Origin of the sequence: Arthrobacter sp. STN4, from assembly GCF_024539665.1 — a bacterium.
Classification (GTDB): Bacteria; Actinomycetota; Actinomycetes; order Actinomycetales; family Micrococcaceae; genus Specibacter.
The window spans coordinates 115,344-172,012 of sequence record NZ_JAKZGX010000004.1; the positions used below are offsets into that span (position 1 = coordinate 115,344).

Annotated in this window: 50 protein-coding genes and 1 riboswitch (1 of these 51 only partly in view); of the genes, 33 read left to right on the plus strand and 17 right to left on the minus strand. The window is 69.4% G+C overall.

Features of this window, described 5'->3' with window-relative positions; all coding sequences use genetic code 11:
• Positions 1-467 precede the first annotated feature (467 nt).
• Complete coding sequence (locus tag MMF96_RS04980; protein ID WP_176615575.1) at positions 468-668, minus strand: hypothetical protein; 201 nt, start codon at positions 666-668, stop codon at positions 468-470.
• A gap of 292 nt (positions 669-960) precedes the next feature.
• Here MMF96_RS04980 and ligA point away from each other — a divergent pair, with 292 nt between their 5' ends.
• The 3 genes from ligA (at position 961) to MMF96_RS04995 (ending at position 4,583) form a co-directional block, all read left to right on the plus strand.
• On the plus strand, positions 961-3,201 hold the full coding sequence (gene ligA / locus MMF96_RS04985) for an NAD-dependent DNA ligase LigA (protein ID WP_375141404.1): 2,241 nt from the start codon (positions 961-963) through the stop codon (positions 3,199-3,201).
• Complete coding sequence (locus MMF96_RS04990) at positions 3,198-4,037, plus strand: inositol monophosphatase family protein (RefSeq protein WP_256882758.1); 840 nt, start codon at positions 3,198-3,200, stop codon at positions 4,035-4,037. Before ligA ends, MMF96_RS04990 begins: the two co-directional genes overlap by 4 nt.
• A gap of 114 nt (positions 4,038-4,151) precedes the next feature.
• Positions 4,152-4,583: a VOC family protein gene (locus tag MMF96_RS04995; RefSeq protein ID WP_256882759.1), complete on the plus strand. Its 432-nt coding sequence runs from the start codon at positions 4,152-4,154 to the stop codon at positions 4,581-4,583.
• A 41-nt stretch (positions 4,584-4,624) separates the two neighbouring features.
• On the opposite strand, the gene MMF96_RS05000 is transcribed toward MMF96_RS04995, so the two are convergent.
• Entirely contained in the window at positions 4,625-6,184 is a 1,560-nt protein-coding gene (locus MMF96_RS05000) for a carboxylesterase/lipase family protein (RefSeq protein ID WP_256882760.1), read from the minus strand.
• Positions 6,185-6,260: 76 nt separating this feature from the next.
• Between MMF96_RS05000 and MMF96_RS05005 the strand changes: the two genes are divergently transcribed.
• The 7 genes from MMF96_RS05005 to MMF96_RS05035 all read left to right on the plus strand — a co-directional run bounded on the left by MMF96_RS05005 (position 6,261) and on the right by MMF96_RS05035 (position 13,576).
• Positions 6,261-7,676 carry a CoA transferase gene (locus MMF96_RS05005; RefSeq protein WP_256882761.1) on the plus strand — a complete coding sequence of 472 codons (1,416 nt, stop codon included), beginning with the start codon at positions 6,261-6,263 and terminating at the stop codon, positions 7,674-7,676.
• A gap of 93 nt (positions 7,677-7,769) precedes the next feature.
• Positions 7,770-8,267, plus strand: a complete 498-nt coding sequence (locus tag MMF96_RS05010) for a GNAT family N-acetyltransferase (RefSeq protein WP_176615580.1) — start codon at positions 7,770-7,772, stop codon at positions 8,265-8,267.
• A 76-nt stretch (positions 8,268-8,343) separates the two neighbouring features.
• The gene (gene gatC, locus MMF96_RS05015) at positions 8,344-8,640 is read left to right on the plus strand and encodes an Asp-tRNA(Asn)/Glu-tRNA(Gln) amidotransferase subunit GatC (RefSeq protein WP_176615581.1); all 297 of its coding nucleotides are present in this window, start codon (positions 8,344-8,346) and stop codon (positions 8,638-8,640) included.
• A gap of 3 nt (positions 8,641-8,643) precedes the next feature.
• Complete coding sequence (gatA, locus tag MMF96_RS05020; RefSeq protein ID WP_176615582.1) at positions 8,644-10,227, plus strand: Asp-tRNA(Asn)/Glu-tRNA(Gln) amidotransferase subunit GatA; 1,584 nt, start codon at positions 8,644-8,646, stop codon at positions 10,225-10,227.
• Positions 10,227-11,735, plus strand: coding sequence for an Asp-tRNA(Asn)/Glu-tRNA(Gln) amidotransferase subunit GatB (gatB, locus tag MMF96_RS05025; protein WP_256882762.1), 1,509 nt, complete (start codon positions 10,227-10,229; stop codon positions 11,733-11,735). Before gatA ends, gatB begins: the two co-directional genes overlap by 1 nt.
• A 105-nt stretch (positions 11,736-11,840) precedes the next feature.
• Complete coding sequence (locus tag MMF96_RS05030) at positions 11,841-12,635, plus strand: hypothetical protein (RefSeq protein ID WP_256882763.1); 795 nt, start codon at positions 11,841-11,843, stop codon at positions 12,633-12,635.
• Complete coding sequence (locus tag MMF96_RS05035; protein ID WP_256882764.1) at positions 12,632-13,576, plus strand: phosphotransferase; 945 nt, start codon at positions 12,632-12,634, stop codon at positions 13,574-13,576. Before MMF96_RS05030 ends, MMF96_RS05035 begins: the two co-directional genes overlap by 4 nt.
• A 56-nt stretch (positions 13,577-13,632) precedes the next feature.
• Here MMF96_RS05035 and MMF96_RS05040 read toward each other — a convergent pair whose 3' ends face one another.
• Both MMF96_RS05040 and MMF96_RS05045 read right to left on the minus strand, forming a co-directional pair.
• Positions 13,633-14,982 (minus strand): aminopeptidase C, encoded by a 1,350-nt coding sequence (locus MMF96_RS05040; RefSeq protein ID WP_256882765.1) that lies wholly within the window; start codon positions 14,980-14,982, stop codon positions 13,633-13,635.
• Between the two features lie 73 nt (positions 14,983-15,055).
• On the minus strand, positions 15,056-15,994 hold the full coding sequence (locus MMF96_RS05045) for a LysR family transcriptional regulator (protein WP_176615587.1): 939 nt from the start codon (positions 15,992-15,994) through the stop codon (positions 15,056-15,058).
• A gap of 125 nt (positions 15,995-16,119) precedes the next feature.
• Here MMF96_RS05045 and tdh point away from each other — a divergent pair, with 125 nt between their 5' ends.
• The 4 genes from tdh (at position 16,120) to MMF96_RS05065 (ending at position 20,341) form a co-directional block, all read left to right on the plus strand.
• Positions 16,120-17,169 carry an L-threonine 3-dehydrogenase gene (gene tdh / locus MMF96_RS05050; protein WP_176615588.1) on the plus strand — a complete coding sequence of 350 codons (1,050 nt, stop codon included), beginning with the start codon at positions 16,120-16,122 and terminating at the stop codon, positions 17,167-17,169.
• 84 nt (positions 17,170-17,253) lie between these two features.
• Positions 17,254-18,462: a glycine C-acetyltransferase gene (locus tag MMF96_RS05055; protein WP_256882766.1), complete on the plus strand. Its 1,209-nt coding sequence runs from the start codon at positions 17,254-17,256 to the stop codon at positions 18,460-18,462.
• A gap of 54 nt (positions 18,463-18,516) precedes the next feature.
• Positions 18,517-19,605, plus strand: a complete 1,089-nt coding sequence (locus MMF96_RS05060; protein WP_256882767.1) for an FAD-binding oxidoreductase — start codon at positions 18,517-18,519, stop codon at positions 19,603-19,605.
• A 118-nt stretch (positions 19,606-19,723) separates the two neighbouring features.
• Positions 19,724-20,341: a hypothetical protein gene (locus tag MMF96_RS05065; protein WP_256882768.1), complete on the plus strand. Its 618-nt coding sequence runs from the start codon at positions 19,724-19,726 to the stop codon at positions 20,339-20,341.
• 145 nt (positions 20,342-20,486) lie between these two features.
• Here MMF96_RS05065 and MMF96_RS05070 read toward each other — a convergent pair whose 3' ends face one another.
• Both MMF96_RS05070 and MMF96_RS05075 read right to left on the minus strand, forming a co-directional pair.
• The gene (locus MMF96_RS05070; RefSeq protein ID WP_256882769.1) at positions 20,487-21,125 is read right to left on the minus strand and encodes a LysE family translocator; all 639 of its coding nucleotides are present in this window, start codon (positions 21,123-21,125) and stop codon (positions 20,487-20,489) included.
• Between the two features lie 226 nt (positions 21,126-21,351).
• The gene (locus tag MMF96_RS05075) at positions 21,352-21,990 is read right to left on the minus strand and encodes a LysE family translocator (protein WP_256882770.1); all 639 of its coding nucleotides are present in this window, start codon (positions 21,988-21,990) and stop codon (positions 21,352-21,354) included.
• Positions 21,991-22,123: 133 nt separating this feature from the next.
• Between MMF96_RS05075 and MMF96_RS05080 the strand changes: the two genes are divergently transcribed.
• The gene (locus MMF96_RS05080; RefSeq protein WP_256882771.1) at positions 22,124-23,329 is read left to right on the plus strand and encodes an amidohydrolase family protein; all 1,206 of its coding nucleotides are present in this window, start codon (positions 22,124-22,126) and stop codon (positions 23,327-23,329) included.
• 106 nt (positions 23,330-23,435) lie between these two features.
• On the opposite strand, the gene MMF96_RS05085 is transcribed toward MMF96_RS05080, so the two are convergent.
• The gene (locus tag MMF96_RS05085; protein ID WP_256882772.1) at positions 23,436-28,043 is read right to left on the minus strand and encodes an endo-alpha-N-acetylgalactosaminidase family protein; all 4,608 of its coding nucleotides are present in this window, start codon (positions 28,041-28,043) and stop codon (positions 23,436-23,438) included.
• A 370-nt stretch (positions 28,044-28,413) separates the two neighbouring features.
• Between MMF96_RS05085 and MMF96_RS05090 the strand changes: the two genes are divergently transcribed.
• Genes MMF96_RS05090 through MMF96_RS05110 form a run of 5 tightly spaced genes read left to right on the plus strand, consistent with a single transcriptional unit; the run spans position 28,414 to position 33,045 of the window.
• Entirely contained in the window at positions 28,414-29,331 is a 918-nt protein-coding gene (locus MMF96_RS05090; RefSeq protein WP_256882773.1) for an SIS domain-containing protein, read from the plus strand.
• A 33-nt stretch (positions 29,332-29,364) separates the two neighbouring features.
• A complete protein-coding gene (locus MMF96_RS05095) occupies positions 29,365-30,357 on the plus strand; it encodes an ROK family protein (protein ID WP_256882774.1) in 993 nt (330 codons plus the stop codon).
• A 56-nt stretch (positions 30,358-30,413) separates the two neighbouring features.
• Positions 30,414-31,343 (plus strand): 1-phosphofructokinase family hexose kinase, encoded by a 930-nt coding sequence (locus MMF96_RS05100; RefSeq protein WP_256882816.1) that lies wholly within the window; start codon positions 30,414-30,416, stop codon positions 31,341-31,343.
• A 14-nt stretch (positions 31,344-31,357) separates the two neighbouring features.
• Positions 31,358-32,224 carry a class II fructose-bisphosphate aldolase gene (locus MMF96_RS05105; protein WP_256882775.1) on the plus strand — a complete coding sequence of 289 codons (867 nt, stop codon included), beginning with the start codon at positions 31,358-31,360 and terminating at the stop codon, positions 32,222-32,224.
• Between the two features lie 29 nt (positions 32,225-32,253).
• On the plus strand, positions 32,254-33,045 hold the full coding sequence (locus MMF96_RS05110; protein ID WP_176615598.1) for a DeoR/GlpR family DNA-binding transcription regulator: 792 nt from the start codon (positions 32,254-32,256) through the stop codon (positions 33,043-33,045).
• Between the two features lie 54 nt (positions 33,046-33,099).
• Here the strand turns inward: MMF96_RS05110 and MMF96_RS05115 are convergent, their stop codons facing one another.
• Positions 33,100-33,774, minus strand: coding sequence for a histidine phosphatase family protein (locus tag MMF96_RS05115; protein ID WP_176615599.1), 675 nt, complete (start codon positions 33,772-33,774; stop codon positions 33,100-33,102).
• A 59-nt stretch (positions 33,775-33,833) separates the two neighbouring features.
• Between MMF96_RS05115 and MMF96_RS05120 the strand changes: the two genes are divergently transcribed.
• Positions 33,834-34,658 (plus strand): CPBP family intramembrane glutamic endopeptidase, encoded by an 825-nt coding sequence (locus MMF96_RS05120; RefSeq protein WP_256882776.1) that lies wholly within the window; start codon positions 33,834-33,836, stop codon positions 34,656-34,658.
• Between the two features lie 280 nt (positions 34,659-34,938).
• Here the strand turns inward: MMF96_RS05120 and MMF96_RS05125 are convergent, their stop codons facing one another.
• Positions 34,939-35,577, minus strand: coding sequence for a VOC family protein (locus MMF96_RS05125; protein WP_176615600.1), 639 nt, complete (start codon positions 35,575-35,577; stop codon positions 34,939-34,941).
• Between the two features lie 162 nt (positions 35,578-35,739).
• Between MMF96_RS05125 and MMF96_RS05130 the strand changes: the two genes are divergently transcribed.
• The 3 genes from MMF96_RS05130 to MMF96_RS05140 all read left to right on the plus strand — a co-directional run bounded on the left by MMF96_RS05130 (position 35,740) and on the right by MMF96_RS05140 (position 40,967).
• Positions 35,740-38,106: a Tex family protein gene (locus MMF96_RS05130; RefSeq protein ID WP_256882817.1), complete on the plus strand. Its 2,367-nt coding sequence runs from the start codon at positions 35,740-35,742 to the stop codon at positions 38,104-38,106.
• 131 nt (positions 38,107-38,237) lie between these two features.
• Positions 38,238-38,355: riboswitch (SAM riboswitch) on the plus strand.
• A gap of 84 nt (positions 38,356-38,439) precedes the next feature.
• Positions 38,440-39,756: a bifunctional o-acetylhomoserine/o-acetylserine sulfhydrylase gene (locus MMF96_RS05135; protein ID WP_176615602.1), complete on the plus strand. Its 1,317-nt coding sequence runs from the start codon at positions 38,440-38,442 to the stop codon at positions 39,754-39,756.
• Positions 39,757-39,761: 5 nt separating this feature from the next.
• Entirely contained in the window at positions 39,762-40,967 is a 1,206-nt protein-coding gene (locus tag MMF96_RS05140; RefSeq protein WP_306295720.1) for a homoserine O-acetyltransferase, read from the plus strand.
• 59 nt (positions 40,968-41,026) lie between these two features.
• Here the strand turns inward: MMF96_RS05140 and MMF96_RS05145 are convergent, their stop codons facing one another.
• Positions 41,027-41,443 (minus strand): hypothetical protein, encoded by a 417-nt coding sequence (locus MMF96_RS05145; protein ID WP_256882778.1) that lies wholly within the window; start codon positions 41,441-41,443, stop codon positions 41,027-41,029.
• Between the two features lie 96 nt (positions 41,444-41,539).
• Positions 41,540-42,397 carry an SGNH/GDSL hydrolase family protein gene (locus MMF96_RS05150; protein ID WP_256882779.1) on the minus strand — a complete coding sequence of 286 codons (858 nt, stop codon included), beginning with the start codon at positions 42,395-42,397 and terminating at the stop codon, positions 41,540-41,542.
• Positions 42,398-42,475: 78 nt separating this feature from the next.
• Between MMF96_RS05150 and MMF96_RS05155 the strand changes: the two genes are divergently transcribed.
• Entirely contained in the window at positions 42,476-43,120 is a 645-nt protein-coding gene (locus MMF96_RS05155; RefSeq protein WP_375141403.1) for an alpha/beta hydrolase, read from the plus strand.
• A 3-nt stretch (positions 43,121-43,123) separates the two neighbouring features.
• Here the strand turns inward: MMF96_RS05155 and MMF96_RS05160 are convergent, their stop codons facing one another.
• Entirely contained in the window at positions 43,124-43,354 is a 231-nt protein-coding gene (locus MMF96_RS05160) for an RNA-binding S4 domain-containing protein (RefSeq protein ID WP_176615606.1), read from the minus strand.
• Between the two features lie 85 nt (positions 43,355-43,439).
• On the opposite strand from MMF96_RS05160, the gene MMF96_RS05165 reads away from it, so the two are divergent.
• From MMF96_RS05165 to MMF96_RS05185, 5 genes are all read left to right on the plus strand, one after another.
• Positions 43,440-44,492, plus strand: a complete 1,053-nt coding sequence (locus MMF96_RS05165; RefSeq protein ID WP_256882781.1) for a beta-propeller fold lactonase family protein — start codon at positions 43,440-43,442, stop codon at positions 44,490-44,492.
• Between the two features lie 194 nt (positions 44,493-44,686).
• Positions 44,687-46,072: a glycine--tRNA ligase gene (locus tag MMF96_RS05170; protein ID WP_256882782.1), complete on the plus strand. Its 1,386-nt coding sequence runs from the start codon at positions 44,687-44,689 to the stop codon at positions 46,070-46,072.
• A gap of 2 nt (positions 46,073-46,074) precedes the next feature.
• Positions 46,075-47,067: a GNAT family N-acetyltransferase gene (locus tag MMF96_RS05175; RefSeq protein WP_176615609.1), complete on the plus strand. Its 993-nt coding sequence runs from the start codon at positions 46,075-46,077 to the stop codon at positions 47,065-47,067.
• A 138-nt stretch (positions 47,068-47,205) separates the two neighbouring features.
• Entirely contained in the window at positions 47,206-48,444 is a 1,239-nt protein-coding gene (locus MMF96_RS05180; protein WP_176615610.1) for a YibE/F family protein, read from the plus strand.
• A gap of 311 nt (positions 48,445-48,755) precedes the next feature.
• On the plus strand, positions 48,756-49,439 hold the full coding sequence (locus MMF96_RS05185; RefSeq protein WP_176615611.1) for a hypothetical protein: 684 nt from the start codon (positions 48,756-48,758) through the stop codon (positions 49,437-49,439).
• On the opposite strand, the gene MMF96_RS05190 is transcribed toward MMF96_RS05185, so the two are convergent.
• The 3 genes from MMF96_RS05190 to MMF96_RS05200 are packed head-to-tail and all read right to left on the minus strand — an operon-like array spanning position 49,433 to position 52,518.
• Complete coding sequence (locus MMF96_RS05190) at positions 49,433-50,620, minus strand: NAD(P)/FAD-dependent oxidoreductase (RefSeq protein WP_256882783.1); 1,188 nt, start codon at positions 50,618-50,620, stop codon at positions 49,433-49,435. The two genes, MMF96_RS05185 and MMF96_RS05190, sit on opposite strands and share 7 nt — an antisense overlap.
• On the minus strand, positions 50,613-51,317 hold the full coding sequence (locus MMF96_RS05195; protein WP_256882784.1) for a class I SAM-dependent methyltransferase: 705 nt from the start codon (positions 51,315-51,317) through the stop codon (positions 50,613-50,615). Before MMF96_RS05195 ends, MMF96_RS05190 begins: the two co-directional genes overlap by 8 nt.
• A 4-nt stretch (positions 51,318-51,321) precedes the next feature.
• Positions 51,322-52,518, minus strand: coding sequence for a type III polyketide synthase (locus MMF96_RS05200; RefSeq protein WP_256882785.1), 1,197 nt, complete (start codon positions 52,516-52,518; stop codon positions 51,322-51,324).
• A 203-nt stretch (positions 52,519-52,721) separates the two neighbouring features.
• On the opposite strand from MMF96_RS05200, the gene dusB reads away from it, so the two are divergent.
• From dusB to MMF96_RS05215, 3 genes are read left to right on the plus strand one after another with little or no spacing between them, the layout of a single operon-like run.
• Complete coding sequence (gene dusB / locus MMF96_RS05205) at positions 52,722-53,903, plus strand: tRNA dihydrouridine synthase DusB (protein ID WP_176615614.1); 1,182 nt, start codon at positions 52,722-52,724, stop codon at positions 53,901-53,903.
• Between the two features lie 33 nt (positions 53,904-53,936).
• Positions 53,937-54,236 carry a hypothetical protein gene (locus tag MMF96_RS05210; RefSeq protein ID WP_256882786.1) on the plus strand — a complete coding sequence of 100 codons (300 nt, stop codon included), beginning with the start codon at positions 53,937-53,939 and terminating at the stop codon, positions 54,234-54,236.
• Between the two features lie 51 nt (positions 54,237-54,287).
• On the plus strand, positions 54,288-55,562 hold the full coding sequence (locus tag MMF96_RS05215) for a deoxyguanosinetriphosphate triphosphohydrolase (RefSeq protein ID WP_176615616.1): 1,275 nt from the start codon (positions 54,288-54,290) through the stop codon (positions 55,560-55,562).
• 16 nt (positions 55,563-55,578) lie between these two features.
• On the opposite strand, the gene MMF96_RS05220 is transcribed toward MMF96_RS05215, so the two are convergent.
• Both MMF96_RS05220 and MMF96_RS05225 read right to left on the minus strand, forming a co-directional pair.
• A complete protein-coding gene (locus MMF96_RS05220; protein ID WP_256882787.1) occupies positions 55,579-56,346 on the minus strand; it encodes an ABC transporter permease in 768 nt (255 codons plus the stop codon).
• Positions 56,339-56,669, minus strand: the end of a protein-coding gene (locus MMF96_RS05225; protein WP_256882788.1) for an ABC transporter ATP-binding protein. The gene runs 458 nt beyond the window's last position; the window shows 331 of its 789 coding nt (coding positions 459-789); the start codon falls outside the window, past its right edge; the stop codon is at positions 56,339-56,341. The genes MMF96_RS05220 and MMF96_RS05225 overlap by 8 nt, the downstream gene beginning before the upstream one ends.

Below are 56,669 nucleotides of genomic sequence, written 5' to 3' on the forward strand. Positions count from 1 at the left end.
TGGCTGCCTGGCCCGGTCGTTGCGCGATGCAGAGGGAATTGCCGCAGAGCTCGTCCGCCGCGAGGCCAATCCCACCATCGGTGGCCCTTGCCCACGACCCCACCGATCCCGTGCGCAGTCTGCTCTTCAATGTTCTTCCCACGACTGCAGAATTTACGGCGGGGCTGATCCGGGCTCGAACCCGAGATGGCCTGGCCGTCGACACGGCAAAGGGCAAGCTTCGCGGAAAGCATCTCCAGCCCTTGAAGGCACAAGAAGGACACGCGGTTTCTGTGCAGCGGGCGGGAACGCATCCACGCTGACAGCGGCGCAGAGACCATGTACGCCAGCGGGCTCCCGCAGGCGGCTGCCCTGGACGCGGTCACCCGACAGGGACGGATGGGTTCCCGGCCGAACCGGCCGGGCCGTACATCCGCCTCAACGACGCCGGTGCCAGGTCCGTCCGGCGGTGTCCGTGGTTTTTGCGGTTACAGGCTCCAGCCGGTGTGCGAGTGGGCGTCGTCGGACGCGCTGACGGTGAACTGGTTCGGGCCGCTCAGCGTTACCCGGACGTGCTCCCTCGGGGCGTTCGCCCGGGAGGAAACGTGGCTGATGGCCGATTCAAGTGTGTGCTCGATCGTGGAGTGGTCCCAGATCTTGAGGGTCATGGAGTGCGATTCAAAGCTCATGCGCCGTTGCTTCCTTTGATTGTCTTCCTGCGGCCTCGTCGTTGTGGCAGCACCCTCCACGTTACGGGACGGCACGCCCCAGGCAGGCAGCGCTGTGATGGACTCCACAGTGCCGGATGGTCCCGGGACGTAACAATTGACGGCGGCCAACGGCAGCCTTGGCGGGAAAAATCGCCGGAAGCGGCTGGGAGCGCCGGGGCACGTTTTACGGCAAGATGGAACCGTGACCAGCCTTCCTGAAAACCCCGCCACCGACGTGACCAGCACTGACGTGCCCGATGGCCCCGCAGGCGTGATTGAGCCCGCAAAGACCCCGTCCGTGCAGGCGCGGGAACGCCATGCCGAGCTTGTGGAGCTGGTCCAAAAGTACCGGGCCGCCTATTACAACGAGGACGCGCCCCTGGTCTCGGATGCCGAATTCGACACCCTTTACAGTGAACTGGAGGAGCTCGAGGCGCTCAACCCCGAACTGGTCACCAACGACTCCCCGACCCAAGTGGTTGGCGGGGACGTCTCGGTGGCGTTTGCCGCCGTCGACCATCTGGCCCGCATGTACTCGCTGGAGGACGTCTTCTCCCTCGCCGAACTCGAAGCGTGGCTGCGCAAGGCCGAGGCGTCGGTGGAAAAGCAGCACGGGACGGCGCCCAAGTGGCTCACCGAGCTGAAGATCGACGGCCTGGCCGTGAACCTGCTGTACCGCGACGGCGTGCTGGTGCGGGCCGCGACACGCGGCGACGGCACCACAGGTGAGGACATCACCCACAACGTGGCCACCATCAAGGACATCCCGCAGAAACTGCACGGCACCGGGTTCCCGGCCGAGGTGGAGATCCGCGGCGAGGTGTTCATTGCCTCCAAGGACTTTGCGGCACTGAACGAGAAAATGGTGGCCGCCGGCAAGGCCCCGTTTGCCAACCCCCGCAACTCGGCGGCAGGCTCGCTGCGGCAGAAGGACCCGGCGGAAACCGCCAAGCGGCCGCTGAGCATGTTTGTGCACGGCATCGGAGCCCGGGAAGGCCTGGAAACCACCAGCCAGTCCGAAACGTATGCGCAGCTCAAGGAATGGGGCATGCCCACCAGCCCCTACTTCAAGGTCCTGGACACGCTGGAGGAGGTGCTGGAATTCATCGCCTATTACGGAGAGCACCGGCACGACCTCATCCACGAAATTGACGGCATTGTGGTCAAGGTGGACGACTTTGCCACCCAGCGGGCCCTGGGCAACACCTCCCGGGTGCCGCGCTGGTCCGTGGCGTACAAGTACCCGCCGGAGGAAGTCCACACCAAGCTGCTGGACATCCAGGTGCAGGTGGGCCGCACCGGCCGGGTGACCCCCTTCGGCATCATGGAACCGGTCAAGGTGGCCGGTTCCACCGTGGAACGCGCCACGCTGCACAACCAGGACGTGGTCAAGGCCAAGGGCGTGCTGATCGGCGACACGGTGGTGCTCCGCAAGGCCGGGGACGTCATCCCGGAGATCGTCGGCCCCGTGGTGGCCCTGCGCACGGGCGTCGAGCGCGAATTCGTGATGCCCACACACTGCCCGTCGTGCGGCACCGAGCTGGCCCCCGCCAAGGAGGGCGACGTTGACATCCGCTGCCCCAACGCACAGTCCTGCCCCATCCAGCTGACCGAGCGCGTGGCCCACCTGGCCGGCCGCGGCGGCTTCGACATCGAGGCGCTGGGCTATGAGGCCGCCGCCGCCCTGACCACCGGCCCCGGGCCCGACCCGGCGGAGAACGGCGGCACCATCCTGCCGGCCGGCCCCGGGCCGCTGACCAGCGAGGCGGACGTCTTCAACATTGCCGGCCTGGACCTGTCCGGCGTCATGGTGTGGCGGGAAATACGCTCCAAGGGCGAAGGCACGGGCCGCTTCGCGCAGGTCCCGTACTTTTACACGAAGGCCACGGCCAAGAAGCCCTCGGTGCCCACCAAGACCACCGAGAAGCTGTTCGAGGAACTGGAAAAGGCCAAATCGCAGCCGCTGTGGCGCGTGCTCGTGGCCCTGTCCATCCGGCACGTGGGGCCCACGGCATCGCGCGCACTGGCCACGGCGTTTGGTTCCATGGACGCCATCCGCGCTGCGCCGGAAGAGGCGCTGGCCAACGTGGACGGCGTCGGCCCCATCATCGCCGAGGCGCTCATCGAATGGTTCGGGGTGGGCTGGCACCTGGAGATCCTGCGTAAGTGGGCCGATTCCGGGGTGCGGATGGTGGACGAGGTGGACGCATCCACACCGCGCACCCTCGAGGGACTGACCATTGTGGTGACCGGGACGCTGCCCAACTTCAGCCGGGACGAGGCCAAGGAAGCCATCATCACCCGCGGCGGCAAGGCCTCCGGCTCGGTGTCGAAAAACACCTCCTACGTGGTGGCGGGGGAGAACGCCGGCACCAAGCTGGACAAGGCCGAATCGCTGGGCCTGACGGTGCTGGATGAGGACGGCTTTGTGCGACTGCTCGCCGAAGGACCCGGCGGGCCGGACGCTGAACTTGTTGGGACTGACCATAGCGGGACGGGGGAGGACGCATGAGCCAGACGGTGACCGTGGATGAGCTGCTGGAGGTGGCGCTGCGGGCCGCCGCCGCCGGGGCTGCCGTGCTGGCCGCCCGGGACCCCGCCGGGTTCCGGGCCGAGGAGAAGTCCTCCGACGCCGACTGGGTGACCGCCTTCGACGTCGCCGCCGAGCGCGCCGTACGTGCCGTCATCACCGACGCCCGCCCGCACGACGTCATCACAGGCGAGGAGCTGGCCCCGGCCCTGCCCTCGGAACCTTCCGGCTACCGGTGGAGCATCGACCCGCTGGACGGCACCATGAACTTCATCCGGAACATCGCCTATTACGGCACCTCGGTGGCCGTGATGGGGCCCGACGGCGAATGGCTGGCCGGGGTGGTCGACGCACCGGCCCTGCGGCGCATCTATTTCGCCTCCCGCGGGGCTGGGGCCTGGCTGGATGAGACCCGGGCCGACGGTGTGCAGGGCGTGCGCCGGCTGCGCGGGCCGGTGGAGGCCCGCGGCGGCACCCTGTTCTCCATGTCACTGAGCTACGACCCGGCCGTCCGGCGCCGCCTGGTGTCCGAACTGGACGGGCGCCTGGACAAGTTCGGCGACTTCCGCCGGCTGGGCGCCGCGTCCCTTGAACTGTGTGCCGTGGCCGACGGCGGCGTGGACGCGTACCTCGAGTACGGCCTGTTCGAGCATGACTTTGCCGCGGGCGCCTTGATTGCCGAGGAGGCCGGGGCGTGGGTGCGGCGCCCCCGGCTGAGCCCGGCCATCAACGGCCTGCCGCCGCGGGAGGAAGTGCTCTCTGTGTGGACCGGCGCCTGCGTGCCGGGGCTGGAAGGGAACTTCGCGCCGGGTGACTGACCCCGGCGGCCGGGTCTGTCGAGACTTCGTCGGCCGGGCCTGTCGAGACCAGGAATTCGGCAGGCTCAATCACCGGACCCACAGACTGAACCAACTGCAGAAAGGATGAACGGGATGGAAACCGACGGGGTGGTGCTCTCGCGCGTGGTGGCCGATGCCGGGCGCTCGCTGGCGTTTTATCGCAACGGCCTGGGCATGGAGGAGGCCAAGCTCATGTTCGGCATTGCGTGCCTCGAACTGCCGGGGCTGACCTTGTTCCTGGCCGGGCCGGACGACTTTGCCCGCAACACCGGGCTTACCGCCCGGGCCGGCATGTCCGCAACAGCAGGTGGGCGCAGCGACGGCGTGCTCAGCTGCGCCATCCGGTCCACGGAAGAGGTTGACCGGCTGCTGAAGACGGCCCAGGCGGCAGGCGGGACGGCGTCGGAACCCCGCGTGGTGGACCACGCCAGCGGGCGCAAGCAATACATCGGCACCGTCACGGATCCGGACGGATACGTGTGGCAGCTGGTGTGCAACATCAAGGACCCGGGGGAGGGGGCCTGAGCGGCGCCTGGCCACGGCCGCCCGGTGGGGAGCGGCGGGAATTACCCGAGCAACGGCCGGACGGATGCGTACCCGTCCTCGACCACCGACGAGGGCGTGTCAAACACCTTGGTCCGGCGCCCGGCGTCGTATGCGGCCCAGCCGGGATCGCCGGAGATCACGAAGGACACGGCGGCCGCATGGGCCTCGTCGGCCAAGGCCTGCGGGGGAGTCCTGCCGGCCAGGGCATCGATCCGCTCCGCGTCGAGGCAGTCGAAGAAGAACGGTACGTCCAGGCAGTGCACCGCCCGCCCGAACGCCGGCGAGCGCCACGAAAAGCGGTACAGCCAGGTCCGGGCCGGGGCAGCTGCCTCCGGGGCAACGGTCTCCCCTGAACCGGCCCCGGTCCGTGCCTCCGCGACCGCCAGCGCGGTGCTGCGGAAGACTGCGTCGCTGATGTACCGGCCGAGCACTGCGGTGGAACCGAGCCGGGCCACGTCCGTGTTGGCGGACAGGTAGTCGCTGCGCTGTCCCCGGGCCAGTCCGGCCTGGCCCAGCAGCAGTCGGGACGGGACAAAGCGCAGCTTGGACTGCATGCCCGCCACGGCCATGGCAAATTCGTCGTCGGCGGTGCCCAGCAGCAGCGGCTTGTCCGCCCCCGTGCCTGCACGCAGGGAGTCGGGCGCGGGCGCGGTGATGAGGCCGCCGTCGACCATGGGGCCCAGCGACAGGCCGCCGTCGATCACGCGCCGCAGCATGGAAAACTTTCCGCCGCCGGTTTCCACGGCCTTGGGCTGGAGTTCCAGGAGGCGTTCCTCCGGCACCGAGGCGAACCCCTCCAGGGTCGGTTCAACGCCGGCCAGTTCGGCCAGCCGCCCGGCGAGCGCCTGCGCCTTATCCCGGGGCACGTCGCCGAGCGCCCCGGACAGGCAACAGGCCTGGGCGAAAAGCGGCTGTGCCTTGGGCATGCCCAGGAGCGTGAGGACCGCGCCGCCGCCGGCCGACTGCCCGGCGAGGGTCACCCGGCCCGGATCGCCGCCAAAGGAGGCGATGTTGTGCTGCACCCATTCCAGGGCCAGCAGCCAGTCCAGCACGGCCCGGTTGTCCGGGGCGCCCTCCACCAGGCCGAATCCGTCGAAGCCGAGCCGGTAGGACACATTGACGGTGACCACGCCGTCGCGATTGAACGCGGCGCCGTCATACCAGGGGCTGGCGGGGGAGCCGGCCGTGAAGCCGCCGCCGTGGAGGTAGACCATGACGGGCAGGGCCGCGGCCACGCCCGGCGCGGGGGTGAAGACGTCCAGGTTCAGCGTGGATTCCCCCGGAACGGACGGTTCCGGGATGAGCGTGGGTTCCGGCGGCCCCGGGCGCTGCGGCGTGGGACCGTGTTCGACGGCGTCGCGCACCCGGTCCCAGGGGGCGTGCGGCACCGGTGCGGCGAAGCGCAGGCTGCCCACGGGGGCTTCGGCGAAGGGGATGCCCAGGAACGCCGCAGACTGGCTGAACGCGCCCTGCCCGTGCGCTGTTTCCGGGCAGGGCCGCCACACGCCGCGCACCAACCCGGCGGTGGTGTTCGCAACGGGCGGCGTGCTGGGGTCAATCAGTGCATGCTGGGCGGCCATGCCTCCATGCTACGGAACGTGGACGCCCCGTGCCCGCGCCCGGCCCGGGACCGGCACGCGGGAGTAACCTGATGGCATGAACCTTAGGGTCGACGGTGCGAACTTCGCCGCCCCGGACCAGGTGGGGCTGACGGGGGCCGGGGCGTTGCCGTCCGCGTTCGATGTCACCGGGCTGGCGGTGGCCGCCATGGCGGCCGCCGGAACGGCCGTGGCGGCGCTGTCGGGCCGGCTCGGCCGTGCCGCCCCGCAGGTGTCCGTCGACCGGGCCCTGGCATCGGCCTGGTTCGGGCTGTCCTTCACGCCCACGGGATGGGAACTGCCGCCCGTGTGGGACGCGATCGCCGGCATCTACCCCTGCGCCGACGGCTGGATCCGCCTCCACACCAACGCCCCGCACCACCGTGCCGCCGCGCTCGCCGTCCTGGGCCTGTCCGCCGGTGCAACACGCGAAACCGTGGCGCTGGCCGTGGCGCCCCTGACCGGGGACGAGCTGGAAGCGGCCATCGTTGCCGCGGACGGATGCGCCGCCGTCATGCGCACCCGCGACGGGTGGCTCGCCCACCCCCAAGGCGCCGCCGTCGCCGCCGAGCCGCTGGTGCACTGGGGCCAGGAGCGCCGAGTCCCGCCCTTTGGCAGGCACGACGCCGGCACCCGCCGCCGCGGTCCCGCCACCACTGCTCCCACCACTGCGCCGCGCACCATGGAGCCCACCGCCGCCCGCCCGCTCGCCGGGGTGCGTGTCCTGGACCTGACCCGGGTCATCGCCGGCCCGGTTGCCACCCGGTTCCTGGCGCTGTACGGAGCCGAGGTGCTGCGGATCGACCCGCCGGACTGGAATGAACCCGGCCTGGAACCGGAGATGACGCTGGGCAAGCACTGTGCCCGGCTCGACATCAAGACGCCGGACGGGCTGGCGCGCCTGGAGGAACTGCTTGCCGGCGCCGACATCTTCATCCACGGCTACCGGCCCGACGCCCTGGACCGGCTGGGCCTCTCCGACGCCACACTGGCCGAACGCCACCCGGCACTGGTCAACGTGGCCCTCGACGCCTACGGCTGGTCCGGCCCGTGGGCGCAGCGGCGCGGCTTTGACTCCCTGGTGCAGATGAGCTGCGGGATCACGCACGCCGGCATGGAACACTTTGGCCGCGGAGGACCGTTCCCGCTGCCCGTCCAGGCGCTCGACCACGCCACCGGCTACCTCACGGCCGCCGCGGCCATCGACGCGTGGCGCCAGCGGCTGGACGGCACGGTGCGCACTGCACGGCTGTCGCTGGCCCGGACCGCCGTGGAACTGATGCGCACCGGACCAAGCCGGGTGTCCGGCGAACTGCCGGCGCCGGAAACGCTCGTGGCCGGGCCGGAGGTGACGGCCTGGGGTCCCGGACGGCGGCTGGCGCCGGCCGTGGAGGTGGACGGCGTCCCGGCCTGGACCGCCGTGGAACCCCGCGGCTACGGGTCCGCCAGGGCTGCCTGGCCCGCCGGCGGCTGAGCCCGGCCCGCCGCATTTCCCGCGCGGCACCCGCATAGGGGAAACTGGGGAAGGCGGGCACCGCCGTCGTACCCCACCAGGAGAACCCCACGCATGAACCTCACCGTCCGCCCCGCAACATCCGATGACTTTGGCGCCGTCGCCCGGATCACGGCCGATGCCTACCTGGGGGCCGGCTACTTTGACAGCGCCGAGTACCCGTACATGCAAAAGATCATGCGGGTGGCGGAGCGGGCGGCCGTGGCCCCGGTGATCGTGGCAGAACGCGACGGGGTGGTGGTGGGCTCCGCGACGCTGGCCGTGCACGGGGACGAATGGGCGGACATTGCGCGGCCCGACGAGCTCGAATTCCGGCTGCTCGTGGTGGACCCGAAGGTCCAGCGCAGCGGGGCCGGGGCCGCCATGGTGCGGTACATCCTAGACCGGGCCCGCGCCGCGGACGGGATCCGGGCCGTGAGCCTCACCACGGGCGACGACTGGCACGGCGCCCACGCCCTCTACCGCAAGCTGGGGTTCGTCCGCGCGCCGGAGCGCGACTGGCCCATCCCGGAGAACGGCAAGATGCTGCGCGTCTACCGCCAGGAAGTGTAGACGGCACGGAATTATCCCCCGCCGCGGGAGACTAAGCTGGTGGGGACAACTTTTTTCTTTTTTGCAGGGGAGATCCATGGCTGCGATCAACCGTGGGCAGGTGGCGCATCTGGCGCAACTGGCCCACATCGAGATGAGCGACGACGAACTGGACCGCATGGCCAAGGAACTGGCCGTGATTGTGGATTCCGTCAAAAGCGTCAGCGAGGCTGCCGGGGCCGACGTCCCGGCCACATCCCACCCGATCCCGCTGACCAACGTCATGCGCGAGGACGTGGTGGGCCATGTGCTCACCGCCGAGGAGGCACTGTCCGGTGCCCCGGATTCCGCGGACGGCCGCTTCAAGGTGCCCGCCATTTTGGAGGAGAGCTAAGCCATGACTGTCCATGAACTGATCCGCTCCAGCGCCGCCGACATGGCCGCCAAGCTGGCCGCCGGCGACATCACCTCCGTCGAACTGGTCCAGGCACACCTGGACCGCATTGCCGCCGTGGACGGCGGCGAGCGCGGCGTCAACGCGTTCCTGCACGTCAACGCCGAAGAGGCCCTCGCCGTTGCGGCCGACGTCGACGCCCGCCGCGCCGCCGGGGAGGAGCTCCACGAGCTCGCCGGCGTCCCGATCGCCGTCAAGGACCTGATCGTCACTAAGGGCCAGCCCACCACGGCCGGCTCGAAGATCCTCGAAGGCTGGATGAGCCCGTACGACGCCACCGTCGTGAAGAAGCTGCGCGCCGCCCGCATGCCCATCCTCGGCAAGACGAACCTTGACGAATTCGCCATGGGCTCCTCCACCGAGCACTCCGCCTACGGCCCCACCCGCAACCCGTGGGACCTGGACCGGATCCCCGGCGGTTCCGGCGGCGGGTCCGCGGCTGCCGTTGCTGCCTTTGAGGCCCCGCTGGCCCTGGGCACCGACACCGGCGGGTCCATCCGCCAGCCCGGCGCCGTCACCGGCACCGTGGGAGTCAAGCCCACCTACGGTGCGGTCTCCCGCTACGGCGCCATTGCCATGGCGTCCTCGCTGGACCAGATCGGCCCGGTCTCCCGCACCGTCCTGGACTCGGCCCTGCTGCAGGAGGTCATCGGCGGGCACGACCCCCAGGACTCCACCTCGCTGACCGATCCCTCCACCGGCCTGGCCGACGCCGCCCGCCTGGGCAACGTTGCGGGCATGAAGATCGGCATCATCAAGGAACTGCACGGCGAGGGCTACCAGGCCGGCGTCGAAAACCGCTTCAACGAGTCGCTGGAGCTGCTGCGCGGCGCCGGCGCCGAAATCGTTGAGGTCTCCTGCCCCAACTTTGGCTACGCACTGGGCGCCTACTACCTGATCATGCCGAGTGAGGCCTCCTCCAACCTGGCCAAGTTCGACGGCGTGCGCTTCGGCATGCGCGCCCTGCCGGCCGAGGGCCCGCTCACCATTGAACGCGTCATGGCCGCCACCCGTGCGGCCGGCTTCGGCGACGAGGTCAAGCGCCGCATCATCCTGGGCACCTACGCCCTTTCGGCCGGCTACTACGACGCCTACTACGGCTCCGCCCAGAAGGTCCGAACCCTGATCCAGCGCGACTTTGCCGCCGCGTTTGAACAGGTCGACGTGCTGATTTCCCCGACGGCGCCCACCACGGCGTTCAAGCTGGGCGAGAAGCTCAACGACCCCCTGGCCATGTACCTCAACGATGTCGCCACCATCCCGGCCAACATGGCCGGCGTGCCCGGGCTGACCCTGCCCGGCGGCCTGGCGGACGAGGACGGCCTGCCCGTGGGCATCCAGCTGCTGGCCCCGGCCCGCGAGGACGCCCGCCTGTACCGCGTGGGCGCCGTGCTTGAATCCCTGCTCGAGGCACAGTGGGGCGGCCCGATCCTGGACCGCGCCCCCTCGCTGGCCGAGACCCCGGCGGTCGAACCTGTCGAGACCCAAGGGACCGCCGCAACCGCCGCAGCCAAGGAGGCCAACTAATGAGCACCGAGACCCTGGTGGGCTTCGAGGAAGCCATGGAAAAGTACGACCCCGTCCTGGGCTTCGAGGTGCACGTTGAGCTGAACACGAAGACCAAGATGTTCTCCTCCGCACCCAACGTCTTTGGCGACGAGCCCAACACCAACGTCAACGAGGTGTGCCTGGGCCTGCCCGGCGTGCTGCCCGTGGTGAACAGGAAGGCCGTGGAGTCCTCGATCCTGATCGGCCTGGCGCTGAACTGCAAGATCGCCGAGCACTGCACCTTTGCCCGCAAGCAGTACTTCTACCCGGACACCCCCAAGAACTTCCAGACCTCCCAGTACGAGGACCCGATCTGCTACGACGGCTGGCTGGACATTGAGCTGGAGGACGGCACCGTGTTCCGGGTGGAGATCGAGCGCGCGCACATGGAGGAGGACGCCGGCAAGCTCACCCACATGGGCGGGGCCACCGGCCGCATCCAGGGCGCCGACTACTCCCTGGTCGACTACAACCGCTCCGGCGTGCCGCTGGTGGAAATCGTCACCAAGCCCATCGAAGGGGCCGGCTCCCGCGCCCCCGAACTGGCCAAGGCGTATGTTGCAGCCGTCCGGGAAATCGTGAAGAACCTGGGCGTATCCGACGCGCGCATGGAACGCGGCAACGTCCGCTGCGACGCCAACGTCTCCCTGCGCCCGCACGGTGCGGAAAAGTTCGGCACGCGCACCGAGACGAAGAACGTGAACTCGCTGCGCGCCGTCGAAAACGCCGTGAAGTTCGAGATCCAGCGCCACGCCGCCGTGCTCGATTCCGGCGTGGCGATCACGCAGGAAACGCGCCACTGGCACGAGGACACCAAGTCCACAACCTCGGGGCGCCCCAAGTCCGACGCCGACGACTACCGGTACTTCCCGGAACCGGACCTGGTGCCCATCGTCACCACGGCCGAGTGGGTCGAGGAACTGCGCTCCCGCCTGCCCGAGCCGCCGGCCGAGCGCCGCAAGCGCCTGCAGGCCGACTGGGGCTACACGGACCTGGAATTCCGCGACGTGGTCAACGCCGGACTCATGGACGAGATTGAGGAAACCGTCACGGCCGGTGCCACCGCCGCCGCAGCCCGCAAGTGGTGGATGGGCGAGATCGCGCGCCGGGCCAAGCTGGCCGACGTCGACCCCGCCGCGCTGGGCGTCAGCCCCGCCGTCGTGGTGGAGATCGAGAAGCTCATCGCCTCGGGCGCCATCAATGACAAGCTGGCCCGCAAGGTGCTCGACGGCGTCCTTGAAGGCGAAGGCACGCCCGCCGAGGTTGTGGCCAAGCGTGGCCTGGCCGTGGTGTCCGACGACGGCGCCCTCCAGAAGGCGATCGACGAGGCCCTCGCCGCACAGCCCGACGTGGCGGAGAAGATCCGCGGCGGCAAGGTCCAGGCAGTCGGTGCGATCGTTGGCGGCGTCATGAAGGTCACCCGCGGGCAGGCCGACGCGGCCCGCGTGCGCGAGCTGATCCTGGCGACGCTCGGCGTCGAAGGGTAGCCTGCGCGGAACGCCGCAGCCGCGCCCGCCCCCCATTTTTGCGCCCCGTCCACGGGGCGCAAAAATGGGGAACGGGCGCGGTTTTCGTTGTGGCAGGATGAGGGCATGACCTTTGGCTGGGAAATCCGTGCCCGCGTGCAGTTCGAGGGCGACGCCCACGTCATGGAGGACGCCTGCGGCTTCAAGGGACCCAACGCGTGGGTCATTGACGGGGCCACGCCGCTGCTCGAACAGCTCGGCCTGCCCGCTGCGTCGGATCCCCAATGGCTGGCGCAGACGTTGTCCATGAACCTCGCCGGGCCGTGCCAGGACCCGGGCCGCACCGGAGTCCGGGCCCGGCTCGCCTCCGCGCTGGCCGCCGTCGATGCCGCCGCCACGCCCCTGGTCGGCGCCGAACGCGTCCGATTCCCGTCCGCAGCCGTCTCCCTGGCCCAGCTGAATGCCGACGGCGTGGAGGTGGCCGGCCTGGCCGACTGCACGGTCGTCGTGCGCACGGCGGGCGGCGAAACCCGCCAGGTGCACGCCGAACCCGCCGATTCCCACATTGGGCCCGAGGAATCCCGCCGCGCCGTGGACGCTGGGGAACGCCGCAGGCTCCTGGAGCGCGACCGTGAACTGCGCAACACGCCCGGCCGCCTCTGGGTGGCCCGGCGCGAGCCCGAGGCGGCAGACCATGCCCACGTGGTCCAGCTGGAGCGGCCCGAGATCATGGTGATGGCAACCGACGGGGCCTGGCGCGCCGTTGATCTCGGCCTGGTCAGCGGGCCGGAAGAGTTCCTGGAACGCACCCAAACGACACTCGGCGCCCTCGGCCTCATGCATGAACTGCGCACTCGGCAGGCCGACATCGGGGAAGTGGCCGACGACGCCACCGTCCTGGCACTGGCCCCCTGCCCATGACCGGGCGCATCGGCTGGGCCGGGCTGCCCGCACAGGTCCGTGCCGGCATCGAGGGGATCCTGGGCGACGCAGTCGTGGCGGCCGCATCGCAGCCCGGCGGCTTCTCGCCCGGCTCGGCGGACCGGGTGCGGCTCGCGTCCGGGCGCACGGCGTTTGTGAAGGCGGTCAGCGCCGACGTCAACACCACCTCGGCGGCCCTGCACCGCCGCGAAGCGGGCATTGCCGCCGCACTCCCGGACGGCCTGCCCGTGCCGGCGTTCCTCGGCTCGTACGACGACGGCACCTGGGTGGCGCTGGCCTTCACCGACGTGGACGGCCGGCACCCCGCGGAGCCGTGGGTGGACGCCGAACTGCAGCATGTTCTGGACACGCTGGACCGCATGGGACGCGTCAGCCTGCAGGGAAGCCCGGCCCTGCCGCGCTGTGAGGATTCGCTCCGGGGCGCCTTCCAGGGGTGGGAAAAACTGCGGAAGCGCCCGCTGGACGGGCTCGATCCGTGGGCGTCGGACAGCCTCGACACATTGGCGGGGTTGGCGCAGCGCGGACTGGCCGCCGTCGCCGGCACGTCCCTGGTCCACGGGGACCTGCGCACCGACAACATCCTGTTGACGGGGGACGGCGCGGTGCTGGTCGACTGGCCGTGGGCCTGCACCGGTGCCCCCTGGGTCGATGCGCTGGGTGTGCTGGTCAACGTCACGTCCCTCGACCCGGCGGCCAACCCCGAGCTGCCGCTGGCGCACCATCCCGTCTTCGCCGGCGTTCCGGCAGGGGACGTGGACGGCGTCCTGGCGGGCTATGCCGGCTACTTCATGGACATGTCCCGCCGTCCCGAGCCGCCGGGGATTCCAGCGCTGCGTGCCTTTCAGCGGAAGCAGGCCGAAGCCCTCATCGCCTGGCTGCGGCAGCGCCTGCCCCACACTGACGCGCTAACGGGCACCTGACCGGGGTGTTTCTGCGGCACAGTCAAGTGCCCGTTCGCGACGGGTTGCCAGGGAGCCTAGGCCAGCGCGCCCATGGGGTCCCAGGCCTGCAGCACGATGGGCTCGGCTGCCAAGGCATGGCGCAGCTCGGGGGAGAGGCGCTTCTTGTTGACCACGACCTCGAAGACGTACTCGTCAAACCAGTTGTCGGCCATGGTGAAGAATCCCTGGTCGCCGTTTTCCTCGCCCCAGCTGTTCTCCACCCGCCAGCGCCGCGTGACGCCGTCGAGCACGTCCACGCCCGTCAGGAGCATGGCGTGCGTCATGGCCGATTCGCCAAAGCGGACCCGGGCCTCCTTGTCCATGTCCAGCTCGGCGCCGTAGAGGCCTGCATAGTCATAGAGGCGGGCGTCCCAGATGCCGTCCTTGCGGACCATCTGCGGTCCCACGTCGCAGCCAAACCAGACCGGCTGCCCGTCCAGGATGGCCTCCTTGGCCAGCCGCTTGGCCAGGGCGATGTCCACGTTGAGGTAAAGCACCGGCGCGGCACCGACCACATTGCCCAGGTGCTCGACCGTCAGGGTGCTGCCCTTGGGGTGCTCGGAGCGGGGGTCGTCCACGAGGCAGACGTAGTCATGGAGGTCGAGGGTGGTGTACTTGGCCAGGAATTCCTGCGGGGTCAGCACGCCCTCGCGGTGGAAGGCCTTCTTGTCGTCCGTGTACTCCCACTCGAACTGCGTCGGGGGCGTGCCCAGGTGCAGGGTGAGGATCCGGTGCACCTCCGTGATGATCCGTTCGCGGGCCGCTTCCTCCCCGGCCGCGTCGCCGGCGTGGCGCAGCGTGCGCATTTCCTGCGCACCGCGGCGCAACAGCGAGCGGAGCACGGAATTCATCCGGCTGGTGTTCGAGGACGACTCGGTCTCCGGCATGGCCGACTTTGGCACGGCCCCGTACTTCGTGAAGATGTTCACGGCCATGTCCCACTGCCCGCCGTCGCCCATCACGGTCTGCAGCAGGTAGGCCACCAGTCGGTCGTCCCCGGGCCGTTCGGCCGTTTCCAGGACGGACTGCAGGAAGTAGTTGGCCCGTTCCAGCTTGTCGAAGTACATGGCGTAGTTCTGCGAGAACTCGAACTCCTTGACGTCCAGCACCTGCTTGGCGCCGGCGCGCAGCAGGTTCAGCGCCGCGAACAGCCAGCAGCGGCCGGACTTCTTCTGGTTTGTGGCCTTCCAGTCGTCGATGCGGTTCGAGACGGTGGTGGACAGGGACGTGGCCAGTTGGTGGTCAACGGCAATTTCGTCCACGCTGACCCGCGAGATGGCGTTTTGTGTGCGCTTGAGGACGGGATCGGCGGCAAAGGATTTATGCAGCTCCGCAAGCTGCCCCATGGTCAGGGCCGCGGCGGTTGTGTCTGTGATGGTGGTCATGTATTCCGTTCTATCCCGATTCATGGACAGCGGCAAACTTTTGTCCGCGGCGCACCGGAACGGCCGGGAACGCTCAGCGGACCATGCCGGCCATGACCTCCTGCAGTGCCTCCGCCACCACCTGCACGGAGCTGCGCTTCAGGTTTTCCGGCCGGACCAGCAGGTCGATCCGCCGCCGGGTGCTGATCCCCGTCAGCGGGCGCAGCGTCACGCCGGGGTTCAGGGCCGGGCTGGCCGTGTAGCGCGGCAGCAGCCCGATCACGTCCCCCGTGGAGACGAGCGCGGCGGCGGTCGAATAGTCGTTGATGCGGTGCACCACGTTCACAGGCCGGCTGGCCACGGCACCGATGGCCGTGAGCACGTCCGCGGGGGAGTAGCCGCTGCGGCTGGCCACCCACGCACAGTCCACCACGTCCTCCGGTGACAGTTCCGCCTTGGCGGCCAGGGGATGGTCCACGGCCAGGGCGATGTCGAGGGGCTCGTGCGCCAGCGGGATGACACGCACCCGGGACTCCGGCCAAGCCGGGCTGTGGTCCATCCGGTGGGCCAGCACGAGGTCGTACCTGGCCGTCAGCGCCGGGAAGTCGTGCTGGGCCACGTCTTCGTCGCTCAGCTTGACCCGCGGCACCCCGGCCCGGGCCGGGGAGGCCGGCACCCCGGCCCTCATCCCCGCGAGCCGGCGCACCAGCGGCGCAAAAAGGGCCTGCCCGGCGCTGTGGAAGCCGCTGATGGAGACGGTCCCGCTGGCATCGTGCTGGTACTCGCCGATGGCCGCCCGTGCCGTGGCCATGGCGTTGATGACCTCGGCGCCGGCGTCGGCGAGGACCTGCCCGGCGTCCGTCAGGACCAGGTTCCGGCCCTCCTTGCGCGTGAGCGGCGTGTCCACCTGGCGCTGGAGCAGGGAAATTTGCTGGCTGACCGCCGACGGCGTGACGGACATGGTCTCCGCGACCGCCTTGACGCTTCCGAGCTCGCCAAGTTCGCGCAACATCTGCAGTTGGTGTAGTTCCACGCCGCCACATTATCATTTAGCAATTTCTAAATCGATGATGGAGCAAAATTCGATTGTGCTAAATGGTCTGGCGGGTTGTAATGGAGCCAGGGAAACCCCTGAACACGCCAGCAGAAAGCGGTCCGATGAAAGCACTCTACAAGTCCGGCGCGCACCCCGGGTTTGAACTCGTCGAGCGCCCGGAACCGGAAACCGGCGCCCGGGACGTGAAGGTCAAGGTGGCAGCCACGGGCCTGTGCGGCACCGACCTGCACATCCAGGCCTGGGACGCCTGGGCGGCGGAAACCATCAACGCCCCGCTCATCCCCGGCCACGAGTTTTACGGCGAGGTGGTGGACATCGGCGACGAAGTGGAAACCGTGAAGGTCGGGGACAAGGTCTCCGGCGAAGGCCACGTGGTCTGCGGCATGTGCCGCAACTGCCGCGCCGGCCGCCGGCACCTGTGCATCAACACCGTCTCCGTGGGCGTTCAGCGCGACGGCGCCTTTGCCGAGTACGTGGTGATCCCCGAATCCAACGTCTGGGTGCACCACGATCCCTCCATCACCCCGGAACTTGGCGCCATTTTCGACCCCCTCGGCAACGCCGTCCACACCGCGCTCAGCTACGGGCTGGTCGGGGAGGACGTGCTCATCACCGGCGCCGGGCCCATCGGCCTGATGGCCGTGGCCGTGGCCCGCCACGCCGGCGCCCGCAAGATCGCCATCACCGACATCTCCGAAGCGCGCCTGGCCATGGCCGCCGGCATGGGCGCCGACCTCGCCGTCAACGTCGCCACCACCCGCCTGCGCGACGCCCAGCGCGAGCTCGGCCTGCGCGAGGGTTTCGACGTCGGCCTGGAAATGTCCGGCCACCGCACGGCCCTGCCGGAAATGATTGACAACATGAACCACGGCGGCCGCATCGCCATGCTCGGGCTGGCCAGCGAACCCATCGACATCAACTGGGGCAAGGTGGTCACGCACATGCTCACGCTCAAGGGCATCTACGGCCGCGAAATGTTCGAGACCTGGTACGCCATGAGTGCCATGCTCTCCTCCAACCCCGTGCTGCGCGCCGCCGTCGCCTCCGTGGTGACCGACCGCCTGCCCGCCACCGAATGGGAACAGGCATTTGCGATCGCAAAGTCCGGCCGGGGTGGCAAAGTGGTCCTTGACTGGTCCGTTTTTTCCTAAGCCACGTACCGCCCAGGTACGTACGACGCCGGACCCCGGGTTCCGCCGTCGTCCTCCCCACCGCGCCACCCCAAGGAGAAGCCGATGTACACCTCCATGAAGGCCCAGCTCGCCGCCGAGCTGGATGAAATCCGTTCCGCCGGAACGTTCAAGACCGAACGCCGGATCACCTCGCCCCAGTCCAGCCACGTCCAGGCCGGTCCGCTCGACGGCGCCACCGCCCCCGTGCTGAACTTTTGCGCCAACAACTACCTGGGCCTGGCCGACCACCCCGAAGTCATCGCCGCGGCCAAGTCCGCCATGGACAGCCACGGCTTCGGCATGGCCAGCGTCCGCTTCATCTGCGGCACCCAGGACCTGCACCTGGAGCTCGAGGCTGCCGTCTCCAGGTTCCTCGGCACGGAGGACACCATCCTGTTCTCCTCCTGCTTCGACGCGAACGGCGGCGTCTTTGAATCGCTGTTCGGGGCGGGGGACGCCATCATCTCCGACGCCCTGAACCACGCCTCCATCATTGACGGCATCCGCCTGTCCAAGGCCGCCCGCTTCCGCTACGCCAACCAGGACATGGCCGACCTCGAGGCCCAGCTGCAGGCCGCCGCGCAGCTGAACGACGGCGGCGGGGCCCGGCGCACCATCGTGGTCACCGACGGCGTGTTTTCCATGGACGGCTTCCTGGCCCCGCTGCGCGCCATCTGCGACCTCGCAGACAAGTACGGCGCCCTGGTCATGGTGGACGACTCCCACGCGGTGGGCTTCATGGGCCCCACGGGTGCCGGCACGCCGGAGCACGCCGGTGTCTCGGACCGGGTGGACATCTACACCGGCACCTTCGGCAAGGCGCTGGGCGGCGCATCCGGCGGCTACGTCTCCGGCCGCGGTGAGATCGTGGCCATGCTGCGCCAAAAGGCCCGGCCGTACCTGTTCTCCAACTCGCTGGCCCCGGCCATCGTGGCCGCGACGCTCAAGGCGCTGGAGCTCGTGGCCGGCTCCGCCGCGCTGCGCAGCCGCCTGTTTGACAACGCCGCCCTGTTCCGCCGCCGCATGGCCGAGGAGGGCTTTGAGCTGCTCCCCGGCGAGCACGCCATTGTCCCGGTCATGTTCGGCGACGCCGTGGCGGCCGCCCGCACGGCCGACTCCATGCTGCAACACGGCGTCTACGTCACGGCCTTCAGCTTCCCCGTGGTGCCCCGCGGCGCCGCCCGAATCCGCGTACAGCTCTCCGCGGCCCACAGCGCGGAAGACGTCGAGGCCTGCGTTGCGGCGTTCGTCGCGGCCCGGGCCGCAGCCTGACCCCGCCCCCGCCCGGATTTTTACGCCGGGGGCGTACTGTGCCACGATTGCGGCATGGACTGTGACGTACTCATTGTTGGCGGCGGAATCGCCGGGCTGTCCCTGGCCTGGCGGCTGGCCCCTTCCCGGGCCGTGGTGCTGGTGGAAGCGGAGGAGTCGCTCGGGTACCACAGCTCGTCCCGTTCGGCCCGGCAGATGCAGCCCAGCTACGGGCCGGCACCCATCCAGGAATTGACGCGGCGCAGCATTGCCATGGTGGGGCGCATCTCGGAGCGGCTGCCGGCGCCGATCCTCATGCCGAGGCCGCTGCTCACGCTCGGCACGGCGGAGCAGGTGGCGCAACTCGTGGCGCAGGACCCGGCGCTGGCGGCGCTGACCCATGCCGAGACCATGGACCGCAGCCCGGACCTGCGCCCCGAAACCTTCGAGGCCGCCACCGTGGACGGCACCGCGATGGAGGTAGACGTGCCGGCGCTGCTGGAGTTTTACCGCAGCCAGGCGATGGGTGCCGGAGCCATCCTGCTGACGGGTTCCGGTGTCTCCGGCGTCGAATCATCCGGCGGGCGCTTCCAGGTGTCCGCCGGCGCGCACACCATCACCGCCACCATTGCGGTGGACGCGGCCGGCGCCTGGGCGGATGCCGTGGCCGCCCGGTTTGGTGCCCGACCCCGGGGACTGCAACCGCACCGGCGCAGCGTGGCCATCGTCTCGACGGAACACCCGGTGGACCCCCTCGGACCCATGGTGCAGCCGGCCGACGGCTCGTATTACTACCGGCCCGACGGCGGCAACCTCCTCATTTCGCCGTGCGAATCGGTGCCGGCAGAGCCCGGCGACGCGCAGGTGGCGGAGCACGACATCACCGAACTCATCGGGCGCATTGGCGGGGTCACCACGGCGGGGATCACCGGCGTCGTACAGGCCTGGACGGGCCTGCGCACCCAGCCGGCAGACGGCCTGCCCGTGGTTGGGTTCGACGCCGTCGTGCCCAACTTCTTCTGGCTGGCCGGGCAGGGCGGTTACGGCATCCAGACCTCGGCGGCACTTGCCACGCTGGCGGCCGCGCTGGTCACGGGCACCTTGCCGGACGACGACGGCTGCCTGGCCGGGGCACTCAGCCCCCAGCGCGCCGGTCTCGGGTAGCCGGGCGCCGTCCGGACAATTTACGTGCGTGCGGCTGGGTGGGATAATGGCCGTGTTCCCTTCGGACTTGTCGATGCGGTCCCTTTTGGGGACGATGCTCACTCGAAAGGAGTCGGCAATGGTTGAAGGACCCGGCCAAAAGGACCGGTATCATCAGGATCCCGTCTCGGAACGCCATCGCAATGATGCCCCCACCGGACACAAGCACGATATAGGCGGCGAACGCGGCGTCGGGCGCGAATTCGGCGACGGCGGTGTTGAAGTCGCACACGGTGTCACCTCCATATTGAAGGACCTGGGCCACGCCGGCGCCGACATCGGCCTGGCTGTCGCCCACGGCGTCACCGGCAGCCTCAGCGATGCGGGCCACGCCGTGGAAAACGTAGGGCGCGCCTTCGAAACCGAAGAGACCCTTGCCCACCACGACGCCCACCACAACGAACGCGTGGACCGGAAGTACGGCGAGAAGATCGCCCGCGACGAGTACCGCGACGAACGCACCGCCGAGCGCGCGCAGCACCACGTCGAGCACAAGGAGGCCGGCCGTGCACGCCACGTGGAGCACCTCAAGGACAAGGGCAAGGAGCCGTACAAGATTGAAAACGCGCAAAAGGAAGCCGAACACGACAACGCGCACCTCGAGGCCAAGGAAGCGCACAAGGTAGGCAAGGAGCACCTGAAGGAATCGCGCAAGGAAGCCAAGGCGCGGGTCAACAGGTTGCGGAAGCAGCGGTAACTGACGACCACCCCTGACACCTGACGCCCGATCCGCCGGTCGCGGTTGGCTTTGCGCGGACTCGGGCGTCGGGCTTTGCCCGGCTGGCTTGGCCGGGCTGATATTGGCTGGGTGGCTTGCTGGCTTGCTGGCTTGGCGCGGCTGGCTAGCTGGCGGCGCCGGAGGCCAGCACGCCGACGCCGAGGGCAGCGATGATCCCGCTGCTGGCACGTTCCAGGGTGCTGTTGACCTTGGGCCGGCGCAGCCACTTCATGGCCTTGTAGGCAAGTACCGCCACCACGGCCAGGTACGCAAAGGCGATGACCGCCTCCACGGCACCCAGGACCATGGCAGTGGCCAGGGTGTTGCCACCGCGCGGGATGAACTGCGGCACCACGGCCAAGTAGAACAGGCCCACCTTGGGGTTGAGCAGGGTGGACAGTGCGCCGGCGCCAAAACCGGCCAGGCGGCTGTACGGCAGCGGCGCCTGCGCGCCTTCCTTTATTCCGGCACGGGCGGCCCTGCGGGCTTTCAGGAACGACGACACCCCGAGGTAGACAAGGTAGATGCCGCCGGCGATCTTGACCCACCGGAACACTTCGGCGGACTGCTCGAGGACGGCCGCCAGGCCCACGCCCACCAGGCCCGCCCACACGATGGCGGCCGACGCCGAACCGGCTGCTGCGGCCACTCCGGCGCTTGCGCGGTTCAAGGCGATGCGCAGCACCAGAAAGGTGTCCGGACCCGGGGTCAGCGACAGCAGGAGGCACAGGCCGGCGAACGCCAGCAGGGAAAGCAGGGTCATGGAGTCAATTGTCCGGCACAGGGAGGGCTGCGGGCAACGGACGTCCGGCGTGCCGTCCTTTATGCGCCGGACCGGGCGTGGGTTTGGCGCGAGCCGGAAGTTGCCGTCCTTTATGCGCCGGACCGGGCGTGGGTTTGGCGCCAGTGGACAAGCTGCGCCAAACCCGGCCCGGGTCCGGCGCATGGTGGAACGGGTGCCCGGAACTTGGGCAACGCGAAATCAGCAGTCAGCTGGAGGCGCCGGAGGCCATGACGCCCACGCCCAGCACCGCCAGGATGCCGCTGCTGGTGCGCTCAATAACGGTGTTGACCTTGGGCCTGCGCAGCCACTGCACCACCTTGAAGGCAACGACGGCAATCGCGGCCAGGTAGAGGAAGCCGATGGCGGCCAGTGTCAGGCCCAGGACCATGGCCATGCCCAGCGTGTTGCCGCCGTGGGGGATGAACTGGGGCACCACTGCCAGGTAGAACAGGCCCACCTTGGGGTTGAGCAGTGTTGAGAGCAGCCCCGATCCGTAGGCTGCACGGCAGCTGTAGCGCAGCGGCGGCCGGCCCTCATCGGCCACGCCTTCCCGGGCAGCCCTGCGCGCCTTCAGGAACGAGGAGACGCCCAAATACAGCAGGTACAGCCCGCCGGCGATCTTGAGCCACCGGAACACCTCGGCCGACTGCTCCACAATGGCCGCCAGGCCCAAACCGACCAGCGCGGCCCAGAGCAGCGCGCCGGTGGCGGAACCTGCCGCCGCGGCGATGCCGGCCCGGGCGCGGGACATGGCGATCCGCAGCACCAGGAAAGTATCCGGGCCCGGGATGAGGGCAAGCATGAGGCACAGCCCGGCAAAGCCGAGGAGGGAAATCACTGTCATGCCTCAATTGTCCGGCATGCCGGCTGCCGAACTTGCGCGCCGGCCCCGGCAGCAGGCACTTGCCGTCTGGCATCCCAGACGCAACCGCAGCCGGTCCGCGAAAGGCGGCAGGACGGCGTCGTACGCTGGGGGCATGAGCGAACTGATCACCAACATCGGCGAATTGATGACGCAGGACCACGAACAGGGGACGCGGCACAATGCGGCGGTGGTGCTGGACGGGGAGCGGATCGCCTGGATTGGCGACGCCGTCCACGCTCCGGCCGCGGACACCGTCACCGACGCGCAGGGCCGGGCCGTGCTGCCGGGGTGGGTCGATTCGCACTCGCACCTGATCTTCGCGGGGGACCGGACGGCCGAGTTTGAGGCGCGCATGGCCGGGGAGGGCTACAGCGCCGGCGGCATTGCCGTCTCCGTGGACGCCACCCGCACCACGGGGGACTACGACCTCACCCGCCTGGCGCTGGGCCGGGTGGCCGAGGCCGTCTCGCAGGGCACCACCTATCTGGAGACGAAGACCGGCTACGGGCTGGACGTGAAGCACGAGGCCCGCAGCGCACGGATCGCCGCCAGCATCGCCGACGAGGCTACCTACCTCGGTGCCCACCTCGTGCCGGCCGGCGCCGACGCGGACGAGTACACGGAGCTGGTCTGCGGGGAGATGCTGCGCGCCGTGCGGCCGTTCGTGACGTGGGCCGATGTCTTTTGCGAGACGGGCGCGTTCACGCCGGAGCAGTCGCGCCGGGTGCTCGCGGCCTGCCGCGACGCCGGGCTGGGGCTGCGCGTGCACGGCAACCAGCTGGGCCCGGGCGCCGGCACTGCGCTCGCCGTGGAATTCGGCGCCGCCAGCGTGGACCACGTGAACTTCCTGACGGACGACGACGTCGACCTCCTTTCGCAGTCGTGGTCCGGCTGGGCGGGTGGCGCGGGGGAGCGGGGCACCGTGGCCACCGTGCTGCCGGCGTGCGACCTGTCCACGCGGCAGCCACTGGCCCCGGCCCGGCGGCTGCTGGATGCCGGCGTGCAGCTGGCCATCGCCTCCAATTGCAACCCCGGCACGTCCTACACGTCCTCGGTGGCGTTTTGCGTGACCACCGCCGTGCTGCAGATGGGCCTTTCCGTGCACGAGGCCGTGCGCGCCGCCACCTGGGGCGGAGCCCTGGCACTCCACCGGGAAACCGGCATCGACGGGGACGGCCGCCGCGCGGTGGGGTCCATCGCCGTCGGGCACCGGGCGGACCTGCACATGCTCAAGGCGCCCTCCGCCACGCACCTGGCCTACCGCCCCGGCATACCGCTGACGCATGCGGTGTGGCGCGCCGGCGCCCGGGCAGTCTAGCGCGGAAAGCCCCGGCCGCATCAAAAAGTGGCCCGCAGTAGATGTCGAAAATCCCACGAATCCGTGGGATTTCCGACATCTACTGCGGGTAAGTTGTGTAGCCGGGCTACGGCGTGCAGGCCGTATCAGCCGGGCGTGCGGCCGGGTCGAAACCCGCGGCCGCGGTCCCGCCGGTGCCAAACACCCGCATCTCGGCGGCCGACGCGAACTGCAGCCCGTTGAGGGCGCTGTTGGCCTGGAACTTCACGAACCGGGCCTTGACGGCCGGGAACGTGATGTTCTGCATGCCCGCCGCGTCCACCAGGTCACCGGTGGCGACCTGCGTCCAGGTGGTGCCGTCCTCCGAGGTGAAGATGGTGTAGCCCTTCACCTTGCCGTTCTGGCCGCCGGACTGGCGGTCCTGGTAGCCGAAGCCGCTGACGGTGTATTCACCGTGGAGGTCCAGCTGCACCCAGTGCGGGTAGTTCGTGATGGTCGGATCCCATTCCGTGTGCCAGATGGTGCTGGCATCGCCGTCCAGGACGTTGGCGACGGGTCCCGCGCCGGGCCCTGTGGTCGTGTTCTCGGAGTCCGCGCTCGCCGTCATGGACGATGGCGGCACCATGGCCTTGCTGCCGACCGCGAGGTTCGAATCAGAGTCCACCGTCTTGGTGGCGCAGTCGTTGAAATATGTCGCGGCCGGGTGGATCACCGCGCTGGTCCCGGCGGCGCCCGCCGGGGCCGTGATGATCCACGTCGTCTTGGCCGTGGCGCCCGGCTTGACGGTGCCCGCCAGGTTGCCGTCCTTGACTGCCACCTGTGCGGTCCAGCCGGCGGGCAGGATGCCCAGCGACATGGCCACATTGGTGGCGTCCGTGGCCTCGTTGTTGGTGAACGTGGTCACGTAACTGTTGGTGGTGCCCGGGTTCAGGTCCGCGTTGGCCGGACCGGCCACGGCGGCGCAGGACGCCCCGACGCTGACAGCGCCAAGGTCAGTGACGGTGAAGTCATCGAGCACAAAGTCGGCACCTTTGGCAGCCCCGGTCTTCCGGAGGCCCACCCAGTCGTCCCCGCAGCCGGCCGTGAAGGTCCGTGAGTATGTTGCCGTGTCCAGGGCCGGGGCCATGGCCTCGTCCTTGAGGTCCTTCGACGTCACGGTGCCACCGGCTGTTCCTCCCGAAAGAGTGTCCGCACCGGTCACCCACTGCCATTGGCCGGCCACGTTCGTCTGGTACTTGAAGGACACCTTGTAGGAGTGGCCGGCCGTGAACGGCACCGTGGCGGGCACCGTCCGGTACACCAGGCCGGTGTTCTCCTCATGCGCCTTCAGCGAATGGTTCCCGTCCAGCACGTCGTCCACTGCCTGGCCGTTGAGGGAGCCTGCGTTGTACGGGCTGGCCGTGTTCTTCCACGCCTTTTGCGAGTAAGGGGCGTGGAGGTCGCTGATACTGGTGCGCGGATCGGTGGATCCGCCGGCGTCGCCCTTCACGAACGGACCCCAGCCGGGCTGGTTTCCTTCGAAGTTGGCGCTGGCCACGAGCTTTCCGGGGCTGCCCGCGGGCACGGCCACCGGCGTCGTGGTGTCCTCCATGATCCGCACGTCGTCCAGTGTCACCGCTGCGGCACCGGCCACTGCGCTGATGGACACATCCACTTTTTGGTTGACGGGGGCGGTGAACTGCACCGATGCCCGCTGTGAGTAGGTGCCCTGCTTGGCGTCGGACGCCATCTGGTTCTTGTCCGGGGTGATGTCGAAGGTGTTGGCCGCGTTGAGGCCCGTGCCTGTGACGCCGAGGGTGACGGCCCGGCGGCTGCCCGCGGCAATCTCCACATTGGCGCTGAGCGTGTACGACTTGCCCTTCTCCAGCTTCTTCACGCTTTGTCCGATGGACGACGCCGAGGTCCCCAGGACCGCTACGTTGTCACCGATGGAGGTGCGTGCGACGGCGGCGCCGCCGGTGGGGTTCCAGGCGTCGAGGTTGCCGGCGTTGAAGCCGGGGTCCACGAGCATGGAGCCGTCGCCATAGTTGGCGCTCTTGTTTACGGGCTGGTCGCCATTGGGTGCCAGCACGTAGGCCACTGCCTTGTCGCCGGTCAGGGTGACGGTGCCGTTGTTGTTGATGACGTCGGAGACCTTGGTGCGCCCTTGGTCCGTGAGCTTGTACAGCGTGAAGTTGCGCTTGTTGGCGAACTGGCTGGTCAGCGTAAACGTGGTGGTGCCGCCGGTTGCCGAGTAGAAGTACATCTTGTCGGCGTCGGTGGGGGAGGTGGTCTTGGAGTTGTTTGCCGCGTCCTGCCAAGGCAGCAGGTACGTGCCGCCGTTCAGGACCACGGCGTTGCCCATCGTGATCCGGCGCTGGCCATTGACCATCTGGACGGCCACCCCGCCCGTCAGCGTTGCCGACTTGCCAAAGTCCCAGTTGGTCACGTCAAAGTGCTGGAGGAACTTGGTGGGCAGGTTGTTGACCCAGATGTTGTTGTAGAACGCGTTGAAGTCGTCCTGGCCAGTCCAGCCCTCAAACTCCTTCAGCTGGGTGCCTCCCAGCAGCGGGTCCGTGTTCCAGACGTCGCGCTGGGAGTTGGAGATGAAGCGGACAATGTTGGAGTTGATGCCCTTGTTCGTGGCGCCACCATAGTTCTTGTCATTGGCCCAGTGCGACCAGATCGAGTTGCCCTCGAACTTGTACGCCCACTCGGAGGCCACCTCGAAGCCCATCTTGTGCAGCTGGGTGGCGAGCTGGTCGGCCAGCCATCCACTGGAGTAGTAGGCGTCGATGTAGATCGTTTTGATGCCGGGGGCTTCCTTGCGGAGTTCGGCGAATCGGTCCAGGATGGCGCCGGTGCCCAAGTCCTTGCGCTGGTCAATGTGGTACGACTGGTTCAGCCAGTCCCAGCCGTTGACCTGGCCGGAGATCATGCCGTCGCTGAAGCTCTTGGCCTGCGGGTACGCCTCGGTGACGTTGACGTGGACGGCAAGGTCGGCATTGAACGCCGCTCCCTTCGATGCCAGGGTATTCAGGTCCGCCAGGCCGCCGGCCCGGGTGTTGTAGTCTCCGCCGTAGTCCGGATGGCCGGAGTCGTGGCCTTCATTGGCGTAGCCCTTTTCCAGGACCCACTGGCCCAGGTCGTCCGTGGACTGGGAGATCCGCTTGACGTTGTCGAGCGTCTTCAGGAACGGGTTGGTGGCTTGCGAGGCGAAGTTGAACGGGATGTGCTGGACCACACGCTCGGGCACGCGGTCGGCGCCCAGGGGCGCCGTCATGGCGGTCCGGTACGCCGTGGCGCCGTCTTCCCAGGTGACCTTGCCGTCGCCATTGGCGTCGGCGGAGAGGACCACGGTGGTTTTGGGCAGGGTGTAGAACTGCACGCGGGGATCAGTGGCCCCGGCGGCTGCGTAGGTGTAGTTGCCCACGGACAGTTCTGCGCGCTTGGCGCCGTTGCCGGCGTCGACAATCCGCGACTGCAGCCGGGTGTTCCAGTTGTTGTTGTTGTCCTGGGCCGAGTCGTCCGTGGCGTTGGTCATGAGTCCGGCGGAGAGCTGGGAGTTGCTGACAAAGCCGTAGGGGGTTCCGACGTCGGCCGGGTCCACCTTGCTGCCGCCCGTGACGGACAGGAACTGGTCCGCCGTGGTGGTGGAATCGGTGGAGATCTTGGTCCGGGCCAGCTGGGCAGCCGGATCGCTGGAGTCAACGGACACCAGGGACTGGTTGGGGATGGCCAGCTGGTCAAGGGTTGCGGCGGCGCTGCCGGAAATCTTCGTGACGGCGAACTCCACCGTGTTTTTAGCGGTGGCCGTCAGCGAGGATTCGATGGTGAGGTTCGGGAAGTCCGCGAACGTGGACGAGTAGGTGGCTGTTGCGCCACTGGCCGACATGGTGGTGGTGGCCGCGTGGTTCTTGCCGTTCAGCGTGAATTCCGAGAGTTTGTCCGCCTGGCCGGCCAGCGACTTGCCGTCCAGCGAATAGGAGATGACTTGCGGGAATTCCTTGCCTACCTTTACTTCCAGGCCGGCGCCGTTGCTGATCGTTACCGGGGTTGCCGGATCCGCCGGGGGCGCGGGCGGGACGGGCACCGGGGTGGTGTCGCCGGTGGCGCGCACGCGCAGTTCCGAGGCGGAGACGTTGTTGCTGCCGTTGATGGTGCTGTCGGCCTCAAACTTCACGTAGCGGGCCTTGACCGGGCTGTCGAAGAGGATGGTCTGCACCTGGGTGTTCGACGTCGGCTGGGCCAGGCTGCCCGATGCCACGGGTGCGCCCCAGTCGCCGGCCGGATCCGTGGCCACGGAGCGGTTGTCGGTGGCGAAGACCTTGTAGTCCTTCACGGGGCCGTTGGCCTGGTTCTTGACGGAGTAGTCCAGCCCGGTCAGGGTGAAGGATCCGCCCACGTCCCAGGAGATCCAGTGGGGGAGGGGGTCGGCCACGCCGACGCCGTCGACCACCTTGTAGGCGACAGTCCACTGCGAGGCGTAATCGTTGTCGAAGGCGCCGGCCGCCGTGCCGTCCAGGGCGGGCGGGGCCGGGTAGGCGGGCGACTGGGAGTCGGCTCCGATGAGCGTGTACTGCGACGGCGCGATGGGCGTGCCGGTGGCGTCGGGGGTGGCCTGGGCGGCGGACCCCATGCCGACGCTCAGGGTGGCCACAAGCGCCAGCGCGGCAGCAGCGGCCGTGGCGCGGGGCAATCTCGGGCGCACCCGCGGCGCAGGTGCCGCAAGGGTGCAGGGTTGGGGGGATTTCACGAATTCAAGTCCTTTGCGGGAAGGGAAATGCGTCCAGTGTGCCGGGGAATGCCCGGCGTACGGCCGGCGACTGGCGGGACCAGGTGTGGCGGGATCGCCGGCCCCCGAACGGTTGTTATGGATAACAAGAGGAGTATTCCACGCGAGTGACCTGGATTACAAGGGCCGGTTTCACGAGGTCCGCCGGGTGGCCCCCAGGGATCGGTCGGGTCCCCTGCGAAGGGTCGGCATGATTGATTGGCTTTAAGTTGATTATTTTCACCTGCTTTAAATCATTAACAATCATTGCGTGCTAGGCTTGGTCTATAGAATGAAACCGCCGGCGCGGCCCCGCTGCTGCCGGACCCCCACCTCAAGGAGTATGCACACAATGAGCGAGACCGCCGTTACGGACCTGGGCCCCTTCATGGAAGCAGAGCTGACCAGCCAGCCTGAGGTGTGGGCCCGGGCCATCGCCCAGGCTCGGGAGGAAAGCCTGCTGCCGGCCGATGGCCGGCGGGTGGCCGTGATTGGCTGCGGCACCTCCTGGTTCATGGCCCAGAGCTATGCCGCCGCCCGGGAATCCGCCGGCAAGGGGGTCACCGATGCCTTCGCCGCCTCCGAGGCTTTCCTGGGTAGCGACCGCGGCTACGACGCCGTCATCGCCATCACCCGCTCGGGCACCACCACCGAGGTGTTGGAGGTCCTGGCTGAACTTAAGGGCACCGTGCGCACCGTTGCCCTGGTGGGGGACACCTCCTCGCCGATCATGGGGCTGGCGGATGCCGTCGTCGAACTTCCCTACGCGGACGAGAAGTCCGTGGTGCAGACCCGCTTCGCCACGACGGCCCTGGCCTACCTGCTCACCAGCGTGGGCGTGGACCTGTCGGCCGCCGTCGAGGACGCCAAGGCGGCAGTCACGGCGCCCGTGGAGCAGGAACTGGTTGACGCCGAACAGTTCACCTTCCTGGGCACCGGCTGGACCGTGGGCCTGGCGCACGAGGCCGGCCTGAAAATGCGCGAGGCCGTCCAGGGCTGGACCGAGTCGTACCCCGCCAAGGAATACCGCCACGGCCCCATCTCCATCGCCGCGCCCAACCGCGTGACGTGGATGTTTGGCCGGCAGCCCGAGGGCCTGGATGCGGACATGGACAAGACCGGCGCACGCTACATCAACAATGACGTGCACCCGCTCGCCGAACTGGCCCGCGTCCACCGTGTCACCCTGGAGCGCGCCCGGGCGCGCGGCATGAACCCGGACCTGCCGCGCAACCTGACCCGCTCCGTCATTCTGGACGAGACCGCCTAGGGCCGTCCGGCCGCCACGAAAGCAAGCAACGTGATGAGCATCCCCTCCGCAGGCCCGGCAGCGGCCCGCCTCACCGCAGTCCCGGCCGGGGCCAGCCCCGCGGCGGGCCAGGCCGTGCTGGCCTTTGACGTGGGCGGGACGGACATGAAAGTGGGGCTGGTGCGCGGCGAGCTGACCGCCGCCTCCCACGCCGTGACGGACCTGCAGCGCCACCCCACGCCGCTGGACGGCGAACGCCCGGGGGAAACGGTCTGCGCCCGCATCGCGGAACTTGCGCACGACTACCAGACGCGGCACCGGGACACGGTGATCGCGGCCGTGGGCGTGACGGTGCCGGGCATTGTGGACGAGGTCAACGGGATCGGCATCTATTCGGCCAACCTGGGCTGGCGCGGTTTCCCCTTCACCCGGACCCTCACCGGGGCGCTGGGCCTGCCGGTGGCATTCGGCCACGACGTCTCCATGGCCGGGGAGGCCGAATTCAGGATCGGCGCGGCCGTTGGCGAGTCCGACGTGCTGGTGCTGGTGATCGGCACCGGAATTGCCGGCGCTGTGCTGTGCGACGGGCGCCGCGTGGCGGGTGGCGGCTATGCCGGCGAAATCGGCCATGCCATGGTCCCGTCGCCCGACGGCGGCCTCGCCATCCTGGAGTCGCTTGGCTCCGCCGGGGCCATTGCCCGGCGCTACGCCCAGTCCGGCGGCCGCCCCGTGGACGGCGCGCGCGACGTCCTGGCCCGTGCCGGGGCCGGCGACGCCACCGCCCGGCAGGTGTGGGACGACGCCGTCAACGCTCTGGCGTTCAGCGTGGCCCAGTGCGTGTCCATCCTGGGCACTGAAACGGTGGTGCTGGGGGGCGGGCTGTCCATGGCCGGCCCGGCCCTGTTCGAACCGCTGGGGGCCCGCATCGACGCGCTGCTTTCCTTCCACCGCCGCCCCCGCCTTGTCCACGCAGTCCTGGGCGAAAACGCCGGACTCATCGGTTCCGCCCTCAAGGCCCGGAGCCTGGCCGCCGGGGTGTCCCGGTGAGCGCGGGCAAGCTGGTCCTGACTGTCACGCCCAACCCCGCGGTGGACGTCACCTACATGGTCGACGGCGTGGATCCGGGCTCTTCCCACCGCGTCCCCACGCCGCTGTACCGGGCCGGCGGCAAGGGCCTGAACGTCTCCCGCGTGGCCCTCCAGCAGGGCTTTCCCACCCTGGCGGTCACGACGGCGGGCGGGGCGTCCGGCGCGCAGCTCGCCGACGACCTCGCGGGATCGGGCATACCGTACCGACTGGTGCCCGTGGCCTCCGCGACCCGGCGCACCATTGCGCTCGTGGACACGGTGTCCGGGCTGACCAGCATCTTCAACGAAGCCGGCCCCGCGCTCAGCCGTGCCGAATGGCAGGCTCTGACTGCCGCCGTCGTCGACGGGTTGGACGGCGGCCAAGTGCACGGCGGCCAGACAGACGGTGGCTGGGCCGACGATGCGCCGCGCCCCGGCGTGCTGGTGGGCTCCGGCTCGCTGCCGGAGAACGCCCCGGCCGACTTCTACCCCGGGCTGGTGGCACTGGCCCACAACGCCGGCGTCCCGGCGATCATCGACACCTCCGGCGCCGGGATCCTGTCCGCGGCCAAGGCCGGGGCGGACCTGCTCAAGCCCAACCATCACGAGCTCATGGACGCCATGGGCGAGACGGACCTTGTTGCCGCGGCCGGCAAGCTCATGGGCCTGGGCGCGCGGCGCGTCCTGGTCAGCGTGGGGGAGGAGGGCATGCTCGCCTTCGAGACCGGGCGCCCCGGCCACCTCCAGGCGAAGCTGCCCGCACCGCTGGCCGGCAACCCGACGGGCGCCGGGGACGCAGCGGTGGCCGCGACGGCCGTCGCAATTGCCAGCGGGACCACGGACCTGCGGGAGATCCTGCGCCTTGCCGCGTCCTGGGGCGCAGCCGCGGTGCTCATGCCGGGGGCAGGGGAAATTTCCCCGCGCCACGCCGAGCTCGCCGCACAACTCATCATCACCGACCACTAAATAAGGATTCACCCATGACATTGGCCACCACACGCAGCATCATGGAGCAGGCAGCAACGGCCGGCACCGGCCAGGGCGCCTTCAACGTCATCCACCTGGAGACGCTCGAAGGCCTCATCGCAGGCGCCGAGGCGGCCCGGCGCCCCCTCATCCTGCAGATTTCCGAGAACTGCGCGAAGTTCCATGGCGGGCTGGATCCCGTGGCGGCCGCCTCCCTGGCCGCGGCCCGCAAGGCGTCCGTGCCTGTGGCCGTCCACCTTGACCACGCCGAGGACGAGGCCCTCGCATGCGAGGCCGTCGACCTGGGCTTCGGCTCCATCATGTACGACGGCGCGCACCTCGAGTACGCGAAGAATGTCGAAGTGACCGCCCGCGTGGCGGCTTACGCCCACGCGCGGGGCGTCTATGTGGAGGCGGAACTTGGCAAGGTGGGCGGCAAGGACGGCGCGCACGCGCCGGGCGTGCTGACCGACCCCGCCGAGGCCGCCGCGTTTGTGGCCGCCACCGGCGTCGACGCCCTGGCCGTCGCCGTGGGCTCCTCCCATGCGATGACCGAGCGCTCGGCCGCCTTGAACCTGGACCGGATCACCGCCCTCAAGGCCGCCCTGGACGTGCCGCTGGTGCTGCACGGCTCCTCCGGCGTTTCGGATGGGAACATTGTGTCCGCCATCGCCGCCGGCATGACCAAGATCAACGTCTCCACGCACCTCAACGGCTTCTTCACCCGGGCCGTGCGCGGCTACCTGGATGCCAACCCCGACGTCGTGGATTCACGCAAGTACCTCGGCGCGGGGCGCGCCGCACTCGTTCCTGAGGTCGCCCGGCTGCTAGCGTTGTTCGCGGGGGCAGGGACCGCGCCCAAACTGGGACGTGCCCTTTAAGTGCACCTTGCATCCGAGGGGGAGTTTCCATGAACCGGACCGAACGGCTGGCAGCCATTCTCGACATCCTGGCGGCCGACGGGCAGGTGGAGGTTGAGGGGATTGTGGAGAAGCTCGGCGTCTCCCCGGCCACGGCCCGGCGCGACCTGGACTCCCTGGCCAACGAGCGCCTGCTGACCCGCACGCGCGGCGGGGCCACCTCCGGCTCCGTCTCCTACGACCTGCCCGGCCGGTACAACCGCGACGACCACGCGGCGCAAAAGCACCAGATTGCCCTGGCCGCCAGTGCGCTGATCCCCAAGGGTGCCGTCATTGGCCTGTGCGGGGGGACCACCAGCACCGCGCTGGCGCAGGTCCTGTCCACGCGCGAAGACCTCATGGAGCCCTCGAACCGGCCCTCCCTGACAATTGTCACCAACGCCATCAACATCGCGGCCCAGCTGGCCATCCGGCCCAACCTGAAAATCATGGTCACCGGCGGCATCGTCAACGCCCGCTCCTACGAGCTGGTGGGCCCGTATGCCGATTCCATCCTCCAAAAGGTGGCCCTGGACCTGGCCTTCATCGGCGTCAACGGCATTGACCCCGTCACGGGCCCCACCATCAATGACGAGGGCGAGGCGTCCGTGAACTCGCGCATGGCCCGCCGGGCCTCGGAGGCGTACATGCTGGCCGACTCCTCCAAGATCGGCAAACGCGCCTTCGCCACCATGGACGACCACCGCCTCCACAAGCTCATCACCGATTCCGGCATCACCGCGGAGCAGCTGGCAGCCTTCAAGGAAGCCGGCACGGACGTCATCGTCGCCCCCGAAGCGTAGCGCGCCCGCCCTCGACATTCGCCGCCTTTGGGAACCGGCCTCGGGAACCGGCCGCTAAAACCTCAGCGGAGCGTCCATGACCGTGGTGCCTGGGTGCGCCGGCGTCCACTGGTCAAAGGGCACGTCGAGACTATAGCGGCCGTTGCTTTCGACCAGCGTGCGCACGTCGGCGTTGCCCGGGTTGTTCAGCGACTCAAAATACTCCACGGACCAGTGGAACCAGCGCATGCAAAACAGGCGCATGGTCAGTCCGTGGGTCACCAGCAGGGTGTTGGGCGCAAAGTCCGGCTCCGACCAGCGCCGGTGCAGCGTCTCCAGGAACGACGACACCCGGTCATAGACGTCGGAGCCGGATTCGCCCTCCCGGAAGCGGTAGAAGAAATGCCCGTAGGCGTTGCGGAGCTCCTTTTGGTCGGCGATCTCGGCCGGATTTTGAAAGTTGGCCCAGTCCTGTTCGCGCAGCCGCGGCTCCTCCATGGTGCGGTCCACCAGCTCGCCCAGTTCCAGCGCCTCCAGCGTCTGGTAGGCACGGAGGTAGGGCGAGACGTAGACGGCGACCTTCTGCCCGTCCAATTGCCGGCGGATCCGCTCCCCGGCCTTCCGTGCCTGCTCCACGCCCACCTCGGTCAACGGAATCCGATAGTCCGGGATCCGGTTGTAAATGCTTTGGTCCTGGTTGGCCGCGGACTGGCCGTGGCGGACCATGATGATCTGGCGTGGGGCACTCATGTCAAAGAGCCTAGGCCAGCCTGCGCCGCAAAGTACGCATGTCCGGCATGATTTAGTACATGAGTGACATGGTTCCCCGTAACAATGGCCCGTTCGACGGCGGCCCGCCCGCCTTGGGCGGCGGGGCCACGGCGGTGCAGTGGAACTGGGGCACCAGGTCGCGGCGGCGGCTGGTGTTCGAGGTCCTGCTGGTGCTGGGGCTCTCGCTGGGGCAATCAGGCGTGTACGCCGTCGTACAGTTGCTGGACAAGATGTCCCGGGCACCCATTGCGCAGGGGACGTCCACGCTGAACGCGGTACGCAGCAACCGGGAGTTCTTCGACCTGACGTACCAGCTGCTGGACATCTTCTTTGCCGTGGTGCCCGTCTTCCTGGTCCTTTACCTGATGGCCGAACCCGGAAAGTCCGTGTTCCGCCGGATCGGCCTGGATTTCCGGCGCCCCGTCCGCGACGGGCTCGGGGCGCTCGGGCTCCTGGTTGTCATTGGCGTGCCGTCGCTGGGCCTGTACGCGGCCGGGCGGGCGCTGGGCATCACCACGGAAATCATCCCGAGCGCCCTGCACCAGTACTGGTGGACCATTCCGGTGCTGGTGCTCTCCGCCATCCACAACGGCCTGCTGGAGGAAGTGGTCATGGTGGGCTGGCTGCTGGACCGGTTGGGGCGGACGGGGATGTCGTCCATCGCCGCCATCCTGCTCAGCTCCCTGATCCGCGGCAGCTACCACCTGTACCAGGGGTTCGGGCCGTTCTTCGGCAACTTTGTCATGGGCCTGCTCTTTTGCTGGCTCTACAAGAGGTACGGGCGTGTGATGCCGCTGGTCGTGGCGCATTCACTCGTGGACATTGCCGCCTTCACCATGGGCCCCGCCCTCGGCTTCGGGTAGCTGCGGAGGGACGGCTTCCGGGCGGCCCGTCATGCGCCCGAAAGCGGCGCGGAGTCCGCATTGGATCCCGTTGACCGAACTGGCGGTTTCGATGGTGCAGCAAAAGCGGCCTGGGCGGGTGCCAGCCCGCAGAAGCTGCACCGCCGAATTTCCGATCAGCCACCAACCCGCTTTTGCTGCACCGCCGGTTTCGATGGTGCAGCAAAAGCGGCCTGGTTCCCGGGCAAGGAAGCGGCACCCGACCCTGCAGGGACGGGTGCCGCTTGATTTGCACTGAAAGCTAGATGGTGACCTGGCCCTTGGCCGTCTCGAACGTCACGGACATGATGCCGGGCGTGCCGCGCGGGGCGATCCACTCCACCGTCACATCCTCCAGCGGCTTCTCCACCGGCTCGCCGAGCCATTCGGTCAGGCGCTCGGCACTGCCGGCGATGGTCAGCGAGGCCAGCCGGACGGTGGATGGGCGGGCCAGGGACGGGTGCAGGGCGGGATCGCCCTCCCACTTGAGCATGTAGGGCACCTGGGGGTCGGCGATGAGGCCCTTGATGCCGATCTGCTGCCAGACCAGCTCGCGGCCGTCGGGGAACTTGCGGTTGCCGGGGACGGCGCTGCGGCCCAGGCGTTCCTCGAACGGGGAGAGGTCGTCCACGGCCACGCACCAGCCCATCCAGCCGCCGCCGGCCTGCGAGCGGGCGCGGACGGCCTGGCCAAAGGGCGCCTTGTCCGAAGCGGGGTGGTCCAAGACCTCAACCACTTCGAGGTAATGGTGGTCGGTGAGCGGAATGATCATATTGCGGGTGCCGAAGCGGGGGTGCACCCCGCCGCGCACTGCTTCGACCCCCAGTGCGGTCGCGATCCGCTCCGTGGTGGCAGCCAATCCATCTGATTCACAGGCGTAAGAAACGTGGTCCATTCGCATGCGTTCATCTTGGCACTTTGTGATCGGCCTCTCGACTTAGCGTTACCTAACTCACATGGGATGTCTGACGGTCGGGGCGGGCGAAGGGGCACAAACGTGGGGCAGAATTGAACCGTGACCGATACTTCAGCACCAGCCTCCCCCGCCCAACCCGGCTCCGCTTTGCCCGCCCAACCCTCCCTGCGGTTGCCCGGGGCCGCAGCCGTGGAGGCCCGGATTGCCGCCGCCATCGCCGCGGAGCTGGGCGTCCGCCCGGCCCAGGTGCGTGCCGCGGTGGGACTGATGGACGACGGCGCCAGCGTCCCGTTCATTGCCCGGTACCGGAAGGAAGTGACAGGGACGCTGGATGACGCCCAGTTGCGCGAGCTGGAGGAGCGCCTGCGCTACCTGCGGGAGCTGGAGGCACGCCGGAAGACCGTGCTGGAGTCCGTCCACGCCCTCGGCAAGCTGACGGAACAGCTGCGCGCCGCGATCGAGGCCGCCGCGACCAAGTCCGACCTCGAGGACCTGTACCTGCCCTACAAGTCCACGCGCAAGACCAAGGCCGACGCCGCCCGGGAGGCGGGCCTGGAACCGCTGCTTGACTCGCTCCTGAAGAATCCTGCGCAGGCCCCCGCCGTCGTGGCAGACGCGTACCTCAACCCGGACCATGCCGTGGCAAGCGCCGACGACGCGCTGGCCGGCGCCCGCGCCATCCTGATCGAACGCGCGGGCCAGGATGCGGCCCTGGTGGGGGAGCTGCGCGAGCGGCTGTGGAAGACCGGCCGGCTGCGCTCCAGCGTGAAGGCCGGCAAGGATGCCGCCGGGGAGAAGTTCAAGGACTACTTTGACTTTGCCCAGCCGCCGCACACGCTGCCCAGCCACCGGGTCCTGGCGCTGTTGCGCGGGGAAAAGGAGGGCGTCCTGTCCCTGGACCTGGCGGAGGCGGACACGCGCGACGCCGACGCCCAGGCCCAGGCACGCGCCCGGTACGAAAGCGCCGTGGCGCACTCCCTCGGCATCACCGGGTCCGGCCGGGCCGCCGACACCTGGCTCATGACGGGCGCCCGTCTGGCCTGGCGCACCCGCATCCTCACCCGCCTCTCCGTGGACCTGCGCGTGCGGCTGTTCCAGGCCGCCGAGGAGGAATCCGTGCGCGTGTTTGCCGCCAACCTGCGCGACGTCCTGCTCGCCGCGCCGGCCGGCAACCGTGCCACGCTGGGCCTGGACCCGGGCCTGCGCACCGGCACGAAGGTGGCCGTGGTGGACGGCACCGGCAAGGTCACCGCGACGGACACCATCTACCCGCACGCCCCGGCCAAGCGCTGGAACGAGGCCCTCGCAACGCTCGTGGCGCTGGCTGAAACACACCAGGTGGAGCTCATCGCCATCGGCAACGGCACGGCCAGCCGCGAGACCGACAAGCTGGCCGTCGAGCTGCTCGCCGAACTCAAGCGCCGCAACCCGGGCCGCGTGGTCGCCAAGCTGGTGGTCTCCGAGGCGGGCGCCTCCGTCTACTCGGCCTCCGCCCTGGCCGGGGCCGAGCTGCCCGGCATGGACGTCTCCCTTCGCGGCGCCGTCTCCATTGCCCGCCGCCTGCAGGACCCGCTCGCGGAACTGGTCAAGATCGACCCGAAGTCCATCGGCGTGGGCCAGTACCAGCACGACCTCACCCCGGCCAAGCTGGAACGCTCGCTGGACGCCGTCGTCGAGGACTGCGTGAATGCCGTGGGCGTGGACCTCAACACCGCCTCGCCCGCGCTCCTGGCGAGGGTGGCCGGCGTCGGGACCCTGCTGAGTGAAAACATTGTGGCGCACCGGAACGAAAACGGCCCGTTCACCAAGCGCCGCGAACTGCTCAAGGTGGCCCGGCTGGGCCCCAAAGCGTACGAACAGTGCGCCGGCTTCCTGCGCATCACCGGGGGAGCGGAGCCGCTGGACGCCTCCAGCGTGCACCCCGAAGCGTACGGGGTGGCGCGGAAAATCCTGGCTGCCGTGGGTGCGGACAAGGCGGAAATCTCCGGCGGCGTGGCTGCCGTGGCAACAGTCGACCCGCAGGCCTTTGTGGAGGGCGCGTTCGGCCTGCCCACCGTAAAGGACATCGTGGCCGAGCTGCAGAAGCCCGGACGCGACCCCCGCCCCCGCTTTGAAACGGCCACCTTCACCGAGGGCATCGAAAAGATCACCGACCTTTACCCCGGCATGATCCTGGAGGGCACCGTCTCCAACGTGGCGGCCTTCGGCGCGTTCGTGGACATCGGCGTGCACCAGGACGGGCTGGTCCACGTTTCGGCCATGAGCAATTCCTTCGTCTCCGACCCCCACACCGTAGTCAAGTCCGGACAGGTGGTGCGCGTGAAGGTGCTCGAGGTGGAGCCGGAGCGCAAGCGCATCTCGCTGACCCTGCGGCTGGATGACGAGGCGAAGGCCGCAGGACCCCGCCAGGCCCGGCCGGCCGAGGGTTCCCGCCAGGCCAAGGGGTCCGGCCAGGCCCGGCCGGCGGCCACCGCCATGGCCGAGGCCCTGCGCCGTGCGGGATTGGGGAAGTGACCACACCGGGGCGCTTCACATGTTCGGCACCGTGCAGGTTTGGCGCGAAAAGTCCAGCACATCTTCGCGCAGGGGTCATATAACCGTCATAATGTTGCAGCTTTGCGGGCCGGTCTCGCACACTGGTAGCAGGTCATGAGTGCCTGCGACAAGCCCCGGCTCGCAGGCCGGCAACCCTCCTTTCCGCGGCGGGGTGCCCCGGGTGAAGACCAGGCGTTGGGCCAGCCGGCCCCAACGCAAGCGCGGGCCGCAACTTCCAAGCCCGGCCCCCGTCGGTCCCTCGGACCAGGCGGGGCCATACTTGGACGGCCTCTAGTGTGTAAGGAGCTCACCATGAGCAACGCATGGTCCTTTGAAACCCGTCAGATCCATGCCGGCCAGGAGCCGGACGCCGCCACCGGCGCCCGGGCGCTGCCGATCTACCAGACGACGTCGTTCGTGTTCCCTTCCACGGAGAGCGCTGCTGCCCGCTTTGCGCTTTCCGAGCTGGAGCCCATTTACACGCGCATCGGCAACCCCACCTCCGACGCCGTGGAACAGCGCGTCGCCAACCTGGAGGGCGGCGTCGGCGCCCTGCTGCTCGCCTCCGGCCAGGCCGCCACGACGTTTGCCATCCTGAACCTCGCCCAGGCCGGCGACCACATCGTCTCCAGCCCCAGCGTCTACGGCGGCACCTTCAACCTGCTGGCCCACACGCTGAAGAAGCTTGGCATCGAGGTCACCTTCGTCTCCGACCCGGACAACCTGGACGAATGGCGCTCCTCCGTCCGGCCCAACACGAAGGCGTTCTTTGGCGAGACGGTCTCCAACCCGCGCCAGGACGTGCTCGACCTGGAAAACATCAGCGCCATCGCGCACGACGCCGGTGTGCCGCTCATCGTGGACAACACCCTGGCCACCCCGTACCTGATCCGCCCCCTGGAATGGGGTGCGGACATCGTGATCCACTCCGCCACCAAGTACCTGGGCGGCCACGGCAACGCCATCGGCGGTGTGATTGTCGACGGCGGCAAGTTCGACTTTGCCGCCAGCCCGGAGAAGTTCCCCGGTTTCAACACCCCCGACGAAAGCTACAACGGCCTGGTGTACGCCCGTGACCTCGGCGTGGGCAGCGCCCTGGGGGCAAACCTGGCCTACATCCTCAAGGCCCGCGTGCAGCTGCTGCGCGACCTCGGCTCCGCCATTTCCCCCTTCAACGCCTTCCTCATCGCACAGGGCATCGAGACGCTGAGCCTGCGCGTGGAACGCCACGTCAGCAATGCCGTGAAGGTGGCCGAATGGCTCGAGGCCAACGAAAACGTCGAGGCGGTTGCCTACGCCGGCATCCCCTCCAGCCCCTGGTTTGAGCGCGGCCGCAAGTACAGCCCCAAGGGCACCGGCGCCATCGTCTCCTTTGACATCAAGGGCGGGCTGGACGCCGGCCGCCGCTTCGTGGACGGCCTGGAGCTCCACTCCCACGTCGCGAACCTCGGCGACGTGCGCTCCCTGGTGATCCACCCGGCGTCGACCACCCATGCACAGCTGAGCGAGGAGCAGCGGCTCGCCGCCGGCGTCCGCCCCGGACTGGTCCGCCTGTCCGTCGGGCTGGAAGGCGTTGAGGACATCATCGCCGATCTCGAGGCCGGATTCCGCGCAGCCAAAACTGCGTGAGTGCCATGGAAAGGACGGCTGCGGAGGACAGCGTGTTTAGCCCGGACACCGACCCCGGAACGCCCGGCCCCGGAGGCAGCCCCTGGTCTGCCGCCGTCGGGCAGGGCGGCGGCGTGCTGCGCAGCGTGAACATCGGCAGCCTGCCGCTGGAGGCCGGGGGCGAACTGCCTGCCGTCACGGTGGCCTACGAATGCTGGGGCACGCTGGACGCCGCAGGCAGCAACGCCGTCCTCATCCAGCATGCCCTCACCGGCAGCACGCACGTCAGCCGCGGCGACTCCGAGGAGGACGGCTGGTGGGAGGGCCTGGTCGGTCCCGGCGCCGTGGTCGACACCAACAAGTATTTTGTGGTGGCGGCAAACATGCTCGGCGGCTGCTACGGCACCACGGGCCCGTCCAGCATTGCCGACGACGGCGCGCCCTACGGCTCACGCTTCCCCTTCGTCACGATCCGCGACTCGGTCCACGCCGAGGCGCGGCTGGCCGATGCCCTGGGCGTCACCGCCTGGCACGCCGTGATCGGTGGATCCATGGGCGGCGCCCGCGCCCTTGAATGGGCCGTGACGTTCCCCGAGCGGGTTCAGCGCTGTGCCGTCGTGGCGGCGTGCGCGGCCAGCACGGCCGAACAGATCGCCTTTGCCCAAGCGCAGGTGCTGGCCATCCGGCAGGACGCGAACTTTGCCGGCGGGGACTACTACGACGGCGCGGCGCCCGTCCTGGGTCTCGGGCTGGCCCGGCGGATTGCCCACATCACGTACAGGTCGGAGCAGGAGATGGGTGCCCGCTTTGGGCGCTCCGTGCAGCCCGGCGAGGACCCGCTGGGGCACGCCCGGCTGCGGCCTGCCGCCGGGGGTTCCGTGGAGGGGCGGTACCAGGTGGAAAGCTACCTGGACCACCAGGCGCGCAAGCTGGTCACCCGCTTCGACGCCAACAGCTATGTGGCGATCACCGAGGCGCTCATGAGCCACGACGTCACGCGCGGCCGCGGCACGCTGGGCGAGGCCCTGGCCCGCACCGAGGGCGTGGAGTTCCTGGTGGCAGCGGTCAGCAGCGACCGGCTGTACTTCCCGGCGCAGTCGGCGGAACTGGCTGCCGCCCTTCCCGGCGAGGTCCGGGTGCGCCACATCGACTCCGCCATCGGCCACGACGGCTTCCTGACCGAGGTGGGCGCCGTCGGCGAACTGCTCCGGGAGTCCTTCTTCGCGGAGTAGTCCGGCGGGGCCGCCGGGCCTGGCGCCGGGCGGTTCCCGGGCCGGGACGCGGCCGGCGCCTAGAAGTTTTTGAAGATCGCTTCGCGGTGGGCTGCGTACTGTTCGGCCGTGACCTGGCCGGCGCGGCGGGCGGCATCGAGGGCATCCAGCTGCCGCTTGAGCTCGGCCTCGGCCCTCATGCGCTCGTTGGCGAAGCCCATCGACTGTTGCCCCTGGGCGTTGTCGTAGGCCTTCATCGGGACGCCGTTGAGCAGCGTTCCGCCATGTGGGATCGGCGGATCCTGCCGGACGGTCCGGGACTGGATTCCGCGGGGCGGGGCATTGCGGGTGCGCTTGCGGCGGGAGGACGCCCGGACGAAGCTCGCCACCAGGGCCACGCCAACAAACACCAGGATCAACCACGGCGGGACTGCGCCGGATCCGGATGACGAGGCAGCCATGGTCCCGGCTGCCGAAGGGTCGAGCATAGTCAGCACAACACACCTCTTCCACGCTCAGGGACGCAGACAACTGCGCCTCCTTCCATGGTAGTCCGGAATGGTTCACCCCGGCCCGGGCGGGCCGGCAGGTGGCTAGTGCGAAAGCGGCAAACCCGTTCCCAGTCCCGGCCCAAACACCGGGCCGGCCGTTGGGCGCTTGGCGGACATTCCGTCGCCGGAGGAGCGGTGCCGCAGCCGGCGCAGCACCCAGGGGAACAGGAACTCGCGCGCCCACACCAGGTCCTCGGCCCGGGCGGCCTGCCACTTCTGCACAGGCAGCGGCTTCGGCAGCATCGGGAGCAGTTCGTGCGGGACGTTCAGCGTGTCCAGGACCATGATGGCGATGTTGTGGTGGCCCAGGGGGGAAAAGTGCAGCCGGTCCGGGGACCACATTTGCGGGTCCCTCAGCTGGCGCATGGACCACATGTCCGCCACGACGGCGTCGTGCCGCAGTGCGATGGTGCGGAGGTTTTCGTTGTACACGGCCACGCGGCCCCGCACCATGCCGAGCACGGGCGTGTCGCGGATGTCCGGTCCGTTGAACAACAGGACGGTGGCCCCGGCTGCGGACATCCTGCCCACGGCTGCATCCAGGCGTTCGGCCAGGTGGTCGGGGTCGGAACCGGGCCGGATGAGGTCGTTGCCACCTGCGGAGATGCTGATCAGGTCCGGCTTGAGCGCCAGGGCCGGTTCCAGCTGCCCGTCAATGATCTGCTGCAGGAGCCGGCCCCGAATGGCCAGGTTGGCATATTTGAAGTCGTCGCGGCCGCGGCTCAGTTCCTCGGCCACCCGGTCCGCCCAGCCGCGGTGCCCGCCGGGGCTGTTGGGCTCGGGGTCGCCGATCCCCTCGGTAAAGGAGTCGCCGATGGCAATGTAGCGGTTCCACGGGTGGCGGGGCGGCGCCACGGTGCCCGGCTGCCGGGATTCTTCTGCGTCGGAAAATTCACTCACGGTTCCATACTGCCCTCGGGGCCCCTCCCGGCGCCACCGGTCCGCCCGGTTGGCCCCCTGCAACAGCGCCATGGAAAGATGGGGCGCATGAGTGAATCCCCCCAAGTGCTGTGGTCCCGTCCCGAAAACGAGCGGGCCGGCACGCCCCTGCTGGTCATGTTCCACGGCTACGGTGCCGACGAAGCCGACCTCTTCGGGCTGGCGGCGCAGCTGCCTGCCGAGTTCACGGTCGCCTCCGTCCAGGGGCCGCTGCAGGCCGGCCCGGGCCGGGCCTGGTTCCCGCTCCGGACGGACCTTTCCTACTCGCTGGACTCGGTCACGGAAACGGCGGCAGGCGTCGAGGCGTGGCTGGACACCATCCGCGGCGCGCACAGCTCGGTCACCCTCTTCGGGTTTTCCCAGGGCATGTGCGTGGCCACCACGCTGCTGCGGCACCGGCCCGCAGACTACGCGGCCGTCGTCGGGCTTTCAGGATTTGTGGTGGAGGCGGACGGGGACCCCTGGTTCGATGACCAGGCCACGGCCGCCGCGAAGCCGGAGATCTTCTGGGGCCGCGACCAGGCCGACCCCGTCATACCCGCCGCCGCCGTGGAGTACACCAACACCTGGCTGCGCGCCCACACCGAGCTCACCAAGGTGCTGTACACGGGCATTTGGCACGGCATCAACGCCCAGGAAATAGCGCACGTGGGCGAGTTCCTGCAGTACAAGGTGCTGAACTAGGCCCTACCTGGGCGTGCTGATCCGCACCGTTTCGCCGCCCACGGTGACGGTGTCGCCGTCGTGCAGCTGGCGGCCGCGGCGCTCGTCGATTTCACCGTTCACCTTGACCATGCCGTTCTTGATGAGGTCCGCGGCCTCCACACCGTCCTCCACCAGGCTGGCGAGCTTGAGCAGCTGCCCCAGGCGGATCATGTCGTCGCGGATGGGAATGTCGATGATCTCGTGTGAACTCATGGGTCAATTGTGCCGCATGGGGCGCGACGCCGGCGCCGGCCGGTTATAACGTGGTGGGAGACACGCCAGCCATCCAGGAGCCCCCATGAATGCCAGTCAGATCATTGTCAGCGGCTACACCCGGGAGCCCTACGGCGGGGGCCCCGGCGTCGGGCGCTTTTCGCTGGAACCGGACGGCACGGTGGGGCGGCAGCTGGCCGTCGGAGGCGCGGTGAATCCGTCGTTCATCGCGCCCGGCGGCGGGGCCCTGCTGGCCGTGGAGGAGCTGCCCGAGGGCCGGATCGCCGCACTCGACCCCGAAACGCTTGAACTGCGCGGCCGCGTGGCCTCCGGCGGCGCGGACCCCTGCCACCTTGCGCTCATCGGCCCCGACGTCTGGGCAGCCAACTACTCCTCCGGCACGGCATCCGTGACACCCCTGGCCGCCGTTTTGGGAAGCACGACGCCGGAACCCCCGGAGCTGTTGTCCCACCCGGGCACCGGTCCCGTCGCGGACCGGCAGGGCGGGTCACACGCACACCAGGTGACAGCCACCCCCTGGGGCACGGTGCTGGTCTCCGACCTTGGCGCCGACCGGGTGGATGAGTACTCGGCCGCGTCCCGCGTCCGGCTGGGGTCCGCGGAATTGCCGCCGGGCACCGGGCCGCGGCACGTGGCCATCGCGGGGGAGTTCCTGCTGGTGGCCGGGGAACTTGACGGGCACCTGCATGTGCTGCGGCGCGCCGACGTGGATCCGGGCGGGGCCGATCCGCACGACGGCGCCGGCCGGTTCTGGAAGTGGCTGCTCCGGGTGCCGCTGTCCGCCGGGCCGGACGGCGGCACCGCGGGGTCGGCCCCCTCCCACATCCAGCTGTCCGGTGACGGCACCAGGCTCTACGCCGCCGTCCGGGGGGCGGACACCGTGGTGGTGCTGGACGTTTCCGGCCTGGACGCAGGCAGGCCTCCGGCCGTCCTGCGCCGGGTCCCGTGCGGCGGCCGCTGGCCGCGGCACTTTGCCCTGGGAAACAACCGGCTGTACGTGGCCAACCAGCGCTCCAACACCGTGGCCGTCTTTGCCCTTGACGGCGACGGCCTGCCCGGCGCCGAACCGGTGCAGACGGTCGGGTTCGGCAGCCCCACCTGCATCGTGCTGGCCTGAGCGGCACCCCGGCGGAACGACGGCGTCTGCCCGAGGGGCATAACCCAGGGCGGGTTGTGCCCGGAGTGCACCATGGGCACAACTGGCGGCGGGTTCGTCCCCAGGGGCGCAATTCCGCCCCGCGCACCCCCGGACGGTAGGCTTGTCCCCGGACGGACCGCACCCAGCGGCCTCGTAATTAATAGGAGTAGCAAGTGGCGCCCCAATCCAAGCTTGACCAGGTCATTTCCCTCGCGAAACGTCGCGGCTTTGTGTTCCAGGCCGGTGAAATTTACGGCGGTTCGCGTTCGGCCTGGGACTACGGCCCCCTCGGCGTTGAGCTGAAGGAAAACATCAAGCGCGAATGGTGGCAGTCCTTTGTGCGCGGCCGTGAGGACATGGTGGGCCTGGACTCGTCCATCATCCTGCCCAAGGCCGTCTGGGAAGCGTCCGGACACGTGGCCACGTTCACGGACCCGCTGGTCGAGTGCACGCAGTGCCACAAGCGCCACCGCCAGGACCACCTCATTGAGGCCTTTGTGGCCAAGAAGAAGCGCCAGCCCGAAAACGGCATGGAAGAGATCGTGTGCCCGGACTGCGGCACCAAGGGCCAGTGGACGGAGCCGCAGCTGTTCTCCGGCCTGGTCAAGACGTTCCTGGGTCCGGTGGATGCCGCCGCCGGCCTGTATTACCTGCGCCCCGAAACTGCCCAGGGCATTTTCGTGAACTTCAACAACGTGCTCACCACCAGCCGCAAGAAGCCCCCGTTCGGCATCGGCCAGATCGGCAAGGCGTTCCGCAACGAGATCACGCCCGGCAACTTCATCTTCCGCACGCGCGAATTCGAGCAGATGGAGATTGAGTTCTTCACCGCGCCGGAAGATGCCGACAAGTGGTTCAAGGAATGGGTTGAGCTGTGCTGGGCCTGGTTCCTGGACCTGGGCATGAACCCGGAAAACATGCGCCAGTTCGACGTCCCCGAGGACGAACGTGCGCACTACTCCGCCGGCACCATCGACTTTGAATACAAGTTCGGCTTCCAGGGCTCGGAGTGGGGGGAGCTCATGGGCGTTGCCAACCGCACCGACTACGACCTTGGCTCCCACACCAAGGGCTCCGGCACCGAGCTGAGCTACTTCAACCAGGCCACGGGGGAGCGCTACACGCCGTTCGTGATCGAGCCGTCCTTCGGCCTGACACGCTCCATGATGGCGTTCCTTGTCGACGCCTATGTCGAGGACGAGGCCCCCAATGCCAAGGGCGGCGTCGACAAGCGCACCGTGCTGAAGCTGGACCCGCGCCTGGCCCCCGTCAAGGCCGCCGTGCTGCCGCTGTCGCGCAACGAGGACCTGTCCCCGAAGGCGAAGGAGCTGGCCAACAAGCTGCGCAAGCACTGGAACATCGACTTTGACGACGCCGGCGCCATCGGCCGCCGCTACCGCCGCCAGGACGAGATCGGCACGCCGTTCTGCATCACCGTCGACTTCGACACCCTCGAGGACAACGCCGTGACCATCCGCGAACGCGACACCATGAGCCAGGACCGCGTCTCCCTGGACAAGGTGCAGGCCTACCTGGCCGCGCGCCTGCTGGGTGCGTAGGCGTGGCTGAACTTTCCTTCCGGCCGTGGCGTGACGGCGACGACCTCACCCTGCGTGAAATCTGGGGCGACGCCGACTCCGCCGCGGCCGGCCAGTTCCGCGCCGCACTGGCGCCGGGACAGGATGCCAACCCGTGGCGGCGCACCATCGTCGCCGAGGACCAGGGCATCCCGGTGGCGGCCGCCGTCGTGTATTCCACCACGCTGCACCCGGCCCGCCTCTGGGCCTACGTGGAGGTGGCCCGCGACCACCGCCGCACCGGCGTGGGCGCCACGCTGCTGACCATGCTCCGCAGCGAGGCGTCGGCTGCGGTTGCCGCCGGCCTGGCCGGCACGACGGCGTTGCGCACCAAGATTGCCCCCGGCACCCCGGGCGCGGCGTTTGCCGAAGCGATGGGCCTGGCCGTGCTGCAGCGCAACCGGGTGGTGGAGGTGGCGCCGGGCGCATTGAAGCTCCCCGTTTTCGGCGAGGGCACCGATGCCGAGGCCGCCGCCCGCGTGCAGGACCTGGCCACGGGGTCCGTGGAACTGACGGACGTGGTGGGGCGGTACTACGAAGCGGTCAACCAGTGGGACCCCACCGGGCCCCTGGCGCCGGGCGCCGTGCAGCGGATGTTCCTGGACGACCTCACCGGCGCCCACGGGGCCCTGGTGCTGCGGGCCGAGCCTTCCAGCGCCTTCGGTGCCTTCGTCCAGCCAAGCCGGAAAGGCCGCATCGAGGCGTTCGCCGTCAGCTACTCGCAGGGCCCCGGTGCGCCGGACGCCCCGGCCGCGGCAGCCCCGGCGTCGGAAGTCTTCCTGGGCGTGGAGCCGAAGCTGGAGCGGGACGCGGCCGTGCAGGCCGTGTACGACCTCCTGGCGCTGATCACCCACCAGTACCCCGTGCAGCTGGAACTGGACGACTCCATGGAGGCCGTGGCCGCCGTCGTCAATCCCATGATCGAGGTCGGGGCGGCCAAGGTCCGCGGTACGGAAACGCTGGTCGTCGGCGAATAATCGGGCCGCACCGGGCCGGCATTTTTCCGGCGACTATCCGACACCACGGCCGCGGGCGGCCTTAGTTGTCTCCTTGACGTCGCCTACAAAAAATGCCGGCCCGGCCCGCCGGACCAACCGAAGGACTGATTTCTGCCCATGGGCCATTCCCATTCGCACCCTGACGATTCCTCCTTGAGCCGGGCCGGGCTGCGTCGGCGCTCTGATGCCCGGCGCCGTGCCGTGGTGCTGTTGAGCTGGATCCTGGTGCCGCTGGCCGTGGCGACGGTGGCGGCCATGGTGCTGCTGTGGCCCGGCGGGGGAGGGGAGGCGCCGTCGGCCGGCAGCCCCTATGCGGCGGCGCAGGGTGCCTCCTTTGTGGAGGGCACCGTGCAGCGGACCGCCACGGAAAAGTGCCCCGGGACTGCCCAGCAGTCGCAAAGCTGCTTCATCGCCCACACGTCTGCCCGGGGCGGCGCGGAAGTGCCCGTCGTCGTCACGCCGGACATTGTGCAGGCGCGCGGCGTCAACGCGGGCGACACCATCCGCTACCTGAAGCTGCCCAACGTGGCCCCGGGCGTGGAGGCGGCCGGGCCCCAGTACATGTTCATGGACTTTGTCCGCACGGTGCCGATAGGCCTGCTGGCGGTCCTCTATGCCGTGGTGGTTGTCGCAGTGGCCAGGTGGCGCGGGCTGCGTGCCATGGTCGGGCTCGGCGGGGCGTTCGCCGTACTGGCCTGGTTTGTGCTGCCCGCACTCGTGGAGGGCAAACCGCCGCTGGCCGTGGCGCTGGTGGGCTCGTCCGCCATCATGTTCGGCGTGCTGTACTTTGCCCATGGTTTTTCGGCCAGAACCTCCACCGCCCTGCTCGGCACGCTCTTCGGGCTTGGCGCGACGGCGGCGCTGGCCGGCTGGGCCGTGGACGCCGCCGCCCTGACCGGAACGGCCGGCGACAACGCCTACCAGCTGCTGAACCTCACGAAGGGGATGTCGCTGTCCGGGATGATCCTGTGCGGGTTGATCATTTCCGGCCTGGGCGTGCTCAACGACGTCACCATCACGCAGTCCTCCGCGGTGTGGGAGCTGTACGAGCTGGCCCCGGACACCCCGGCCCGGTCGCTCTTCACGTCAGCGATGCGCATTGGCCGTGACCACATCGCCTCCACCGTCTACACCATCGCCTTCGCCTACGCAGGCAGCGCCCTTCCCGTGCTCATCCTCGTTTCGTTGTACGACCGCCCGCTGCTGGACGCCCTGACCAGCTCTGAGCTTGCGGAGGAAGTGGTGCGGATCCTGGTCGGCTCCATTGGCCTGGTCCTGGCCATTCCGGTCACGACGGCGGTCGCGGTCGCCGTGGTGAAGGCCACGGGCCGCCGCAACGCCCTCCAGCCAGCCTGACTCGACGCCCTCCAGCCCGCCTGACTCGACGCCCTCGAGCCCGCCTGACTCGACGCCCGGTTGCAACCGGGGCGTTTTTCGCCAACGCTCCGGCACGCCGTTGCGGGAGCGTTGGCCGATAGTGCCCCGGTTGCAACCGGGCGTGTGGAAAAACAGCCCCGATTGCAACCGGGCGTCTGTAGGTGCCTGCCCGCTGACTGGGCATTTGCACCGCATTGGCTGTGAAACACCCGAAACGGCGCCTTTCGGCCCCCGGGGCGTGGGAACATCAATAGCGGGTCCGGCGCCGTGTCGGCCGTAAGGAGACTTGCTTGGAATCCAAGGCAACCGGGAAGCAAACCGCCGCCGCCCGCCAGAAGGCGCGCCGCCGCCGCCTCGTGGCGTGGTCCGGCAGCGCAGTGGCGGCCGTGGCCGTCGTTGTTGCCGCAGGGGTGGTGATCAGCACCAACTCCGCGGGCAACGCCGCCGCATCCGGCCAGGCCCCCCAGGGAACCGTCTCCGCCTCACACGGTTCCACCCAGACACCGCCGTGGGCTGCTCCGGCCGACGCGTCGGCCCGGGCCAAGGCCGCCGGGCTGACCATGCTGACGGCCGAGGGCACGGCCGAACACATCCACACCCACCTGGGCATCACGGCCGACGGCAGGTCCATCATGGTGCCCGGCGACATCGGGATCGACCTCGGTGCCCAGATGATCTCGCCCCTCCACACCCACGACTCCACCGGAATCATCCACGTCGAATCGCCCGTCGTGAAGCCCTTCAACCTCGGCGAGGTCTTCACCGAATGGGACGTGGCGCTCACGGCAAACCGCGTCGGCTCCTATTCCACCTCCGGCGGCTATACCATCACCACCTTCGTCAACGGCAAGAAGCAGGCAGGCAACCCCGCCGCCATCCAGCTCGCCAACCACGAGGACGTCGACATCGTCATCACCAGCGGCACCGGGACGGCCAAGGCGCCGGCGCCGTTTGCCTGGCCGGCCGGCTACTGACGGGCCCGGCCCACCGGCTGCATGGTGAAGCGCCGCGCCACGGCGTTGCGCAGCCAGGTGCTGTGCAGCACCCGGGCCAGCGTTGCGTTGCGCACTTCCAGGCACGACGCCGGCAGGGGCCGTCCCAGCGCCATGTTCAGTCCCGCCTGCCAGGAGGCACGCCGGGCGGCGGACATCCGCGTCTTCTCGAACCTTTCGAGCAGCAACCCGGTGGGCCGGCCGCGCAGCGCGGAGCCGATGACCGGCGCCAGCGCCGCGGCGTCCAGCCAGCCCAGGTTCATGCCCTGCCCGCCAATCGGGCTCACCTGGTGCGCCGCGTCGCCCACCAGCACCGCCCGGCCCTGCACCATCCGCACGGCCATCCTGGACCGCACGCCAAAGGCGCTCAGCATGCTGTTGGCGGCGGCGTCCACTGACGTGCCGGTGCGCCGGCGGATCAAGGCCGCCAGCTCCCGCGCCGAGGCGCCCTCCAACAGCGAATCCGTGTGCACCACCCAGCGGCGCAACCCGTCCGGGAGCGGAAAGGATTCCACGATCCCGCCCGGCTCCAGGTACAGCACGGCCGTGGCCCCGTCGCTGCCGGTGTCGGGGAAGTCGCCCATCAGGTACGTGTCGGGGTAGTCGCGTCCCGTGGTGGCGATGCCGAGCTCCCGGCGGATGGTCGAGTGCCCGCCGTCGGCCCCCACCACCAGCCTCGCCCGGCAGGTGGCCCCGTCCGGGTCCCCGGCTGCGGGAGAGGCTGCCAGCTCGACGTGCGTGCCGGCGTCGTGCATGGACTGCACGTGCACGCCGCGCAGCAGGGCGCCCGGGGCGAGTTCGCGCAGCCGGGCCTCCAGGATGGCCTCGGTGCGCGCCTGCTGGAGCGTCAGGATGTGCGGCGAGGCGGGTGAGGCGTCGGCGAAGGAGAGCCCCTGGACCAGCCGGCCGCGGCTGCGGGCAACGCCGTCCCGGATGTGGACGCCTTCGGCATCCAGCGCCGCCCCCACGCCCGCCTGCGCCAGGGCGGCCAGGGCCGGCGGGTGGATGCCGATGGCGCGCGAATGCGGGCTTGACCCGGCGCGCTGCTCCAGGATCCGGAAGGACAGTCCCTGCCGGGCCAGCAGGATGCCAAGGAACATCCCCACCGGCCCGCCGCCCACAATGGCCACGTCGAGCAGCTCGGGTCCTGGAATTTCAGCCACGGGCAGCCCCGGGCGCGAACTGCAGCACCAGGCGGAACGGCCTTTCGCGCCGGACGGTCCAGCCCGGGGGGACCACGGCGCGCAGTTCCGCCGGCGTGTAGCTGCGCCGGATGGAGGTCAGGCCGTCGCAGCGGATGAAGGAGCCCGGAAAGAAGGGCAGCGTGCCGGCCGCGAACAAGGCATAGGCTGCCGGGCTTCTGGCAATGTCGCCGTGGATGACGGCGCGTGTGGCGAGCCGTTCGGAATCGGACAGCAGGCCCTGCAGCTCGGCCGGGGCCAGGTGGTGGAGCATGTGGTTGGAGATGACCAGGTCGAAGAACGCGCCCTCGCGGACAAGGTCCGAGCTGTAGGCGCGGCGGAACGCCAGCCGGGGGCGCCCGGGCCGTGCCGTGGCGAAGTCGAGGGCGCGCTGGTCGGGGTCGATCGCGGTGATGTCCAGCAGGAAGGAGTCGTGCTCCGCCCACCGGGCCAGCCGGCGGGCAATGTCCCCGCCGCCGCAGCCGACGTCCAGCAGCGTGGTGGCCGTGGTGGGGGAGAGCAGGGGCCGGATCCGGTCGCGGTACACGGCCCGCGACCCCGAAACCACGGCATTGACCCGTGGAAATTGGGCGTAGGTGCGTGCGAGCCGGACGGGGTCGCAATCCGGCCGGTCCATTTCCTCGCGTGCGTCCGTGGCGCGTTCCTGCAAGAACCGCATGGACTCAGACCCGGGCAGCGTTGTCCAGGACGGCGCTGTGCGCGGCGGCACCCTCCATGGTGCGGCCCGACCCCGGGGAGACCTTGGTGAACAGGCCCGTTTCCACCGTCAGGCCCGGACCAAACGCCATGGCGCAGATGCTTTCGGAAGGCTCCGCCGCGGGCTGGTCCAGAATGTGCTTGAGGACGAACATCACGGTGGCGCTGCTCATGTTGCCGTAGTTGCGCAGCGTCTCCCGGGCCGGCACCAGCTGGTCCTCGGAGAGCCCGAGCTTGGCCTCCACCTTGTCCAGGATGCTGCGCCCGCCGGGGTGGATGGCCCAGTGCCGGATGTCCCGGTACGGCTGCCCGGCCAGGGCCGGCTCGTGCGCCAGCAGCGGCTCGAGGGCGCCCACAATGTGGTCGTCGATGATGCGGGGCACGTAGCTGTCCAGCACCATTTCAAAGCCCTGGTCGCCAATGTTCCACGCCATCGAATCCTCGCCCACCGGCGTCAGCACGGTTTCAAAGTGGTCCAGCAACATCCCCGGCTGCGTGTCCGGCAGGTCCCGGGCCGTGACCACCGCGGCGGCGGCACCGTCGGCAAACAGGGAGGAGCCCATGATGGTGTCCGGGTTGTTGGAGGTGCGCACATGCAGCGAGCACAGCTCGGCGGAAACCACCAGCACCACGGCGTCGGGATCGGCTTCGCAAAAGGCCTTGGCCGCCCGCAGCGCGGGGAACGCGGCATAGCAGCCCATGAAGCCGAGGTGGTAGCGCTGCACCGACGCCGGCATGCCCAGCGCCCGGACAATCTTGTAGTCCGGCCCGGGGTTGAAGAAGCCCGTGCAGGAGACCGTGACGACGTGCGTGACATCGGCCGCGGACACGCCGTCGCACGCGTCCAGCGCCCTCGTCGCGGCCTCAATGAACAAGGCAGTGGCCTCCACCGTGAAGAGGTCGTTGCGCTCCTTGGTGCTGGGCGTGAGCAAAAGTCCGGTGTCGACATCGAAAAACACCGGGGTCTCGCTGCGGAAGGAGGTGGACATTTCCGCCACGGCCGTATGGCGGGTGTCGATCGCGGCGGAGTCGAAGCAGGTGCGGACCAGCCGTTGGCCCAGGCGCGTCAGCCCGGGCTGGGCCGCAAACACGTCGCGGGCCTCGGGCTGGACCAGGATCGTTGGGGGGACTGCCGTTTCCAGGGACCTCAGCGTGACCGTCATAGTCCATTCTTAGGCGCCGCCGGTGAAGAACACAATGGCGGCGGCGCCCGCGCGCGGCGCCCGGCGTGCAGCTTTGGCGGGTTGGTTCCCGCCGAGTGTACGGTCCGGGCGGGCCCGGTGCCGGCGGGACCGCCACAGCTGTACAGTGGATGCCCCCAGGGCAGCCGGGCGCTTAATTTGGACGCATTTGAGAGAATTGTCGGGTGACTGTTACAGACATCCCCGCCAGCGACACCAAACTGGACCTTCCGCCGCTCAAACTGGGCAACATCACGGTGGACACGCCGGTGGTGCTCGCCCCCATGGCCGGCATCACCAACACCGCGTTCCGGCGCCTGTGCCGCGAGCACGGCGGCGGCGTCTTTGTCTCCGAAATGGTCACCTCCCGTGCGCTCGTGGAGCGCACCCCGGAGTCCATGCGCCTGATCAGCCACGACGACGACGAGAAGATCCGCTCCGTGCAGCTGTACGGCGTGGACCCCGAAACGGTGGGCAAGGCCGTGCGCATGCTGGTCGAGGAGGACCACGCGGACCACATCGACCTGAACTTCGGCTGCCCGGTCGCCAAGGTCACGCGCCGCGGCGGGGGAGCGGCCCTGCCCTGGAAGCTGGACCTGTTTACGGCGATCGTCCAGACCGCCGTGCGCGAAGCGTCCAAGGGCGGGCTGCCGCTGACCATCAAGATGCGCAAGGGCATTGACGATGACCACCTCACCTACCTGGAGGCCGGCCGCATCGCGCGCGACGCCGGCGTGGCCGCCGTGGCGCTGCACGGGCGCACGGCCAGCCAGTTCTACTCCGGCCAGGCGGACTGGGAGGCCATCGCCCGGCTCCGCGAGGCACTGCCGGACGTGCCCGTCCTGGGCAACGGGGACATCTGGAGCGCGGAGGACGCCATCGCCATGGTGCGCCAAACCGGCGTCGACGGCGTGGTGGTGGGCCGCGGCTGCCAGGGCCGCCCGTGGCTGTTCGGCGACCTGAAGGCCGCCTTCGAGGGCAGCGACAAACGGCACAGGCCGGGACTGGCCGAGGTGGCGGCCGCCGTCTACCGGCACGCCGAACTGCTCGTGGACACCTTCGACGACGAAAACAAGGCCCTGCGCGACATCCGCAAGCACATGGCCTGGTACTTCAAGGGCTACGTGGTGGGCGGGGACCTGCGCGCCCAGCTTGCCGCCGTCCCCACCCTTGAGGTCCTGCGGGGGCTTCTGGACCAGCTGGATGCGGACAGCCCGTATCCGGGCGCCGACGCCGAGGGACCCCGCGGGCGGGCCGGCAGCCCTAAGCGCACCGCCCTGCCGGACGGCTGGCTGAAGGACCGCACGCTCAGCGGCCTGCAAAGGACGGACATCGCCGGCGCGGAGCTGGACGTCTCCGGCGGGTAGCGCAACGCGGCCGTGCCGTGGGATCATGCAGCCATGACCACCGCGGATAACGCCAGCGGGCCCGGGCAGCAACTGTGCTGGTGCTGCGGGCGGACCTTCCCGGAGTCGGGGATCATCCGGCTCGGCAGCAGGCCCGAGGCCGGGGTGTGCCTGAACTGCACCATTTCGCTGCGGCAGCGGGCCCGGGAACGGCAGGCCGCGGACCAGGGTGTCCTGGCACGGTGGCGGGTCCAGGCCGTCCGCAGCGGCCGGCGGGCGGTCATGCAGCGCAATTGGCACCGTCTCCCGGCTGTCGGGCCGGCGCTGCGCTGGATCAACCGTCACCTGCCCTGAGCCACCCTGGCCGTCCCCGGACCGGGGCGCGATGGCCCTAAACTAAGGGATATGTCTACCGCCGCGCAGCCAGAGTATTCGCCCACGGACGTGGAGCGCTGGGTCCAGGAAGCCCACAAGAACAGCTTCCGCACCGTTTTCGAACGGGACCGCGCCCGGGTCCTGCACTCCTCGGCACTGCGCCGGCTCGGGGCCAAGACCCAGGTGGTGGCCCCGGACACCGACGACTTTGTCCGCACCCGCCTCACGCACAGCCTCGAGGTGGCACAGATCGGCCGCGAGCTGGGCCGCACGCTCGGCTGCGACCCCGACGTCGTCGACACCGCCTGCCTCGCCCACGACCTTGGCCACCCGCCGTTCGGCCACAACGGCGAGTCCGTCCTCAACGACCTCTCCCACGACATTGGCGGCTTCGAGGGCAACGCCCAGACGCTGCGCCTGCTGACCCGCCTGGAGTCCAAGGTGATCAGGCCCGACGGCGGTTCGGCCGGGCTGAACCTGACCCGCGCCTCCCTGGACGCCTCCTCCAAGTACCCCTGGCTGGCGGCCGACGCGCCGCTCGTGGGCGGGCGCCGGACCAGCAAGTTCGGCGCCTACGCCGACGACCTGCCCGTGTTTGAATGGCTGCGCCGCGCCGCCCCGGCCGGCAAGACCTGCATCGAGGCGCAGGTGATGGACCTGGCCGACGACATCTCTTACTCCGTCCACGACGTGGAGGACGCCATTGTTGCCGGCCACGTGCAGCTGAAGTGGCTGGCCAACCAGGACCAGCGTAACCGCGTCCTGGGCTACACGCAGCAGTGGTACCTGCCCGGCGTGGACACGGCGGAGATCGACGCGGCCCTGTCCCGGCTGGAGGCCGCCGACGTCTGGGTGCGCCACGCGGACGGCAGCCGGGCGTCGATGGCGGCGCTGAAGGACATGACCAGCCAGCTGATCGGCCGCTTCTGCCAGAGCGCCGTCGCCGCCACCCAGGCCATCTACGGGACGGGACGGCTCACGCGGTACGCGGCCGACGTCGTCGTGCCCCAGGAAACGGCCGTGGAGATCGCGGTCATGAAGGGCCTGGCCACCACCTTCGTCATGACCACCGACCACCGCCAGCCCATCTACCAGCGCCAGCAGGACATCCTCAGCGAGCTCGTGGCCGTGCTCAGCGCCACGGGGGACGCGCACCTGGAGACCATGTTCGCCGCGGACTGGCGGGAGGCGGACGACGACGGCGCCCGGCTCCGGGTGGTCATCGACCAGATCGCCTCACTGACCGATGTCTCGGCCCTGGCCCTCCACGAGCGCCTCGTGGGGATGGAGCGCACGCTCCTCTAGGAGCACGGCCGGAGGGTCAGCGGGATTCCCAGCGGAACCAGCGGATGCCGATGCCGGCGCACACCACGGTCCAGGCCACGCAGGCCAGCAGGGCCCAGCCGTCCTGGGCGCTCCAGCCGGCCCGGTTGAGGATGTCGGCGAACAAGGTCATGAGGGCGCCCACGGGTGTCCACTCCGCGATGGACTTGAGGGTGTCGCCCAGCAGCCCGGTGCCACCCACAAGGCCCAGCAGGATCAGGACAATGAAGATCACCCGGCTGACGGCCAGGACGGCGGCGGAGGATTTCACCAGCCCCACCACTGCCTGCCCGATGGACAGGAACGTCACGCCGCCCAGGAGTGCAGCGCCCAGGACCAGCAGGACCTGTCCCGCGTCCAGGGCCAGCCCGTGCAGGATGACGCCGACCACCACCACAATGATGGACCCGACAAGGTTGGCGGCCACCTGGACGCCCATGCGGCTGCCCATGATGGCCCAGGTGGGGACGGGCGCTGCATGCAGGCGTTGCAGGACGCCGGTGTCGCGGTCGCCGGCGATGGCCAGCGTGAAGCCGAGCATGCTGGAGGTGGGCAGCCCGATGACCAGGGCCAGGCCGATGGTGAGGGTGGTCCCGCCCAGCCGGTGCTGGGACTTGCCAAAGGTGGTGGCAACCAGGATGACCACGGGAAGCAGGATGCTCAAGGTGGCCGAAATTTTGCTGCGCAGCAGCACGGTGGCGTCTGCGCGCAGCAGGGCGCGCAGGGCCAGGTTGAGCGGCGGGCGGACGGTGCCGGTGTCAGTCACGGATTTCACTTCCCGTCAGTCCAATGAAAACGTCTTCAAGGGTCACTTCCCCGTGGGCCGCCTGGACCACGCGGGGATCGAACTTGTATTCCTCGATGAGCCCGGTAGGGGTGGCGAGCGCCACGAGCGCGCCGTGGTCGATGATCGCCACCCGGTCGCAGACGGCCTGCGCCTCCTCCATGGAATGGGTGGTGAGCAGGATGCTGAGGCCCTCGCCGCGCAACGCCTCGATGCGGTTCCACAACTGCCGGCGCGACTGCGGGTCCAGCCCGGCCGTGGGCTCGTCCAGCAGGAGCAGGCGCGGCTCGTGGACGGACGCGATG

What these genes read in the sequence shown, in the direction of transcription:
- MMF96_RS04980 (WP_176615575.1), bottom strand. Translation starts at nt 668, where the DNA reads ATGAGCTTTGAATCGCACTCCATGACCCTCAAGATCTGGGACCACTCC.
- MMF96_RS04990 (WP_256882758.1), top strand. Translation starts at nt 3,198, where the DNA reads ATGAGCCAGACGGTGACCGTGGATGAGCTGCTGGAGGTGGCGCTGCGG.
- MMF96_RS04995 (WP_256882759.1), top strand. Translation starts at nt 4,152, where the DNA reads ATGGAAACCGACGGGGTGGTGCTCTCGCGCGTGGTGGCCGATGCCGGG.
- MMF96_RS05000 (WP_256882760.1), bottom strand. Translation starts at nt 6,184, where the DNA reads ATGGCCGCCCAGCATGCACTGATTGACCCCAGCACGCCGCCCGTTGCG.
- MMF96_RS05005 (WP_256882761.1), top strand. Translation starts at nt 6,261, where the DNA reads ATGAACCTTAGGGTCGACGGTGCGAACTTCGCCGCCCCGGACCAGGTG.
- MMF96_RS05010 (WP_176615580.1), top strand. Translation starts at nt 7,770, where the DNA reads ATGAACCTCACCGTCCGCCCCGCAACATCCGATGACTTTGGCGCCGTC.
- gatC (WP_176615581.1), top strand. Translation starts at nt 8,344, where the DNA reads ATGGCTGCGATCAACCGTGGGCAGGTGGCGCATCTGGCGCAACTGGCC.
- gatA (WP_176615582.1), top strand. Translation starts at nt 8,644, where the DNA reads ATGACTGTCCATGAACTGATCCGCTCCAGCGCCGCCGACATGGCCGCC.
- gatB (WP_256882762.1), top strand. Translation starts at nt 10,227, where the DNA reads ATGAGCACCGAGACCCTGGTGGGCTTCGAGGAAGCCATGGAAAAGTAC.
- MMF96_RS05030 (WP_256882763.1), top strand. Translation starts at nt 11,841, where the DNA reads ATGACCTTTGGCTGGGAAATCCGTGCCCGCGTGCAGTTCGAGGGCGAC.
- MMF96_RS05035 (WP_256882764.1), top strand. Translation starts at nt 12,632, where the DNA reads ATGACCGGGCGCATCGGCTGGGCCGGGCTGCCCGCACAGGTCCGTGCC.
- MMF96_RS05040 (WP_256882765.1), bottom strand. Translation starts at nt 14,982, where the DNA reads ATGACCACCATCACAGACACAACCGCCGCGGCCCTGACCATGGGGCAG.
- tdh (WP_176615588.1), top strand. Translation starts at nt 16,120, where the DNA reads ATGAAAGCACTCTACAAGTCCGGCGCGCACCCCGGGTTTGAACTCGTC.
- MMF96_RS05055 (WP_256882766.1), top strand. Translation starts at nt 17,254, where the DNA reads ATGTACACCTCCATGAAGGCCCAGCTCGCCGCCGAGCTGGATGAAATC.
- MMF96_RS05060 (WP_256882767.1), top strand. Translation starts at nt 18,517, where the DNA reads ATGGACTGTGACGTACTCATTGTTGGCGGCGGAATCGCCGGGCTGTCC.
- MMF96_RS05065 (WP_256882768.1), top strand. Translation starts at nt 19,724, where the DNA reads ATGGTTGAAGGACCCGGCCAAAAGGACCGGTATCATCAGGATCCCGTC.
- MMF96_RS05070 (WP_256882769.1), bottom strand. Translation starts at nt 21,125, where the DNA reads ATGACCCTGCTTTCCCTGCTGGCGTTCGCCGGCCTGTGCCTCCTGCTG.
- MMF96_RS05075 (WP_256882770.1), bottom strand. Translation starts at nt 21,990, where the DNA reads ATGACAGTGATTTCCCTCCTCGGCTTTGCCGGGCTGTGCCTCATGCTT.
- MMF96_RS05080 (WP_256882771.1), top strand. Translation starts at nt 22,124, where the DNA reads ATGAGCGAACTGATCACCAACATCGGCGAATTGATGACGCAGGACCAC.
- MMF96_RS05090 (WP_256882773.1), top strand. Translation starts at nt 28,414, where the DNA reads ATGAGCGAGACCGCCGTTACGGACCTGGGCCCCTTCATGGAAGCAGAG.
- MMF96_RS05095 (WP_256882774.1), top strand. Translation starts at nt 29,365, where the DNA reads ATGAGCATCCCCTCCGCAGGCCCGGCAGCGGCCCGCCTCACCGCAGTC.
- MMF96_RS05100 (WP_256882816.1), top strand. Translation starts at nt 30,414, where the DNA reads ATGGTCGACGGCGTGGATCCGGGCTCTTCCCACCGCGTCCCCACGCCG.
- MMF96_RS05105 (WP_256882775.1), top strand. Translation starts at nt 31,358, where the DNA reads ATGACATTGGCCACCACACGCAGCATCATGGAGCAGGCAGCAACGGCC.
- MMF96_RS05110 (WP_176615598.1), top strand. Translation starts at nt 32,254, where the DNA reads ATGAACCGGACCGAACGGCTGGCAGCCATTCTCGACATCCTGGCGGCC.
- MMF96_RS05115 (WP_176615599.1), bottom strand. Translation starts at nt 33,774, where the DNA reads ATGAGTGCCCCACGCCAGATCATCATGGTCCGCCACGGCCAGTCCGCG.
- MMF96_RS05120 (WP_256882776.1), top strand. Translation starts at nt 33,834, where the DNA reads ATGAGTGACATGGTTCCCCGTAACAATGGCCCGTTCGACGGCGGCCCG.
- MMF96_RS05125 (WP_176615600.1), bottom strand. Translation starts at nt 35,577, where the DNA reads ATGCGAATGGACCACGTTTCTTACGCCTGTGAATCAGATGGATTGGCT.
- MMF96_RS05135 (WP_176615602.1), top strand. Translation starts at nt 38,440, where the DNA reads ATGAGCAACGCATGGTCCTTTGAAACCCGTCAGATCCATGCCGGCCAG.
- MMF96_RS05140 (WP_306295720.1), top strand. Translation starts at nt 39,762, where the DNA reads ATGGAAAGGACGGCTGCGGAGGACAGCGTGTTTAGCCCGGACACCGAC.
- MMF96_RS05155 (WP_375141403.1), top strand. Translation starts at nt 42,476, where the DNA reads ATGGGGCGCATGAGTGAATCCCCCCAAGTGCTGTGGTCCCGTCCCGAA.
- MMF96_RS05160 (WP_176615606.1), bottom strand. Translation starts at nt 43,354, where the DNA reads ATGAGTTCACACGAGATCATCGACATTCCCATCCGCGACGACATGATC.
- MMF96_RS05165 (WP_256882781.1), top strand. Translation starts at nt 43,440, where the DNA reads ATGAATGCCAGTCAGATCATTGTCAGCGGCTACACCCGGGAGCCCTAC.
- MMF96_RS05180 (WP_176615610.1), top strand. Translation starts at nt 47,206, where the DNA reads ATGGGCCATTCCCATTCGCACCCTGACGATTCCTCCTTGAGCCGGGCC.
- MMF96_RS05195 (WP_256882784.1), bottom strand. Translation starts at nt 51,317, where the DNA reads ATGCGGTTCTTGCAGGAACGCGCCACGGACGCACGCGAGGAAATGGAC.
- MMF96_RS05200 (WP_256882785.1), bottom strand. Translation starts at nt 52,518, where the DNA reads ATGACGGTCACGCTGAGGTCCCTGGAAACGGCAGTCCCCCCAACGATC.
- MMF96_RS05210 (WP_256882786.1), top strand. Translation starts at nt 53,937, where the DNA reads ATGACCACCGCGGATAACGCCAGCGGGCCCGGGCAGCAACTGTGCTGG.
- MMF96_RS05215 (WP_176615616.1), top strand. Translation starts at nt 54,288, where the DNA reads ATGTCTACCGCCGCGCAGCCAGAGTATTCGCCCACGGACGTGGAGCGC.